The organism is Rhodococcus sp. P4_F3_2 (genome assembly GCF_056401335.1).
Window position 1 is genome coordinate 227,620 of sequence record NZ_JBFUJN010000002.1, and the last position, 57,158, is coordinate 284,777.

Here is a 57,158-nt window from a genome sequence, read left to right on the forward strand (position 1 = left end):
TCAACCATTCTTCCGAAACAACCAGCGTCGCAGCACAGTCGGAGATTCCTGCGGGTGTCAATGCTGCCGACATCGAGTTTCTCGAAGGGATGTACCCGCATCACGCGCAGGCATTGGACATGGCCGGAATGGTCGACGGTCGAACCGACAATGCCGAACTTCTCTCTCTTGCAGCGCAGATAGAGGCAGCGCAAGGCCCGGAAATGGCTCAGATGACGGAATTGCTGACGAAGTGGGGACGCCCCGATCCTTCGTCGAGTTCGATGGAGGGCATGGATGATTCGGCGCATGCGGGACACGGCGTCGGGATGGCCGAGATGCCGGGCATGATGTCGGCCGACGACATGACCGCCCTCACCGACGCCAGTGGCGCGGAGTTCGACAAGTTGTGGCTGACGATGATGATCGAGCACCACAAGGGTGCCATCACCATGTCCCAGACCGAACTCGACAACGGGCTCGATCCATCGGCGGAAAAGATGGCAGAAGCGATCATTGCCGGTCAGCAGGCGGAAATCACTCAGATGGAAGCGATGTTGAAGGAGAAATGAACGGTTGACCTCGGCCGCGTGACCTTGCTCGGTGGCCGAGTCGGGCATACGTTCGAGGCTGATGGTTTGACCGCTGCAGTGCCGAAATCACACGCGAGGGGATGACCGCCACATGGATCACAGTCAGATGGACCATAGCGAGACGGACCATAGCGCGATGGACCATAGCCAGATGGAGCACGGTGCACACGGTGGTCACGCGGATCATGTCGCACAGTTCCGGACGTTGTTCGCAGTCATGCTGGTAATCGCAGTTCCGGTTGTTGCGGCAGATGCGATGTTCGCTGATCTGGTCGGGTACACATTGCCGGAAAACTCTCTGGTGGAATGGATCTCACCGGTACTCGGCACCGTGATGTACTTCTGGGGAGGCAAGCCGTTCCTCACCGGCGCTGTCGCCGAAATACGTTCTCGGCAACCCGGAATGATGCTTCTGATCGCACTTGCCATCACCGTTGCCTTCTTCGCTTCTTGGGCTGCAAGTCTGCACTGGGTGGATCACACTCTTGATTTCTGGTGGGAGCTCGCGCTTCTGATCGTGATCATGTTGTTGGGTCACTGGATCGAGATGCGTTCGCTCAGTCAGACATCGAGCGCCTTGGATTCGCTTGCCGCTTTGCTGCCCGACGAGGCCGAACGGGTGGTGGGGGAGTCGGTGGAAACCGTGCCCACCGCAGCTCTGGCCACCGGCGACCTGGTGATAGTTCGTCCCGGCGCCCGCGTTCCCTCGGACGGAACGGTCGTCGAGGGCAGTGCCGACATGGACGAATCCATGATCACGGGCGAGTCGAAGACCGTCCGCCGGACTGTCGGAGATCAGGTGGTGGCCGGCACCGTAGCCACCGACTCGGCACTTCGGCTTCGAGTCACCGCTGTGGGAGAAGACACCGCGCTCGCCGGTATTCGGCGCCTGGTCGAACAGGCGCAGAACTCGTCGAGTCGTGCTCAGGTGTTGGCGGACAAGGCCGCTGCTCTGCTGTTCTGGTACGCACTGGGCGCGGCAGTGCTGACCGCGATCGCCTGGAGTATCTGGGGCACACCGGAGAGCGCAGTCACCAGGACGATCACCGTTCTGGTGATCGCCTGCCCGCACGCGCTCGGGTTGGCGATTCCGCTGGTCGTCTCCATCGCGACGGAACGAGCAGCTCGGGCCGGGATTCTGATCACCGACCGCATGGCCCTCGAGGCGATGCGCAACGTAGACACCGTTCTCTTCGACAAGACCGGCACTCTCACCAAGGGGGAGCCCGCAGTGGTCGGTGTGCGCGGCGTCGACGGGTACTCCGACGACGAAGTTCTCAGCGCAGCAGCTGCCGTCGAATTCGACAGCGAACATCCACTCGGGCGCGCCGTCGTCGCAGCAGCGCGGGAGTTGTCGCTCGAATTCACTTCGGGTTCCGACTTTCAGGCGCACAACGGAATCGGGGTTGCTGCGGACGTCGGCGGCGCACGCGTCGGTGTCGGCGGACCGGGGATGTTGAGATCGGTCGGGGCCACAGCGATCCCGGGGACCGAAGAGTGGCTCAGTGACGGGTCGACGGTCCTGCATGTAGTGCGTGACGAGAAGGTAATCGGCGCATTGGCATTGGCCGACGAGATTCGCCCGGAATCAGCATTGGCCGTCGACGCCCTCCATGCTCGCGGTGTTCGAGTGGCCATGGTCACCGGAGACGCGGAGGCCGTGGCCGATTCGGTGGCTCGCAGGCTCGGGATCGACGAAGTTTTCGCCGAAGTGCTTCCTCAGGACAAGGGCGCGCAGGTATCTCGGCTTCAGGCTGCGGGCCACCGCGTGGCGATGGTCGGTGACGGGGTCAACGATGCGCCGGCACTCGCCCAGGCGGATGTGGGTATCGCGATCGGTGCCGGAACCGACGTGGCGATCGCATCGGCGGGAGTTGTTCTGGCCAGCGATGATCCGCGTTCGGTGAGCTCGGTCATCGAGCTGTCCCGCGTCACCTACCGCAAGATGGTTCAGAACCTCTGGTGGGCAGCGGGATACAACGCGATCTCGGTTCCCCTCGCTGCGGGAGTACTGGCGCCCGTCGGGTTTGTGCTGCCGATGGAGGTCGGAGCAATCCTGATGTCGGTATCCACTGTGGTCGTTGCCGCGAATGCCCAGTTGCTGCGACGCTTGGACTTGCGGCAACCACCGGTGACCGCGTTCGAGTCGAGAGTGCTCACACCGCAGTAGTGAGCGGATGAAGGCGGACTACTGTCGGCTCAGGAACGGAACGAGCGCACGCAGCACAGCTTCGGAGTCCGCGACTGCGCTCGCGTGATCAGCCCCCTCGATCACAGTCAAGGCACTGTCCGGGATCAGCGACGCGAGATGCTCGGTATCCGGCAGGCGCTCGCGATCTCTCGATCCGACGAACAACAACGCCGGTGTGGTGATCCGTTGAAGCACGGCGTCGTCGATGCCCTGCTCCTTCTCGGCCCGGCGCATGTAGGCCGCGAGTGCGAGGGCATCGTTGATTCGAAAGGCAGTCGCAGTCTGTGGATCCACCGGTTTGCCGCGCCTCGCGCCCCAACCGCTCAGAAACCCCTCGATACCGCCGCTTTCGAGTGCGTCGATGCAGCCTGGGAAGAACAATGCGTCGAACGCCCCCGTCATCGGCCGGCTACTACCGCCCCCGACGGTCAGCGATCGCACCCGTTCGGAGTGCTCGACGGTCAGCGACATCACCGAGCGCCCGCCGAACGAGTATCCGAGGACGTGAGCCGGTTCGAACGGAGACTCCGTGTCGAGGATCTCCAGGAGGTCGCCGACCACCAGATCCATTGCATACGAATCGGAGTCGTGTGGTTTGTCACTGCGTCCGTGACCCCGCATGTCGACGAGGATCAGACGATACTGTTCCTGGAGCGCCTTGACGTACCCGAAGCCACGCCAGATGGAGCGCGACAACGCTGTGCCGTGCACCATCAACAGGGGTGGGCCATCGCCCACGATCTGATAGGTGATCCGCGCACCGTCCACCGGATTTCTCACGTCGTGCAACACCCGTCCAGTATGGGTGCCAGCTACTGCGCACACGAACTCGAGTAGTCGTCCGGAGCCATTCCGACGGATGCCGTGAACTTTCACGACCAGTCGAGCAATCAACTCGGCCTCCCTCAGAGCTACCGGTCACTGCCCGGCCGGGCAGTACCCACCGTTCCAAGCAGTGCATCGGTGAAGGGGTCTGCCGTGCTGACGCCTGCGCCTATGCCCCGAAGCAGAGCCTCGAAATCAGTGGCAACTACGGTGACCTCCTCGAACTCAGGCTCTCCCCCACGGACAACCTGACCGTCCGGTGCGAGCGCCAGGTACTCGTACCCATTGCGTACCGACAGCAGAACCGGGAGGTGAGTGGACCAGAAGGCGTTGATCGCCGCGCGCTCAGCCGGCCCGGAAGCGACCGCCAGGCTCTCGTGCCGGAACGCATTCCAAGGAAACGCCTCATCACTGACGCCGACTCCACCGGCATAGTTCTCCGCCGAGAGAAACCACACCTGGTCGTCGGAACTGGCAAGTACGGAGAACGAACTCGCCCACACGAGGAGTTGATCACAAACGCCGACCAGCGGTTGCGGAACTGGGGCAGAGGCCGATCGAGTAGGTTCTTCGCGAACCCAACCTGCGATCGACAGCGCGGCGGTTGCGTCGAGGTGAAGGCACATCGCCCCACAGTAAGTCCAGACCGTCTCGCACCGATAGCGTCAACCGTCGGCCTACTCGGGATCGATGTCCTGAATACCATTCTCGTCCATGCTGATCCACCGCGTTATGCCGATGTCGCGCAGGAACGGCAGATCGTGACTCACCACCACCATGGCACCGCGGAAATCGGAAAGTGCCTGCGTGAGGTGGGTGAGACTCGGTAGGTCCAGGTTGTTGGTCGGCTCGTCGAGAAGAAGCAGCTGGGGCGCGGGTTCGGCGAGAAGGATCGTCGCTAACGCCGCGCGCAATCGTTCACCGCCGGAGAGCGCAGAAGCCAACACGTCGGAATCCGCTCCCCGGAAAAGGAACCGTGCCAACTGCCCACGAATTTCCTCGGCTGTTGCATGTGGCGCGGCCAAAGCGACGTTGTCCGCCACCGAGAGATCCTCGTCGAACACGTCGAGACGTTGGGGGAGCGCACGAGAGGCTACGAACGGAGTCGACGCAGCGAGTGCATCGAGCAACGTTGTCTTGCCGATTCCATTGCGCCCCAGTAGCGCAATCCGCTCCGGCCCGGTGATCTGGAGCGACACCACTTGGCCGCTCCGCAACGTCACCTCGGCGAGCCGCGCAACCTGCTGCCCCGGATGAACCTCTGTAGCAGGAAGGTCCAGGCGAATCTCGCGATCGTCTCGAAGGAGTTCCTCTGCCTCCGACAGGGCGGACTTGGCCTCGTCCACCTTCCCGATATGGTTGAGGGCCAGCTTTCCGGCCGAAACTTGGGCTTGGCGTTTTCGTTCCTGCGCGATAATCAGTGGCACCCGCTTGTTCTCGAACATCTTCTGCCCATAGCGCTTACGTCGGTCCAGCTTTGTTCGAGCGTCGATCAACTCGCGGCTCTGCTTCGCCAGATCGGCCTTGGCGTCGCGAACAGTGGCGAGTGCGTTTTCCTGCTCAGCGGTCACGACCTCCTGGTAGTGCGAGTAGTTGCCGCCGAACACGCGTAGATCCCCCCGACGTAGTTCGACCGTGTACTCCGCGGTGTCGAGCAGTTCCCGGTCGTGGCTGACGATCAGTACGGTTCCCGGAAACTGTTGGACTGCAGCATGAACTCGTGATCGAGCGTCGCGGTCCAGGTTGTTGGTCGGTTCGTCGAGGAGCAGCACCTGCGGATTCTTCAGCAGTGTTGCGGTCAGGCCGAGTAGGACGGTCTCCCCGCCGGAGAGGGTGCCGACGGTTCGGCTCAGTGCCGCCGTATCCGGAACTACCTTCTCGAGGCCGAGTCGATGCACGGTGGAGAGAGCGCTCTCCTCGATATCCCAGTTGTTGTCGACGAGTGCAAAATCGGACTCGGATCCGTTGCCGGTTTCGATGCGGTGCAATGCGTTTCGTAGTTCGTGGATACCGAGGATGCCGTCCACCCGAACACTCGGATCGAGTGTGATGTCCTGACGGAGGTAGCCGACCTCGCCGGAAGCGGTCACTGATCCGGATTCCGGTGAGAGCTCTCCCGCGATCAATCGCAGCAGAGTCGACTTTCCCGACCCGTTAAGTCCCACGAGACCGACACGGCCACTGGGGAATACGAAGTTGGTGCGGGAAAAGACTGATTCGCCGTCCGGCCAGATGAAGGTGAGATCCGAGAGCGACAGAGAAGAATGGGATTGGGTCATGAGTACTCCAGAGGGTGCTTGGACTGTGCGCCCGGCTCAGCAATTGCTGATGGGTGCGAGTGCCTTCGCGTGATGAACCTCTAGAGGAGCAACGGCCCGTTTCCTGTTCTGTCGGGAATGATTCGTGTTCCAGGCTAACGCGGTCGACCTGGCGGTGCAATGGGTTATTCGAGTCCGGCTCCTTGTGATCTTGACAATAGGCAAACGCATCGGCATTGTTACGCCTGCCAGATGGTATGGCTGCCATACTAAATATTCGAGCAAGTATCAGGGAGGAAATCATGGCCGTAGAGGTACTCGAGTTGCATCACATCGGGTTGGGAATGGGGAATGACATCGCCGACCGAACCCGCGACTACTACCGGGACGTTCTCAATTTGACCCAGGATGCGGGACGCTGGCACATTCCCGGTATTCATGGCTACTTCCTCGATATTCCGAGTGACGTGCAGATTCATCTTCTCGGTAGCGACGGACCTTCGCCCTACAGCAAGGGGCCGGGCAAGGATCCGGTGGAAAACCACATAGCGCTCGCGGTCGCTGACATCGGGGCCGCCGAACGTGAACTGGACAAGCTCGGTGTTGAATACTTTGCTCTGGACAACGTCGCCTCGCCCGACCTCAAGCAGTTGTTCGTGCGTGACCCGGCCGGCAACCTCGTCGAACTCCACCAGGTCGGATTGTGCAGATGCCGTAAGAGCCTGCGCGCCCAGCCTGCGGCCGGTGCGAACGAATGATTTTCGACGTGGGGGAGATGGCACCGAAGTCTCGCTACAACCTCCTCGCCTCCCTCATCGTTCCGAGACCGATAGCCTGGATCACGACGGTGGACGTCAGGGGCTTGGTGAACGCCGCCCCGTTCTCGTTCTTCAATCTGATGTCGGGAACGCCACCGCTCGTGTGCATCGGGATCGGCGCTCGTGAGGGAATTCCGAAGGATACTGCTCGAAATATCGGCGACACAGGTGAGTTCGTGATCAATCTTGTAGATCTCGAGTCTGTCGAGAGTATGAATATCACCGCCGGAGACTATCCAGCCGCAGTCGACGAAACGGCTGTCGCGGGTCTGGAACTGGTTGCTTCACAGAGCATTGCGCCCCCTCGGTTGGCAAGAGCACCAGTTTCGTTGGAATGCGTGGAACAACAGACGTTGTCGATCGGCTACGGGCGATCGATCGTGGTCGGCGAGATCACGACCGCACATGTCGACGACGAGCATGTGTTGGATCCGAGCCGAGGCCACATCGACGGTGCTTCGCTCGATCTCGTGGGGCGAATGCACGGTGGCGGTTGGTACACAACCACTTCCGACCCGTTCAGACTCGCTCGGGTCGATCAGCCTTCAGTCGTGTCCGGATCTTTGAAATGAGTCCACCACTTGCCGAGGATTCGGCCGAGGTCTTTTCGGTCTCGATCGGACAGAGGAGCGAGAAGGTCACGGCAAGCCTCTTCGAAGGCAGGAACCGTCTCCGCGACAGTGCCTTTCCCGATTTCCGTGATCTGGATGGGAGTGGACCGGCGGTCGGTCCCGGTCCGAGTGCGCTCGACGAATTCGCGCTTCTCGAGCCAGTCGAGGACGCCGGTTGCACTGGCACGGGAGATCCCGAAGTAATCCGAGATGCCGCTCGGTGTCTGCCGCATGTATGGCTCGTCTGTGTCGCTGATCGCCTGAGCGGCAAAGATGAGCAGAACGTCGAGCTTTCGTTCAGAAATCTCGAACGGTTCGAGGCTTCGGTTCACCGAACCGATGATGTCGTCGGCCAGCCACAGCGCGAGCAGCCCCAGTCGAGCAGCGGCAGGGTCGTCGGCAGATCCGTACTGGTCGAACATTGCCAGGACGGGTTCCATAGCTTCATCAGCGGTCCGTTTGCTGCGCTCGGCATTTGTTCCTGTCGCGCCGCGCCGATCGGCATTTGTTCCCGTCGCTTCCACGAATCGAGCTTACAAGTCTGCAGGCCGACCGCGGCAATGCGGCGGAAGCGTCTCGCGCGCGGATCGCTGCACTCACCTCCCCCAGAAATCTCGACAGCAGGAGCGTCATGCTGACTGAACGTCAAATACGGACCGCCGCCGAAGAACTCGACCAAGCAGAGCTGTCCGGTGTGCAGGTCGGACAGCTCTCACTCGGATATCCGAAGATGGACCTCGACGACGCCTATGCAATTCAGACCGCATGGGTCGCGAGAAAGCTTGCCAGGGGCAGGACGATCATCGGTCACAAGATCGGGTTGACTTCGAAGGTGATGCAGCGCGCGTCGAACATCACCGAACCGGACCACGGGGTACTGCTCGACGACATGCTCTTTGCCGACGGTTCCGAGATACCCCATGGGCGCTTCATTGTTCCGCGGGTGGAGGTGGAGCTGGCGTTTGTCCTCGATCGGGACCTCAGTGGCCCCGGCGTCACACTGTACGACGTACTCGACGCGACGCGGTATGTCGTTCCGGCGGTGGAGATCATCGACGCGCGGATCGTGCAGGTCGACCCGGGATCAGGTCGAACACGAACAGTGTTCGACACCATCTCGGACAATGCAGCGAACGCCGGAATCATTCTCGGTGGGCGTCCGGTGGTACCGAACGAGACCGATCTGCGCTGGGTGTCAGCGCTCTGTTATCGAAACGCAGTTGTCGAGGAAAGCGGAGTAGCTGCCGCGGTCCTGAATCATCCGGCAATCGGTGTTGCGTGGCTCGCGAACAAACTCGGACGTCTCGGTGTCGGACTGAAAGCCGGCCACGTGATTCTTGCCGGCTCGTTCACCCGTCCGATCCAGGCGCAGCCGGGGGACACCTTTCACATCGACTACGGCTCGCTCGGCACCGTCTCGTGTCGGTTCGCCGAGACAGGACAAGGGGAACAATGACAACCAAGCCGTTCAAGGTCGCGCTTCGGTCCGATACTGCTCCCGCCCTCGGTTTGTGGCTCGGGCTCGGTGAAGCGGTCACTGCCGAGATATGCGCCGGGGCCGGGTTCGACTGGGTGTTGATCGACTCCGAGCACGGTCCGAACGACCTCCGGTCGGTGGCGGATCAGTTGCGAGCTGTTGCAGCTGATGCGGTCGAACCGATCGTGCGCCCGCCGAGCACCGACGCCGTTGATATCAAGAGACTTCTGGACATCGGCGTGAGAACGCTACTGCTGCCGATGGTCGAATCCGGTTCAGCGGCGAGGGATGCCGTTGCCGCAACACGATATCCGCCGTTCGGGAACCGCGGCGTCGGTAGCGCCCTCGCTCGCGCCTCACGATGGAACAGAGATGTCGACTACCTCGAAAATTCCGCGGACGGAATAACTCTCATCGCGCAGATCGAAACCCCCGGCGCTGTGGCGAACATCGGCGATATTGCGGGCACAGCCGGTATCGACGCTGTCTTTGTGGGCTTGTCGGACCTCGCTGCGACGTCGGGTCATCTCGGACAGCCGCTGCATCCGCAGGTGCAGGAGGCATTTCGATTCGTGGTGGACGAGTGCACACGAATCGGAGTTCCGGTGGGAACTTTGGCGGGGTCGGACGCCGTGGCCGACTTCGCGATCGGTCTCGGTTGTCGATTCGTGGCAATCGGGACCGACGTCGCGGTGCTGGTTCGAGGCTGTGAGACCTTGTTGGAAAGGTATCGTGCTCCGAAAGCTACTCGTGGAGTTGAAGTCTCGGTCTACTGAAAATCACACGGTCCTCAGATTTTCGGGCCTTCGGACCGAAGATCGTCGACCTTCGACATTGCTGCGCGGAGTTCCGTGAGCCATTGTTCGCTGTGCTTGCCCGCCAACCGGACTGTCCACATGAGAGCGTCCGCTCGCGAGCGAGCAACTCCCGCGTCCACCAAGGTGTCGAGAACCTTGCGTTCGGGCTGACGTAGTCGTGTCATCACCGGAACTGCGAGATGTGTGAACAGGACGGTCTTTTCGTCCAGGCGTACACCCCAGGCGACCTTGCGTCCGTAGCGAGCCTCGGCTTCGTCGGCGATGCGCATCCGGTCGGCGCGCGTGGTTTCACGAAAGCGCGAGATCCTTCCGTCCGCGGCGGCCTCGCCACCGTCGACTGACGGGAGTTCACCGATCACGACGATTTCTTCGCGGTCGACCTGGACGTCGGCGGTCCCGGTGAACCAGTCATCTGGAAGTCGACCGGCAAACCAGTCGGACGCATCACTCGCGTCGGGAACCGATGCTTGTTGCCAACCTCCGGGACGGCCGAACCTGCGGTCGCCGGAGCTTTGTGAGTTCTTCATGGCGTTCTCCTCGGAAAGCTGGTGGAGCATGACGTGCGTTTATTGCACTGATTACATGATTACACCGATAGTCGAACCGGCGCCACAAATTCGGGCATGATCGGAGTCGTGCGCCTTTCACACGCTCGTCAGAGCTTCCGAACTTTCCGTCGTCCCGTGGCTGCCGTGGCTCTGGGGGTATTGGCCGCAGGATCGGTAGTTGCCTGCAGTTCTGGCCCTGATCAGCCGAAATCAGTGGCAGAGGAGTTCGCCTCCGCGCTCACGTCGGATGACGTACAAGCGGCGGCAGCCCTGACCACCGATCCGGCGGCGGCCTCGACTGCGATTTCGGCTCTGATCGACGGGCTGGGCAAGGACGAGGGAACATTCACCGTCTCCGACGCCACCGAGTCCGGTGATTCTGCGGGGACGTTCACCCTCGATGCGGCGTGGAAGTTCGGTGAAGGTCAGGACTGGAACTACTCGACGCAGGGAAGCGCGTCGAAAAGCGGGGACAACTGGCTGATCCAGTGGGACCCGGCGCTGCTGGCCCCGGACCTGACCTCCTCGACCACTCTGCGCTACACGCCCACGACCGGTGCGCCGCCGTCCGTGCTGGACGCGGCGGGTCAGCCGATCATGGAGCAACAGGTGGTGACGCTGGTCAATCTGGATTCCGCTGCGGTTCCTCCGGTGGACACGGCAGCCGTGGCCGCCCTGCTCTCGCCCGTCGCACCGACGATCACGGCGGCATCGCTCAGCGGCGACCTTGCGTCGGCGAACGGGAAGCCGGTCACCGCAATCACTTTGCGTGCCGAGGATCTTGCACCGATCGAAGAGCGGTTGGCGGCGATTCCCGGAGTGAGCTTGGCGCCGCAAGCGCGGTTGCTCTCGGTGGACAAAACTTTGGCGTCGCCGACGTTCAGTGGGCTGTCCGATCTGTGGCAGGAGGGGCAGGACAAATCCGCAGGCTGGGCGGTGCAGCAGGTGAAGCAGAACGGAACCGTCACCACCGTCGCCGGCCAAGACGGGCCGGTCGCTCCGAACATCGCGACCACCATCGACCGACCACTGCAGCTCGCCGCCGAGAACGCGCTCGCCGGGGTGACGCAACAGGCGGCGATCGTAGCGCTACAGCCGTCGACCGGAGCGGTGTTGGCGGTGGCCCAGAATGCCCCCGCCGACGCACAGGGCCCCATTGCGTTGACCGGCCTGTACCCGCCGGGGTCCACGTTCAAGACCGTGACGACCTCCGCGGCGCTGCAAGCCGGCGTCGCTACACCGGACACCGTTCTGGCGTGCCCGGGTACCGAGAACATCGAGGGCCGTCAGATCCCCAACGACGACGAGTTCGACCTCGGATCGGTTCCGCTGCACACCGCGTTCGCGAAGTCGTGCAACACCACCATGGCCAGGATGGCCGTCGGTCTGCCTGCCGATGCTCTACACAACGCGGCTCTGCAGTTCGGGCTTGGCGTCGACTACGTCACTCCGGGCCTCACGACGGTGACGGGCAACGTCCCCGATGCGAACACACCCGCCGAACGCGTCGAGTCCGCGATCGGACAGGGCACGGTGACCGCCACGCCTTTCGGGATGGCTCTCGTGGCGGCCTCGATCGCCAACGGGACGACACCCGCGCCGATGTTGGTCAAGGGACAGCCCGGCGTGGCAGATCAGACCGTGGCACCCGCGCCCACCGAGGTGACCGAACAGTTGCGGGTGATGATGCGCGAGACCGTCACAGGCGGTACGGCAACGTCGTTGCAGGACATTCCGGGGCTTCTGGGCAAGACCGGTACGGCCGAAACCGAAGGTGGTCCAGCACACGGGTGGTTTGTCGGAATCAAGGGAGATCTCGCATTTGCGGTGTTCATTGCCGGCGCGGACAGCTCTTCGCCTGCGGTGCAGGTAGCGGGCACTTTTCTGCGCTGAAACCTGTTTTCCGTTGCAGTTGGATCACGCCGTCGTAGCTCAACCGTGACACGTTCGTAGGCATCCCGTGCTTGTTACTCGTGTGACAGAAGTAAAGAGTTACATGCATGGGGCCCGGAGGACAGCACAACCGTCGTGGAAAATATGTCGTTGCTTCGATAACTGCTGTCGTTCTGACAGTGGCGCTCGCGTCATGTGTCATCGGTGGGGAGAAGAAAACCGACGCCGCTTCGGTGGTGGAAGACTTCGTCACCGCCCTCAACAACCACGACGCCGAAGCTGCTGCGGCGCTCACGTCGTACCCCAACGCAGCCCGGCCCTCGATCCAGCAGATGTTCGACGGACTGGCCGCCAAGTCCACCGACTTCGACGTCGCTCAGGTCATGGATCTGGGTAGCGACTCCGGACTCTTCACACTCGACGCGTCATGGAACTTCGGCGAAGGCAAGGACTGGAGCTACCAGTCGCAGGGCGAGGTTCGCGATCTTTCCGTCGGTTGGCGGGTGTCCTGGGACCCGTCAGTCCTGGTTCCCGACCTCGGAAACGGGCGCACCGTCTCGTACACCCGCACCGACGCTGCGCCGCCGAAGGTCGTCGACAGCACGGGCACCCTGCTCATGAACGAGCAGACCATCAACGCGATCACTCTCGACCCGGCGACCATGCCGGACCCCGTCGACACCACTCGTCGCCTCGCCGCAGTTCTCGAACCCGTCGCACCGTTGGTGACCTCGGAGTCGATGCTGGCCGACCTCGCGGCCAACCCGGGCAAGCCCGTCACCGCCGTACTGCTCCGCGATCCCGACTACGCGTACCTGGAAAGCGATTTTGCAATCCCCGGCGTCGTCGTGGTCAAGACACCCAAGCTGATCGCCTCCGATCGTCGTATCAACTCGCCGCTCCTGGACCCGCTTCGGACCGTGTGGCAGGCCAATCGCGACGCCACCGCCGGTTGGGCGGTCAACCTGGTGGAGTCCAACGGATTCCCGATCAAACAAGCCGGCTTCCAAGGACCTCCCGGCCCCGACGTCGCCGCAACCCTCGACTCGCACGCTCAACTCGCTGCGATCGAAGCCGTCGTCAGTGCAGGTACTCCCGCCGCCATCGTCGCGATCCGCCCGTCGGACGGCGCCATTCTGGCTGCAGCACAGAACAATCAGGCCATCGAACAGGGCCCGATCGCATTCACCGGGTTGCGCCCGGCCGGCGGCGCCCTCGATTTGGTCCGCCTCGCATCGTCGATGCAGAACGGCGTCGACCCCGGATCTGTGTCACCCGAACAGTTGGCCGACACCGGGCAGCAACTCGGACTCGGCAACGGCTTCCACATTCAGGGACTCGATCAGCAGACGGCAGTACTTGCCGCGAACCGCCCCGGCGTGGACCAGGCGATGAACAACGTCATGGCCAACAAGACGTCCAACGACGCGGACGCGCCGACAGTGACTCCGTTCGGAATGGCGATGCTCGCGGCATCGATCGCCCGCGGCAGTGCCCCGCTGCCGATGATGGTCTTCGGACAACCGGCTACCGCCGACGTCACGCCGACGGCATTGCCCGGCGACGTCAACAATCGTCTGCGCGACGCCATGCGAGGGGCCGGCGGACTGGCCGGGTACCCGGACATGATGGCGGCCGGTGCAGCGAGCGGTGACGATCGTTGGTTCTACGGATCGCGCGGAGACTTCGCGTTTGCAGTGTTCGTCGCAGACGCCGACGGCGGCGATCGAGCAATGCAGATGACGGACAAGCTCTTCCAGGAACTCGGCAAGCCTGCCGACAAGTAGTACCAGGCACCGCGGGTAGATTCCTGGTTCGTGAACCTGCTCGATTTCCTTTTCCTCGTCGTAGCGGGATTCTTCAGCGGTCTAGTCGGTTTTGTCACCGGTCTCGCATCGATTGTTTCGTATCCGGCGCTGCTGAGCGTCGGGCTTTCGCCGGTCAGCGCGAACATGACCAATACCGTCGCGTTGGTGGCCGTCGGCGTCGGCGCATTGGCGAACTCGACCCGTGAAGTTGCCGACACCGGTCCGAAACTTGTTCGCTGGTCTCTCTATTCGGCTGCCGGTGGCATCATCGGTGCCCTGATTCTGTGGCTGGCACCGGAAGGTTCGTTCGAATCCGTTGTGCCGGCGATGGTTGTGTTCGCCTCGCTCGCGCTGCTACTGCAACCGAAGATTCGTGAGTTGTCCGGCGGCGGTGACCGTCCCGGAATCTACTCGGCCGCACTGTTTGCCGTCGCGGTCTACGGCGGCTATTTCGGTGCCGGTGCCGGCGTCATCTTCCTGGCCGCGACGCTCATCCTCACTTCCGAAACGGTGTGGCGTGCAACGATCCTGAAGAGCTTCTTTCTCGGCATTGCCAATCTTGTGGCTGCACTCATCTTCGCCTTCTCCGGACAGGTGCATTGGGTGGCCGCGTTGGCGATGGCGCTCGGAGCGTTGGCCGGAGGTTGGTGTGGCCCGCCCGTAGTCAAGAAAATCCCGCCATCGGTACTGCGTGTGGCAGTAGCGATAGCGGGATTCGTGTTGGCTCTGTGGTTGTGGGTGAAGTGAGACCGCCTACTTCACGCCCTGCATCAGCTTCTTGATCCAGGGTGAGGCAAGAGCAAGAAGTACTCCGATTCCGATTGACGAGAAACCGATGATCAGGAAGAACGGGCGACTGTCGTCGATGTCGAAGTAACCGGCCAAGGTTCCCGCCATCGAAGAACCCAACGCAACGGACAAGAAGAACAACGCCACCATCTGGGTGTGGAAATGCTCGGGCGCGAGTTTGGTTGCAAGGGAAAGGCCGACGGGGGACAGGAAGAGTTCCGCGAAGGTGAAGAGCAGAAGCACTCCGGCAAGGCCGAGGAGCGGTGCACTGTTCGGTCCGCCACCGGTGATCGGGATGAACGCCAGGAACGCCAGACCCATCGTGCCGGTACCGAGCGCGAACTTGATCGGCGACGACGGCTGACGGTCACCGAGTTTTGTCCACATCGCTGCAAACACACCGGCAAAGATGATGATGAACACCGGATTGATCGACTGCACCCACGTCGGCGGGAAGTCCCAACCGAAGAGATTGCGGTCCAGGAGTTTGTCGGAGATCACCGGCACGGTGGTGAACTGCTGCTGAAACAGCGACCAGAAGGCCGCGCTCGCAATGAACATCGGGATGAACGCAAAGACTCGACTGCGTTCGACCTTGGTCACCTTCTTGCTGGTGAGCATGAGGAGGAAGTAACCGACCGACGCGACGATCGTGAGTCCGACAACGACGTCGGACATGTTGTCCGCGGTGATCAAACCGGTGATCGAGGCGACCGCGACGACGACGATCGCAGCAATGCCGATCCCGATGTAGAGCGCGCGCTTGTCCGCGGGCAACGGGTTGCCGGGCTCGGCTCCGATTCCGTGAAGATGCTTCCGACCCAGCGTGTACTGGATCAGGCCGAGAGCCATGCCGACGGCGGCGAGAGCAAAACCGGCATGGAATCCCCAGGCGTCCTGGACGGCTCCGGTGAGCAGTGGACCGACAAGACCGCCGATGTTGATGCCCATGTAGAAGATGGAGAATCCGGCGTCGCGGCGATTGTCCTGTTCGGAATAGAGGTCTCCGACCAGAGAGGTCGCATTGGCCTTCAAACCGCCGCTGCCGAAGGCGACCATGACCAGGCCGACGCCCACACCCCACATGCCAGGAAGAACAGACAAGGCGATGTGGCCGGCCATCACCAGCGAAGCGCTGTAGAAGAGCGTGCGCTCGGAGCCGAGAAGTCGGTCCGCCACCCACGCGCCGAGAATCGTCGACAGATAGACGGTGCCGCCGTATGCGCCGACGATGCTGGTCGCTGCCGCCTGACTGATGCCGAGGCCGCCGTCGCTGACGCTGTAGTACAGGTAGTAGATGAGGATGCCTTGCATCCCGTAGAAGGAGAATCTCTCCCACATCTCGACGCCGAACAGGTTCGCCAGCGCAAAGGGTTGGCCGAAGAACCCCCGGTCTTCTTTCTCGCTACGTTCGACGGGCTCCGTAGTGTTGCTCATTCGAAAAGTGTCCTACGTGCTCGGGCATTTCGGGTGGTTCCGAGCCGTGGAGTTTGGTTACGACTTGGTGCGGATTTTCACTACCAGCGGAGCGAGTGCGCGCCAACCGAGAAGGAACGCGCCGAGGACCAGCGTCGCGACGACGATGAAGCTGAATTGGGTGCCCTGGCCACTCAACACTCGCAGGATCATGCCGATGACGACGGCGCCGAGCCAAACGACAATGCCGGTGGGAAGAAGGAGAACGGCGTTGAACTTGTCGCGGTACAGCGCGAACGTGGCAGCCCATCCGATCACCAGGCCGGTCAGGAAGGGCCACGATGTCTTCGCCAGACCGGCGAGCGCATTGGCTTCTTCGTGGGTACGGCGCCCTATCGCGCAGAAGATTATGACAAGAATGGCGTCGATCAGCAGGAATGGTGCGTACTTCTTCACGCTCACACCATACGACTGTGCGCCTTTATTAACCGCGGGCGGTTAATAAAGGCGCACAGTGCTGTTAGGCCTGGAGGCCGGCTTCGATCTCGAGGGTGATCGTGATCTTGTCGCCGACAACTGCTCCGCCGCCTTCGAGGGGCATCTCGATGGAGATGTCGAAGTCCTTGCGGTTGATGACGGTGGTGGCTTCGAATCCGGCGACGGGGCCCTGGCCCATGCCCGGGTTGACGCCGTTGAACTCGAGGTTCAGCTCGACCTCGCGGGTGACGCCGTGGAGCGTGAAGTCGCCGGCGAGGACGAAGTCGCTGCCCTTGGAGCGCACTGCGGTGGACTTGAAGGTGGCCTTCGGGAACTTCTCGACGTCGAAGAAGTCAGCGGACTTGATGTGGCCGTCGCGCTGCTCGTTCTTGGTGTTGATGGAGTCCACGGAGATCTCGGCCTCGACGGCGGGGGTTCCGTCTTCGGCAACGGTGATCGTTCCCGAGAACTCGTCGAACGTTCCACGAACCTTGGAAACCATGAGGTGGCGAACCGAGAATCCGACAGTGGAGTGGACGGTGTCGATGACCCAGGTTCCGGCGGTCAATGTGGGCAAGGTTGCGGTGGTCATGGAAGCTCCTGAATAAGTAGTTGAATGTTCAAGTTCTTGTAGCTTCAACTATGGACCCCAGGAAATCCTTCCGCAAGATCATGTGAGCTGCATCACAGTGTTTGTGCTTGTGGCATAGACGGCGTGAAGCGCCGACGCTGTCACCGACTGATGCACCGCAATGCCCCAGCGCCCTTCGCCGTTCACCACGCATTCTGCGATGGTGACTGCCGAATTCGCAATACCGGAAGACTCCGGTTTGCGGGGCAGTGAATGCTGGGTGAGCGAGACGACCTCGACCGCCGAGCCCTGTTCGGTCAGGATTTTACTCAAGGCCTCGACCGGCCCGGACGCACTGGCTACAGCGGTGACCTCGCGTCCGTCGCGATCGATGGCGACGAACAACTGATCACCGTCGGCGGTGTGTTCCAGTGAGTACCGACGCACTCCTCCGTTGTACCCGTACTCGCGCAGCAGCAGTTTCCACAGCTGGTCGGCGGTCATTTCGGTGCCCGAGTCGTCGGTCTCGAGCTGCACCCGCGAGGCGAAGTCGATTTGCAGGCGCCGCGGGAGTTCGACCCCGTACTCGGTCTGCAACAGATAAGCGATTCCGCCTTTGCCCGACTGGCTGTTCACACGAATCACCGCCTGGTAATCGCGGCCGACGTCGGCGGGGTCGATCGGCAGATAGGGGACTGCCCACGGCGCCGATCCCGGATCGACGCCGGCAGCCTCCGCACTCTCGTAGTGATGGGCGAAGCCCTTCTTGATCGCATCCTGGTGGGTTCCGGAAAATGCCGTGTACACGAGATCTCCGCCGTACGGGTGGCGCTCGTGGACGGGAATTCGGTTGCAGTACTCCACCGTTCGACGGATCTTGTCGATGTCGGAGAAGTCGATTTCCGGATCGACGCCCTGTGCATGCAGATTCAGCCCCAGCGTGACCAGGTCGACGTTGCCCGTGCGCTCGCCGTTGCCGAACAGGCATCCCTCGACGCGCTGCGCGCCGGCCAGTACTGCCAGTTCGGCACATGCAACCCCGGTGCCGCGGTCGTTGTGCGGGTGGACCGAGAGAATCACCGAATCGCGTCGGGCCAGGTTCTGGTGCATGTATTCGATCTGGTCGGCATAGATGTTGGGGGTGGCGATTTCGACTGTGGCAGGCAGGTTGTGGATGACCGGGCGGTCGGGACTGGCGTCCCAGAGTTCGGTGAGGCTGTTGCAGACCTGCAGGATGTAATCGGGTTCGGTGAGGTTGAAGACCTCGGGGGAGAACTCGAATCGCCACCCGTCGTGGCCTTCGCCGCCACGGGCCACGTCCTGCGCCGCGCGGAAAATCATGTCGTGCAACTCTTCTCGCTCTTTGCCGAGAACCACGTTTCGCCACGTCGGCGCAGTCGCGGTGTACATGTGGACGACCGCGTTCGGCAGTCCCTCGATCGACTGGTACGTCCGTTCGATCAAATCCGTACGCGCGGCGGTGAATACGACGATGGTGACGTCGTCGGGAACGAGATCGAACCGCACCAGGTCGCGAACGAAATCGAAATCGGTCTGGCTCGCAGAGGGATAGCCGACCTCGATTTCCTTGTAGCCGATCGCCACCATCAGTTCGAACATTCGGCGCTTGCGTTCGGGGTCCATCGGTTCTGCGAGGGCTTGATTGCCGTCACGCAGATCGACGGGCACCCACAGGGGCGCCGCGGTGGTGCGATTGGACGGCCACGTTCGGTCGAAAATCGGAATGTCGACGCGATCCCACGCGGCGCGATAGCGCTCGGACGGCATGGGTGACGGCTTCTGGTTGTTCCAGCGGTTGGCGCGGGTAGTACTCATCTTCGGTTTCTCCTGCGGTCGAGTCGAGAGACCGGCATGGCGAAACCCCGCGGAGGGGTGCCGGTCTGTCAGGCCCCGCCGCGGCAGTCGAGAAGGAGTGCTCCTGTAGCCATGCGGGCTACACTAGAACGAAATCACTTATCAGACAACCTGAGGAGTTCACGTGTCACCGATCGTCGAGCGTCGGCTGCTCACCGACCAGGCTGCGGAGTTGCTGCGAGCGCGGATCGTGAGCGGTGAATGGGAAGTCGGCGCCAAACTTCCAGGTGAAACCACTTTGGCTGCGCAGTTGGGTATCGGTCGGTCCACCATCAGGGAAGCGGTGCGGACCCTCGCGGGCCTCGGCATGCTCGAATCGAGACAGGGTGCCGGCGTCTTCCTACGGAGTACGACGCCTCCGGATCAGTGGCCGCGCGTGCTCGAAGCCGAGGCGATTCTTCATGTCGTCGAGGTGCGAAACGCGGTCGAGATCGAAGCGGCTCGCCTCGCAGCGCAGCGCCGCGATGCCGTTGACGTCGCGGCTCTGCGGCAGGCGCTCGACGGTAGAACTGCTGCCGCCCATTCCGGGGACGCAGCCTTCGTCGACGCCGACATTGCGGTCCACCGGGCAGTGGTGGATGCGGCACACAATCCCGTGCTGTCGGAACTCTTCGAGACTTTTGTGCCGCGTCTGCGGGCCGCGTTGATCGAGTTGATCGCGGTTCTGGACCTGCATCCACACAGTCAGCCGGATGCGGACGGGCATCGAATGTTGGTGGACGCCATCGAAGCCGGCGACGCGGAGGCAGCGGTACGGATCAGCCGGGCACACCTCGACGACATGGCGGCAGCGTTGCGACGCTAGACGCCGGGTTGTTCGCGGCGTTCGAACTCGAGGTCCATCTCGAGGTCTTCGTGGTGGGTTGCACGGAATGACACGAGGAAGATGAGCCATCCCACCAGAGCGACAAGTACGAAACTGATTATCCGATAAACGAATACCGCTGCTGCGGCTTGCGCCCAGGTAGAGCCCGCCATGGTCAGTGCTGTGATGAGCACGGGCTCGACATAGCCGAGACCGCCCGGCATGAGGGGAATACTGCCCACCGCTTTCGCCGCTGTGAACGCGATCAGCAGGCCGGCGAAGGACGGATCGGCTCCTACTGCCCAACAAGCGAAACCGAGACAGAGGACGTCGGCAACTCGGTGAACTGCCGACCATCCGAAGGCAACCGCAGTGTCGGTCCGACTGAGTTCAACCGAGTCCAGTTGCTTGAGGATTTCGGACCAACGGTGCATACCGCGCCCGGTCGGGTTTTTGCGGGAACGGTTGTACAGCGCCAGAACTCGGTGCCCGATGCGTTCGATGCTGCCGGGATTCTGGGCTACGTATCGCAACGCCAGAAACAGTGCTGCCATGCCGACGAGCGAAATCGTCAGCGTCACCGGGCTGACCTTGGTGCCGAACGCCACTGCGCCAGTGGCACCGAGTAGTGCCAGAGTCGCGGCGGCGATGACACCGCACATTGCCAACTGCCAGGACGCGACAACCGGCGTCGCCCCCCACTTTCGAGTCTGCTTGTACGTGAACGCTGTCGAGAAGACCTGGCCGGCAGGCAACGTCAACGCCATCGCCGTGCTGGCGTAGATGACCGAGAGGTTCTTGAGGTGACCGGCGACAACACCTGCCGCGTTGAGAAGGCGCTGCTGAACGGACGCGTAACCACTGAGGGACACCGCCTGGGCGGCTACACAGGCAGCCACCCAACCCCAATGGATTTCGGTGAGAGCTTGCCAGTACTCGTTGAGACGAGGCCACAGGATGATTCCCTCGACGATCAGAAGGGCGATCAGAGCCACCCCGAGCAGCCACTTCAACCACCAGAAGCGCCCTCTGGCCCGACTGGTCTCGGCCACGGGCGAGCGTGGTCGTCTCAGTCGCCGTGGGGTATTTCCAGGCTGAGCCATCGACTCACCCTAACCAATTTGATCCGGATCGACCTCTGGATACTTTTCGGGCCACGCCAGATGCGTCAGTCGTCGGCGCCCACGCAGTTGGACTTGCTCGCCGAGTTCCCACTCGGCCTGTTCCTCTTCGTCGGCGAAATACAGCGCGCTCGTCGACGCCAGCACTCGGCTGGGCCGAAGTTTCGCGAGCTCGGTGAGCCGTGATGCTTCGTTGACCGGATCGCCGATCACGGTGTACTCGAAACGTTCGGCAGCACCGATGTTGCCGGCGACCGCGAGTCCCGCGCTCACGCCGATACCGACGTCCAAGCCGGTGATGTCGTTGAGCTTGAACCGCAGCTCGCGAGCCGCCGCGAGGGCTGCCGTCGGAGCGTCGGGTCGATCGAGTGGTGCACCGAAGATGGCGAGCGCCGCATCACCCATGAACTTGTTGACAAAACCGTGGTGGCGATCGATGACGTCGACGACCACACGGAAGAACTCGTTGAGCAGTTCGACCACTTCGCCCGGCGGGCGCTCGGCCGCGGCACCGGTTGATCCGACCATGTCGACGAACAGAACTGCCACGAATCGAGTTTCGCCGCCCAGTTCTGTACCGAACTTCAGCGCGCGGCGGGCCACGTCCTCGCCGACGTGCTGGCCGAAGAGCTCACGCAGCAGGCGACGCTCGTCGGACTCTTTCATCATGCGGTTGAAGCCGACCTGCAGCCGGCCGATCTCACTGCCGTCGAACACCTCGACGCGCACGTCGGTGGCGCCGCGCTGCACTCGCTCGATGGCGCGTCGCAGTTGTCGGATCGGATCGGAGATCTGAGTAGCCGTCAGCATCGACAGTGCAAAGGCCTGCACGATCGCCATGATCGAGATGAGCAGGATCGCCCACGCGAGTGAGTCGGGGGAGAACTCGAGATTCGTCGTGAGCTGCGTCGAGCACAGCAAGATGATGCCTGCGACGGGCATCAGCGTGCCGAGTCCCCAGGTCATCGCCAGCCGGGTTCCGACGCCCGGCGCCATGGTCCGATCGAATTCGCCCTCGCTCAACGCCTGGGCGGCGACCGGACGCAAGATACGCTCGCCGAGCATGTAGGTGAACCCGAAGGTCGTGGTCGCGGCCATGCAGACCGTCACGATCACGGCGATCGCGAGTCCGGGCATCTCGGTGATGGTCAGGAACACGAAGATGATGCCGCCCAGAATCCACAGCACCAGGTGAACGATGGCCTGGCGAAGCGGCGCGTGAAGTGCCGCCATCTGCTCGGACCTCGTCGGTGGACCACCGCGCAGCCGCCAACGAATGACCGACTTCAACATCATGGCCGCCGCGGTGAGGCTGACGGCACCCGCGAATGCCAGGTAAACGCCGAAGATCGCGAAGTTGCGGACACGGTCGGCAACTATCGCGTCGGACTCCTGGATCGGCACGCCGTACCGCACGAAAGCGAAGACCAGTACCGCGCCGATCAGATTGGCCGCGAGCATGGAGAGCATATAGAGGGGCCACCGGCTGCGGATGGTCACCGCTATTGCTCTGTATGAGGCCCGCACAGGGTTCAATTTAGCTGGCAGAGCTCGAAGTGTTGGTACGCGCGTCCGATTATTGGTCCGCTCACCTGTGTCGGCCGGTCCGGTTAGGCTCGCGAGGTGAACGCAAACAGGGGGCGTGCGGAGCGAGCTTCGAGGATGAACAAACCCATCTCCGCCGACGCTCGGGCGGTGCATCCGGGCGTGCGTATCGCGGCAGAATGGTCGTGGCGCCTCATCGTGATCTTTGCCGGGCTACTGGTTCTCGGATACGTGGTTCTGCGCCTCGAGACCGTGCTCATCCCGGTGGGGCTGGCTCTACTGGCATCGGCTCTGTTGATTCCGGTTGTCGATCGGCTACAGGTGTGGGGAGTTCCTCGCTCGGCAGCTGTGATCGTCGTTCTGCTTGCCTCGATCGGACTGGTCGCGGGAATCATGACGTTTGTCGTCGAGCAGTTCATCGACGGGTTGCCCCAGCTCACCGACCAGTTCACGGCCAGCGTCACGCAGATTCAGAACTGGCTCACCAGCGGACCGCTGCACTTCAGCGAGGATCAGATCCGCCAGGCTGGTGATTCGGTCGTCAAGTCGGTGCAATCCAATCGTGAGTCCCTGACCAGCGGCGCCTTGACCACGGCGACAGTCATCGGCGAGATCTTCACCGGGGCATTGCTGACGCTGTTCACTCTCATCTTCTTCCTCTACGGCGGCGACCAGATCTGGCAGTTCGTCACCCGGATCGTTCCCACCGACGCTCGTCGTCGCGTGCGGATCGCCGGTTCTGCAGGTTTCGGGTCGCTGATCGGTTACGTGCGGGCCACGGTCGCGGTTGCAGCCGCCGACGCGATCGGTATCGGTGCCGGCCTTGCGATCCTCGGGGTGCCGCTCGCCCTGCCGCTGGCGTCGTTGGTGTTCATCGGCGCGTTCATCCCGATCGTCGGTGCATTTCTGACCGGTTTTCTCGCGGTGCTTGTCGCTCTGGTCACGAAGGGTTTCCTGACGGCACTGATCGTCCTCGGCATCATCATCGGCGTCATGCAGCTCGAAGCGCACGTGATGCAACCGCTGTTGTTGGGTCGCGCTGTTCGCCTGCATCCGCTGGCAGTCGTTCTCGCCATTACAAYGGGCATCGTCCTCGCCGGAATCGTCGGCGGGCTCTTGGCTGTTCCGATCGTCGCGGTCCTGAATACCGCCATTCGTTCCCTCCTCGCCGACGACCCGGATATCGCGTACGCCGAACTGCACGTCGAAGATCCGGAGACCCCACTGTTCCCCGCCGAACCCGACGAGCCGCGCGCCGAGCCTCGCATCGTGAACCCCACTCCTCCCGATGACTGAGCCCACCCGCCGTCGTCGGCTGCACTATCAGCCGACCGTTCGCGAGGCGTCGGGCGTCGACACCGACCCTGATGCCCCGCTGTGGCGGGCGGCGCAGGCATTTCGCCTCGTCACGCTGGTGTACGCGATCAGCTACCAGTTCGCTTCGGCCTCCGACTACACCAACTCCCGGCTCAGCTGGTTCTTCGTCGCTCTGATGGCCGTGTGGACCGGGGTGTCGGCGCTGTTGCTCGGAACTTCCGGTGCTCTGTTCGGTAAGACGCTGCCGAGGTACCAGGTGGTGATCGCCGATCAGGTGGTCGTCATCTTGCTGATGGCGTCGACGAGGCTGGTCTCCGACCACGAGTGGTATCAGAATCACCAGACGCTCCCCACCACGCTGTGGGCCACCAACGCGGTCATCTCCGCGGCAATTCTCGGCGGGCCGTGGCTCGGTATGGCGTCCGGAGTTGTCATCTCGGCGGCCAGCGCGATCATCCGCGACCAGGTCAACCTGGACCTCTGGCGCGATGCGACGGCTCCCGTGCTCGTATCGGTCGGCCTGGCGTTGGGCTTGGCCACCACCACCGCTCGGCGCTCGCATCGACAACTCGAGCAGGCCGTACGTCTGGCGGCGGCTACCGAAGAGCGCGAACGTTTGGCACGCGAAGTGCACGACGGCGTTCTGCAGGTGCTGGCGATGGTGCGCCGGCGAGGAGCCGCACTCGGCGGCGAGGCAGCTGAGCTGGCCGCGCTGGCCGGCGAGCAGGAGGTCGCGTTGAGAATGCTGATTTCCGAGCAGGTTTCGGGTGCCGCGGCAGACGTCGGCGGACAGACAGTGGATCTGTGTCCGCTGCTGACCACGCAGGCCAGCACGTCGGTGTCGGTGTCGACGCCCGCGCACCCGGTCGTGATCGAGCGCGATCGAGCCATCGAACTGGCAGCCATCGTCGACAATGCCCTGTCCAATGTCGGGCTGCACGCCGGTCCTGCGGCGAAGGCGTACGTATTGCTCGAAGATCTGCCGGACGAGGTGATCGTCAGTGTCCGCGACGACGGCGTCGGAATCCCCGAAGGTCGCTTGGCGCAGGCCGAGGCCGAAGGCCGCATGGGAGTATCGAAGTCCATTCTCGGTCGAGTACAGGTGCTCGGCGGAACTGCAGTCCTGCAAACGGGGCCGGGGGAGGGCACCGAATGGGAGATCAACGTTCCGAAGGGGAAGAGTGAGCGTGGCTGACGAAAAGGGCGAGAATCCGGTGACGGTGATGGTCGTCGACGATCACCCGATGTGGCGCGACGGTGTCTCCCGGGACCTCGAAGCCGCGGGCTTCACCGTGAGCGCCACGGCGGAGGGTGTCGAGAGTGCGCGCCGCCGAGCCGCCGCCGTGCAACCGGCCGTGGTTCTGATGGACATGAACCTGCCGGACGGAAACGGTGCCGACGCCACCACCGCGGTGCTCGAGGTTTCGCCGAAGAGCAAGGTACTGGTGCTTTCGGCCTCCGCCGAGCGTGACGACGTCCTCGACGCGGTCAAAGCCGGAGCGTCGGGTTACCTGGTCAAGAGTGCTTCGGTGGCGGAACTCCTCGCGGCCGTGCGAGCGACTTTCGACGGACAAGCCGTCTTCACACCCGGCCTCGCCGGATTGGTGCTCGGCGAGTACCGCCGGATGTCGACGGCACCGGCCGACGATCGCGCACCCGAGCTGCCTCGGCTCACCGACCGTGAGACCGAAGTGCTCCGTCTTGTCGCCAAGGGGCTGAGCGCAAAACAGATCGCCACGAGGCTCTCGCTCAGCCACCGGACCGTCGAAAACCACGTCCAGGCGACGCTGCGGAAACTTCAGTTGGCCAATCGCGTCGAGCTCACGCGATACGCAATAGAACAAGGTCTCGAATAACGTTTATCCTGGAAATCATGGAGGCCAGGAATCTACGCGTATCCGATGCCGAACGAGAGCACGTCGGCGAGCTGCTGCAGAAAGCTGTCGGTCAAGGGATGCTCTCGCTCGGTGAGTTCACCGAGCGCATGGACACTGCCTTGGCTGCAAAGACGCGAGGTGAGCTCAACTCGGTTCTCGCCGATCTTCCGGGCATCACGCTGATCTCCGACTACGACCCACCCGCGTATCCCAATGCAGGTCAGCCGATGTACCAAGGCCAGCCGTATCCTGCGCCGACATACCAACCCCAGCCGCCGCCGGTTCACCCGAGCCCGCCTTACCGCGCTCCCGTCGGGGCTCCGGTAGTCGGTAACTACGGAGCGGCAAATGCTGCCGTGATTCGTGGACGAATGGCGACGGTGACGCGGAACGGCGCATGGATCGTTCCTCCCGCTGTCGTGGTCGATACCAGAATGTCCAGTGTGACTATCGATTTCACGCGCGCTGTGATGCAGACGCAGGTCGTGAACATCTCGATCGACGACTACGCCAGTTCGATTTCACTGATCGTTCCCGAAGAGGCGACGGTGGACATGAACGGTGTCGAGGCAGTCGGAGGAAGCGCGTCGAACAAGGTTCGTTCCGGCCCGCAGATGGGCCCGCTGCATCTGGTGGTGCACGGCAAGGTGCGATTCGGCAGTGTCACCGCGAAGCATCCCTTCGGTACCACGATCCGAAAGATGTTCGGCTCCTGACCTTTCAGTGATACGCGCGGGTCAACATCTCGGCGACGCACACGGGTTTGTCACCGTGTTCTCGTTCGAATGTCTGGGTCACCGTGATCTGGACGCCGCCATTGATCGGTTCGACTTTGCTCAACGTCGCACGCATGCGGACGCGAGAGCCAACCGGAAGCGGAGCAGGCAACCTGACCTTGTCGAATCCGCAGTTGAGAGCAAACGCAAAACCCTCGAGCGAGAACATCGCATACGAGAACATGGGTCCGAGTGAGAGCGTGTAGTTGCCGTGCGCGATCGTTCCACCGAACGGTGACTCCTTCGCGCGATCCACATCGACGTGAATCCACTGATCGTCGCCGGTGACCCGGGTGAACTCGTCGATGGACTCCTGCGTGACATCGTGCCAGTCGCTGACGCCCAACTCTTGGTTCAGGTTGGCGCTGAGGTCTTCTGCTCCGGTGAGTACAAGCATGAATCTTCCTTTGATCGGTAGGTGCTGGCAGTCGGTCAGTGACTATCGATGCCGAATCCCACACCGTGCGTCTGTGCGATCTCGGCGGTGGCAACGAGATCGAATTCGATCCCGAAATTTGCTTCTACCCGCGCTGCAACCGATTCCGCGGCGGAACCTGCTTCGGCCAGTAGTTTCGGCATCAGTTCGAACAGGTCTTCCATCCCTCCGGGAGTGATGATTTCGAGAATCCGTGCTGGAGCGTCGTCGGGATTCCACACGGCGTGCCACTGGCCACGCGGTTTGAAGATCATGGCGCCAGTCTCCGCGTAGACGACCTCGTCTCCGACCATCGCTGCGACGCGGCCACTTTGAACCACCGTGTACTCGTCTTCGCGGCTGTGGCGATGGACCGGTGAGGTCATCGAATGCGGAGCGATGCGGTGTTGTACAAGAGAGAATCCCCCCTCGGTTTGTTTGCTTCGAACCATCATCCGGACGCCGGTGGCCGCGAGAGTCCCGGCAAGATCTACGTCCGGCCCGAGGACGGTCGTCGTGGTGTGGTTTGCGGAATTCGGTGACATCGATTTGGTCCTTTGCCGTCGTGAGCGTCGTTGGCTGCGCTCCGGTTTCGATTCTCGAATCATGTACCAATCGGTCTAGTGATGCAAGGTTTTGGCTATTTATGCACTTCAAGTGTTGTCGATATGTGTACTGATCGGTATGTTGAACTTATGTCTACGAGGGATTTGTTGGTCGATGCCGCTGCCGACTTGTTGCAGCGGAAGGGGTACGCGGGAACGGGTGTGTCGGAAGTGCTCTCGGCGAGCGCGACCACCAAGGGGTCCTTGTACTTTCACTTTCCCGGTGGCAAGGAAGAACTCGCAGGCGAGGCTCTGAGGCGACGCGGTGAGGCAATGGCCGATTTCATCCGGCATCTCCTGGAGAGCTCACCCGATGCCGCCACCGCGATCTCCGCATTTGCTGCCGCACTGGCTGCACGTTTGTCGGATTCGGACTACGAACGTGGATGCGCCCTGGCTACGGCAACACTGGATGCCGCAACCGAATCCGAGGTCATCCGTGGTGCTTGTGCGGACGGGTACAACTCGTGGCTGGGGCTGCTGGCTCAGCGCCTCGAAGCCGACGGTTGGTCCCGCGAAGACGCAGAGTCCGAGGCAATTCTCGCTTTGTCCGCACTCGAGGGCGCGCTTGTCCTCGCTCGGGCGCGTCAGGATCCCGCTCCGCTTCACACTTCGGGTCGGTTGCTCTCCGAACGATTGCGGAATGCAGCGCCTCGGCGATAGTTCCCTGTCGGTCGATGATGCAGTCGGTCGATGATGCAGTCGGTCGATGATGCAGTCGGTCGATGGTGCCGTCGGTCGATGGTGCCGTCAGTCGAAGGTGTCCTCAGTTGAATACGAGAACTCCCCAGGCTGATCGAGTAGTACTACTCATCTGATCGGCTCGGCCACGCAGCAAGCTCGTAGCCATGACCACACCGAGCTCTCCCGCCGTCGATYCGCGACTGGTGACCGCCCTCTCGGCCGAGTGCGACAGCATCGGCCGGCAGTTGCGTCACATGGGCCAGAACCTGTCGATCCTGCAGACTCAGCTGGCCTCGGCTACTGTTCCCCCGCCCATGCCGGTAGTTCCGGCACCCGCAGCTCCGGCGCCACAGATGCCGCCAATGCGTCCTCAGCAGAACGTGCCCACCTGGCAGCCGCCGACGTATCCGGTTGCCGCACCTCGCCAGCCCTGGTGGCAACGCGACGGTGTCATCAGTCGACTCCTGGCCGCCGCCGGTGTAGCCGTCACACTGATCGGCGTCGTGATGCTGCTGGTACTTGCAGCGCAGGCCGGATTCTTCGGGCCGCCGCTCCGGGTGCTCGGTGGCGCACTCCTTTCCGGCGCCTTGGTGTTTGCCGGAGTGCGGGTCCACGGACGACCAGGCGGCAAAGTGGGGGCAATTGCTCTGGCTGCCACCGGTTTTGCGGGAATGTACCTCGACGTCGTCGCGGCCTCGGTTCTCTACGGTTGGGTGAYGACGCCGCTCGCGGTGGTGATTGCCTTCGGGATTGCCGCGGCCGGCGTTGCTTTGGGGGTGAAATGGGATTCCGAATCACTGGCGCTCATGATCGTTCTGGGCGCAGCGGTGCTGGCTCCCGTGTTGACGTCGGGAATATCGTTGACTCTCATCGGTTTCCTCTTCGCGATCCAGTCGGCGACGTTCTCCGCCCAACTCGGTCGTGACTGGAAGTACCTGGGCATGGCGCGCACAGTACCGGTGGTTCTCGCGCTGCTCGTAGCGATAGCGTTGGAGTCCATCTTCAGCGAATCCGGTAACAGTGCAGTGCAATTGGTGATCAGTGCCGGCGTGGTTGCAATAGTGGGCGCCGGCTGCGCGATGGCTATGCAGTGGACGGGTTCGCCCTCGCGCGGCGGAGTTGCAGGGGCGTGGTCCACCGCTACCTTTGTTGTCTCGTCCCTTCCGCTGATGAGCGTCGGGGCCGTGCTCGGGCGCACCGAATCCGCAGTGCTGTACGGAATTGCTGCGCTACTACTACTTTCCGCCGCAGCGGCAGCCAAGCCTTTGCCGACGCAACTGCGATTCGGACTGGGCGCAACCGGCGCTCCCGCATTGTTGCTGTGCTGCTTGTCCGGGGCGACGGAATCTCTGGTCGTACCGCTGGTCCTCACCGTCGGCATGATCTTCCTCGGAGTCTCGCTGTATGCGGGTTCGCGCTTCGTCTTCGCCCTCGGAACCGCCTTTGCGGCAATCGGATCGATCGGATACCTCACGACGGTTCCACCGGAAGCGTTGACGACTGCCCGTGCCGCATCCATGCAACTCGGTGCGATCACGGCACTCTCAAGCCTGACGGCGATAGGTGCACTGGTGATGCTGGTGTGGGCGATTCACCGACTGAAGTTGATCGCCGATTCGAATGCAGCGGTTCTATGGGCGGCCGCAGGGTTTGGTGTCCTCTACGCGGTGACGTGTGCGCTCGTCTCGTCCGGCGTCGAAATCTTCGACAGTGCAACCGGATTTGTTGCCGGGCACAGCGTTGCAACCATCGTCTGGATGCTTGCCGCCACGTCAGCGCTGGTGCTCGGCCTGAACAACCGTCAGCACGCTCGCGTTTTGCTCGGAGCTGGTCTTGCTCTCACCAGCGCGGCAGTGGCCAAGCTGTTCCTCTTCGACCTGGCCACGCTCAGTGGGCTGGTGCGCAGCGCTGCCTTCCTGGTGGTCGGCTTGCTGCTCCTGCTGGTCGGGACTCGTTATGCACGAGCCTTCGCCAAGCAGGAGCAGGTCAGCTCCGCTTCTGGATCATGAGTCAGCTTCGCTTCTGGCGAGCGATGAGCTCGCTGACACTGATGGCGCCTGCGTCGTCAGGTCGGTGCCTGCCGGTGGCGTTGTCGTCGCCGTCAGAGGCATCCGAGACTCGGGGCTCGGTGGGACGACGCTCCGGAGCGATCGGTGGAGGCGGCGACTGGGGGGTCGCCTCCACCGAGGTCGGGGCCGAGCCGTTTGTTGCAGAACCGTTTGTTGCAGCGCCATTTGTTGCAGAACCGTTGGTAGCACCGTTTGCAGAGCCATTCCGGCTCGAGCCGTTGGTACCTGAACCGCTGCTTGCCGAACCGTTTGTACGCGAAGGCGTCCGGACCACCGGCAGTGGACGTGAGGCCGGGGGAGTCTGTTCCCGGGCCCGCAGGTCCGACAACCAACTCTCGATGGGACGCTCGGCCGGCGCAGCGGGCGTCGGGTTTCTCCGCTTGTCGCTGGTGTTCGGTTGCGGCCGGTACGAGGGATTGGGGACCGGTGCCTCGATCAAGTTCTGGGGCGCACTGGCTGCACTCCCGATATCGAGACGACGTCGCGGTGCCGGCTTCTCCGCGGCAGGTGTATCCGTGTTCGGTGCCTTGATCGTCATTTCGCTGAGCGGAATGGGCTCGGTGAGGGGATCAGGAACACGAGGTCCGCTTTCCGGCTGTGCAGCCGGGGCAGGCGGCGGCATGACCCGCGAGGCCGCTTCGATCTTGCGCGGCTGACCCGGTCCGGCGATCGCACCGACGGGCGCGATCTGCGGGACGTTTGCGAGCACGAGCTCGTTGTCGAGGATCGGCTCACCCAGCCCGATCTTCTGCTGGATCCGCTTCATCCAGGCCGGGGCCCACCAGCAGTCGTCGCCGAGCATTTTCATGGTCGCGGGGACCAGGAACATTCGGATCAGTGTGGCGTCGATGATCAGCGCGGAGATCATGCCGTACGAGATGTACTTCATCATCACCAGATCGGACAGGCCGAATGCACCGGTGACCACGATCAGAATCAGTGCGGCAGCGGTGATGATCCGGCCGGTATGTGCCGTGCCGATTCGGATGGATTCGGTAGTACTCGCGCCCTGCGCTCGCGCTTCGACCATGCGGGAGAGCAGGAACACTTCGTAGTCGGTCGACAGGCCGTAGACGATCGCGATGATCAACACCAGGACGGGAGACATGATCGGTCCCGGCGTGAAGTTCAACAGACCGGAACCGTGGCCGTCGATGAAGATCCAGGTCAAGATTCCGAGCGTCGAACCCAGGCCGAGCGCGCTCATCAACGCAGCCTTGATGGGCAGGACGAGCGAACCGAACGTCAAGAACATCAGCAGCGTCGTCAGCAGGATGACCGATACGACCATCAGCGGCAGACGGTCGAGCAACGCGTCGACGCTGTCCTGCTCGATGGCCGGAGTACCGCCGACGAGCACAGTTGTGCCCTCGGGCCAATCCACGGATCGCAGATAGTCGATGGTGGGACGTGCCTCGTTGCGCTCGGTCAGACCGGCTTTGAGGACGTTGACCCCGTCCTTGGTCGCGACCTCCGGGGTGAACTTCTCGACCAGACCCGGCGCAGCGTTTGCGGTCTTGGAAATCTGACCGAGAGTGGTGTTGTCCGCTCCCTCGATGACGAGTCGAACGGGCTCGGTGCGATTGCCCGGGAAGAGTTCGTCGAACTGCGCCTGCGCGACACGCGTGGGGCTGTCCGGGGGCAGGTACGTCTCGTTGATACCGCCGAACTTGATGCCCGTCAGCGGAATGATCATCAGCAGTAGAGCCGCGACGATCGGGACCGCGACCTTGAGCGGATGCTGCATGACCCAGCGGGTGAGCTTGCCCCAGAAACCGTTCTCGATTTCCTCGTTGGTCTTGGTCTGGCGCAGCTTCTTGAAGGTCAGCGCGTCGATCCGTTTGCCGAGAATGCCGAGAATAGCGGGAAGAATCGTGATGGACGAGATCGCGGCAAGCATGACGGCAGCAATGGCGCCGTAGGCCACCGATTTGAGGAAGCCCTGCGGGAACAACAGCAGACCGCCGAGGCTGACGGCAACCATGGTCGCCGAGAACATGACCGTTCTACCCGCCGTCATGACCGTTCGGCGTACTGCGGTCGGGGTGTCGTACCCCTCGGCTATCTCTTCTCGGAAACGGCTGACGATGAACAGTCCGTAGTCGATCGCGAGACCCAGGCCGACCAGAGAGACCACGGGCGCAACAAACGCGTTGACCTCGGTGAAGTTGGTGATCAGTCGAATGATGCCGTTGGCGCCGATGACGGTCAGACCGCCGACGATCAACGGGAGGGCCGCAGCGACGACGCCACCGAAGACGAAGAACAGCAGGACACCGACAGCGGGAATCGCGAGCATTTCCATGCGCTTGATGTCGTTGGCCATCGTGTCGTTGAGCGAATTCGCGACAGGTTGCAGGCCGGCGAGTTGCACGTCGACACCGTCGATGTAGAACTGCGACTCGACGTCGCGGAAGTTGTTGGACACCGCGGTGTCGTTGTCGCCGGCGATCGCGATGCTGGTGACCGCGTGTTGCTTGGTCTTGTCCGCCAGGGCCGCCACCGAGAGACCGTTGTCGACCTTGAAGTACGAGCCGTTGATCTTCATGATCTGGTCGGGGTTGTCGGCGACGAGCCGCTGCAGATTGTCGATGACCTTCGCTTGGAACTCGGGGTCGTCGACGGTCTTGCCCTCCGGCGCCGTGTACAGCGCCAGAACGTCACCCGTCGTGCTGCGTCCGAACGTGCCGTCAGCGAGTTTTGCAGCCTCTACCGATTCCGACCCCGGATCGTCCCAGCCGCTCTGGCTGAGATGATCCTGCAGGCTCAGGCCGTACGCAGCGAGCCCGAGGAGCCCCGCCACCATGACAGCGATGACGGTGAAGCGGGCTCGATAGACGATGCTTCCCCAGCTGGCGAACACTGATCAACTCCTACTCGGCAACACTTTTTCGCCCGATGAGCAGGGCAGAAAGCGGTCGGAACGGCTGCAACCAGGCGCCCTCGTCGGGCAGGGTGTCCAGGCTTACCCGTGGCAGAGGCTCACGGAAGACACCTGGGATGTCCTCGAGATCGACGAAGTCCAAGATATCGGACGACACAGCCCAGCTGGCGTGTTCACGGAACCCGAGAACCTGGACCGGGATACCGGTTGCTGCGATGTCCTCGAGAGGTTCGCGGAACGCTTGGCCGTCGGCGGACGCGACCATGATTCCGGCGAGGCCCTCGCCGTACCGGAGCGCGATGTGCTCGAGCATGTCCGAATCGACATCGCTGTCTTCATCGACCTTCGGCTTGGCGAACACCGCGAAACCCACGTTACGCAAGGCTTCGACCCAAGGACGAACGACGTCGGCGCTGCCGGACGCGATGTTGGTGAAGACGGTCGCTTCAGGCTCGAGCGTGCCGCTGTTCTGTGCGGACAGTTCGGCGGTGCGAGAGAGCAGCCAACGACCCAAAGCGTCGAATCGTGGCCGGTAGGCGGCGGTAGGCCGGCCACCGAGGATGGCGCCGAGGCCCATGTCGAGGTTGGGGGCGTCCCAGACCAGAAGCACCCGTTTGGGGTGGCGGGAGTCACGACCGAAGTCGAGAGGAGATTCCGACGACGTCACGTCGTCGGATAGCTGTTCGCTGACGCTCATGCTCTGATCTTCCCCCATATAAGCTCGGTGATTGCACTACCGACCTTATGGGCTTTGTCCTCGAACTTGGTGACCGGACGCTCGTGGGTCATCGGAGACTCCCAGTCGAGTGCGGTCAGCAGTGGCTCGGCATTGCCGGCTTCTTCGATCCATTCGGCGTACTCGGCGTGATCGGTTGCCACGTGCAGGACTCCGCCGGGCTTGAGGCGGTTGGCGATCAGCGCGAACGTCGGCCCCTGCAGGAGGCGACGCTTGTGATGGCGGGCCTTGGGCCACGGGTCCGGGAAGAACACCCGGACGCCCGTCAGGGACTCGGGGGCGACCATGTTCTCGAGTACGTCCATCGCGTCACCGCGTAGTACGCGGACGTTGGGAATCTCTTCACGCTCGACCTGCTGGAGAAGTTGCGCGAGCCCCGGGCGGTACACCTCGATCGCGATCAGGTTCACGTGCGGTTCCGCCTTGGCCATAGCGGCCGTCGCGGTGCCGGTACCCGAACCGATCTCGATGATCAGGGGTGCCTCGCGTCCGAACCAGGCGTTCGCGTCGAGCGGTGTGTCCGAGACGTCGGCGCCGATGAGCGGCCACTGACGGTCCCAAGCCTGCTGCTGCGCGTCGGTCAGCGCACCCCGGCGAGAGCGAAAGCTGGTCACTCTCGGATGGAGACGGGACCCCTTGGCGTGGTCCGTCTGCCCCGTGTCAGGGGTCTGCGGTGCATGCTGATCGGCTTCGTTCACGAACCCATTGTCACGCATGACCCCCGTTTAGCGCAGACGGGTCTGAAGTTTGAGTTGAGACTTTCTGCGGAAAGTCCTGAAACAGCCGACTTCGGACAGCCAGCGAAAGAGTGGTGTCACCTGCCGTCCTTGCCGAGAACCTGACAGAATCTCACCGACACGATGGGGACGTGGGGTGGGGATGAACACAGGATTTGCATGCAGTAATTGGTCACGAATGTTGCCCGCAGAATCGATCGACGACGCCTGCGCGGAGCCGATCGACCACTTGCGCGCTCTGGCATATCGGCTGACGTCGATCGATTCGGGAGCCGCAGAGGCGGTTCACTCGGTGCTCGGATCGCTGAGCGCGCCGCTCGAATTGGTGGTCGCCGGGCGAGCCGGGGTGGGGCGGTCGTCGTTGGCGCGGATCCTGGGGCGCGACGACCGGTTCTCGCGCAGAGTCGTCGGCGCACCGGTTGTGGTGACCGAGTCGCGCGCGTTCGACGTCCCTGGAACGTCGAACCCCGATCTGGGTCGTCGTTGCGTTGTCTACGTGGTGGTCGACGCGGTCCGCGACGTCGACGGCCGAGCCATTGCCCGAGTTTCCGATCGTGTGGTCGTCGCTGCGAACAAGGCTGACTTGTTCGGGCCGCGCTGGGACGAGGCGCTGGGACGGGCCGCGGAGATCTCGGAGACCGTCGGCGTGCCCACGGTTCCGGTGGAGACACTGACCGGGCGCGGCGTCGAAGAATTGTTCGAGGCTCTCGGACCTGTTCTGGAGGCGCAGTGGTGGGGCCGGGTCGAGCAGATCGGCCCGGCGCTGAGGCGGTCTGCCTCGCGCAGCGCTGCGGGCAGGGACGAGATCGAGTTGTATCTGAGTTCGGACTCCGCGGTGCTGTTCGGCGCCGCGGCGGCGATGATGAGCCCCGAAATTCGAGCCCTGCGTCAAGGCGAGCCTCCCGATCCTCGTACCGCCGACGACGCGGGCACATGCAGCCGGTGGTGGGGCGAGCTTGTGGACGAGTCGGAACAGGCTCCGCAACAAAGGGTCTCACTGATTCGCCGCGGGTATGTGCGTCGGTGGGCGCAGCTCGGGGGCGATCGCTCCGCTCCGGCGGTGACCGATGGATAGCGTTTCGTTACTTCCGGATTCGGTGCTGCGCGTGGTGCAGCGATGGAATCCGGCATCCGATCCGGGTCGCCAGGTCGTCGCCGAAACATCCAGTGGCACTGGAATTTACGTTGTCGGCCCACCGAGGTGTGGACGGGAAGACGTCGCCCGGATGTTCAATGCTTCGGATGACTGTTCGACAGTGACACGCGAGGTGGACGCCGACGTCGTACTTCTGGTCGTCGACGCCGCCAGTGTGATCGGACGCGAGGATCTTCTTCTTCTCGACGACGCTGCAGAGAGCGGAATCCCGGTGGTGGTCGCGCTGACCCGCATCGACGTCTACCGAGACTGGCAGGCGGTGCGCCGGCGTGATGCCGAGATTCTCGCGTCGCACTGCACCGCTTTTGCTCAGGCCCCGGTGGTCCCGATTGCGCCCGGTCAAGAGCAGTCGCTCGTTGCGGTCGTGAGCCGGGCGGCACGGGAGAGGGAAGCAGGCGGTTCGGATTCCGGTGTCATCGCGCAGACGCGCCGGATGATCGAGATAGAGATCCGGAATCTGCGTGACAGCGTTCCTGGTGCCGAACTGCGGGCCGAGCGATCACAGCTGCTCGCAGACCGCGACGGCCGGCGAGGCGAACGCCTGGTGCAGGTGCGAAGCCGACTGCAACGAGCGCGCGGGGATCTGTCACAACAAATCGCCGAGGCAACCCGGGCGACGGTCGCCGGGGCACGTGCCTGGGTCGACACGGCCTCGCGAGCCGAATTGGGCAGCGTGCCGACGCGACTGCAGCACGAGGTCGACCATCACACCCGGGTGTTCGATGCCGCGATGGCGGCAGCGGTGGAAGTGGCGGGCACGACCGGATACATGCCTTCCCCACGGATTCCGGAGGGCCCGCCGCGCCGTCAGCGCGGAAACGAGGACCGGGTGACAATTCTTGTCGGCGCGTCCGCGGGTCTCGGCCTCGGCCGTATCGCGGTGACTCCGCTGGAGATGATTCCGGCCCTGGAGTTCGCGAGTATCCCCGTGACGTTGGTTCTGGGTGGCGCCGCGGCGTGGTGGTTGGCGCGAACTCGCGGGCTGACGGCGGATCGTGCCTACTCGAGGTCGTGGATCGTCGAATCGATGTCGACGGTTCGCGCACAGTGGGAGCAGCGAGTCCAGAGCGTTCTGCTCGAGGCCGAGGCGGATCTGGGAGCGGCGATCATGGCGGAGAGCCGCGAGCAGGTGGCGTCGGCGCAGGCCCGAATCGTGGAGATCGACGGTGAACTTCGTGAGCTTGCCGCGGCCAGATCAGGGCAACTGGCGTCGTGCGAGCGCGACCTCGCCGTTTTGAACGCCGCCTACTGACATTCCGCGAGTGCAGAGTTCTCCACAGCGCCGCAATTTCGGCCACGACTGATCGTCGGGGTCTGGTAATACTGAGCGGACGGTTTCGGTAGGGGTTGCCGAAGCAGTAGGTCACCATCCAGTAGGGGGAGTAATGGACGCATTTCTGATCACGGCCGGACACATCGACGGGCACGAAGCCGAAGCGCTCGATCCTGGGCGTATCGAGCCCGAGACCTTCGGGCCCTCGTCGGGACCGGTCGATGCCGGCGACCTGAACTTCGACGCCTTCGACTTGGACGGTGACGGAACGGTCGACAGCCGTGTCGTCCACTCCGACGACGACGTCGTGATCGTGTCCGATTTCGATCGCGACGGTAGCGCCGATCGCCTCACGATGATCGAGTCGGACGGCGACTACTCGGCCTGGGAATGCAGTCGAGACGACGAAGGCGCCCTCGTGTGGCAGAAAATCGATGCCGGAGCGCTCTGAAAAGGTTCCGTTTATGTGCTCTGAGCGCCGGGTAGGCACCTGAACACACCAACTGAATCGTTTCTGTGACATTTCTGACCGCACCCGATTACCTGCAGGTGAACAGCCAGCGTTAACCTCAATACATAGGACACCCGGCGTCCGTGAAATCCACGTGAGTGGATGACGCGGCTGGACCCCGTCGAGAGGGGGACACCGGGATCGACTGGTATCGGGGCGCTGCAGTTTGCATCCGGTGTCACGAGAACCCGGTTCCGGCTCACCCCAGGAGAGTTTGATGACCTCAGCGACCATTCCCGGTCTCAATGGAACTGACGGCACGCCCCCCACGCAGCACAAGGAACTGCTTGCATGGGTGCAAGAGGTTGCCGAACTCACCCAGCCTGATCGCGTCGTCTTCGCAGACGGCTCGGACGAAGAATGGGACCGACTGACAACGAAGTTGGTCGAGGCAGGAACCTTCACCCGCCTCAACGACGAGAAGAAGCCGAACTCTTTCCTCGGCAACTCCGATCCGTCCGATGTCGCGCGAGTCGAATCGCGTACGTACATCTGCTCGAAGGAAGAAATCGACGCAGGTCCCACCAACAACTGGATGGACCCGGCGGAGATGCGCACCCTCATGGGTGACCTGTACCGCGGTTGCATGCGTGGACGCACCATGTACGTCGTGCCGTTCTGCATGGGCCCCCTCGACGCCGAGGATCCGAAGCTGGGCGTCGAGCTCACCGATTCCGAGTACGTCGTCGTCTCCATGCGCGTCATGACCCGCATGGGCAGCAAGGTTCTCGACAAGCTCGGCACCGACGGATTCTTCGTCAAGGCGCTGCACTCCCTCGGCGCTCCGCTGGCCGATGGCCAGGAAGATGTCGCGTGGCCGTGCAACGACACCAAGTACATCACTCACTTCCCCGAGGATCGTGAGATCTGGAGCTTCGGTTCCGGCTACGGCGGAAACGCTCTCCTGGGCAAGAAGTGCTACTCGCTGCGTATCGCTTCGGCAATGGCGCACGACGAGGGCTGGCTGGCCGAACACATGCTCATCCTCAAGCTCATCTCGCCCGAGGACAAGGCCTACTACATCGCGGCGGCATTCCCCTCCGCTTGTGGCAAGACCAACCTCGCGATGATCCAGCCGACCATCCCCGGATGGCGCGCCGAGACCCTCGGTGACGACATCGCCTGGATGCGTTTCGGTGAGGACGGACAGCTCTACGCCGTCAACCCGGAATTCGGTTTCTTCGGCGTGGCTCCCGGCACCAACTGGTCGTCGAACCCCAACGCCATGCGCACCATCGACCAGGGCAACACGGTCTTCACCAACGTCGCTCTGACCGACGACGGTGACGTCTGGTGGGAAGGCCTCGAAGGCGACCCGCAGCACCTGATCGACTGGAAGGGCAACGAGTGGACGCCCGAGTCGGGCACCCATGCGGCTCATCCCAACTCGCGTTACTGCACTCCGATGTCGCAGTGCCCGATCATGGCTCCCGAGTGGGACGACCCGAAGGGCGTGCCGATCTCGGCAATCCTGTTCGGTGGACGCCGCAAGACGACGGTTCCGCTGGTCACCGAAGCTCGCGACTGGCAGCACGGCGTCTTCATGGGTGCAACGGTCGGCTCCGAGCAGACCGCAGCAGCCGAAGGCCAGGTCGGTACGGTTCGCCGCGATCCGATGGCAATGCTGCCGTTCCTCGGCTACAACGTCGGTGACTACTTCCAGCACTGGATCGACCTCGGCAAGTCCGCGGACGCGTCCAAGCTCCCCAAGGTCTTCTACGTCAACTGGTTCCGCCGTGGCGACGACGGACGCTTCCTGTGGCCAGGCTTCGGCGAGAACTCTCGCGTCCTGAAGTGGATCGTCGAGCGCATCGAGCACAAGGCTGCCGGCATCGACACCCCGATCGGCGTCGTTCCCACCGGATCGGCACTCGACATCGAAGGCCTGGACGTGTCGGACGCCGACATCACCGAGGCCCTCGCGGTCAACATCGACGAGTGGAAGGCCGAGATCCCGCTCATCGAAGAGTGGTTCGACTTCGTCGGCGAGAAGCTGCCGACCGGCATTCGTGACGAGTTCGAAGCTCTGAAGCAGCGGTTGGCCTGATAAACCGCCCCCGTATGTAGTGGCCTGATGCCGCATTGGTTCAATTTGATGAACCGATGCGGCATCGGTCGTCTGTATGCCCTTGCCTGTAGCCGTTAAGCAGTTCAGCCGTTATGCAGTTCAGCCGTAAAGCAGTGATCAGCGAGCGGGTCGACACACTCGATCCTCAGGAGGACCAGATATGAGCGGGATCTACAACAACGTGACCGAATTGGTCGGGCGCACCCCGATCGTGCGGCTCAACCGTCTGACCGAGGGCCTGGACGCACAGGTCGCCGTCAAGCTCGAGTTCTACAACCCGGCCAACAGCGTCAAGGACCGGATCGGCGTGGCAATCATCGACGCCGCCGAGAAGTCCGGTGCACTCAAGCCCGGCGGAACCATCGTCGAGGGCACCAGTGGTAACACCGGTATCGCACTCGCCATGGTCGGTGCTGCTCGCGGCTACAAGGTCATCCTGACCATGCCGGAGACCATGTCCACCGAGCGTCGCGTGATGCTGCGTGCTTACGGCGCCGAGATCGTGCTGACCCCGGGCTCCGAGGGCATGGCCGGTGCAGTCGCCAAGGCCAAGGAAATCGTCGAGCAGACCGAGAACGCTGTCTCGGCCAGCCAGTTCGCCAACCCTGCCAACCCGGCCATCCACGAGGCAACGACGGGCGAAGAGGTCTGGGCCGACACCGACGGCGCCGTCGACATCTTCGTGTCCGGCATCGGCACCGGCGGCACCATCACCGGCGTCGGACGCACCCTTCGCAAGTACAAGCCCGAGGTCAAGATCGTGGGCGTCGAGCCCATCGACTCGCCGATCCTCAACGGTGGCCAGCCCGGTCCCCACAAGATCCAGGGAATCGGCGCGAACTTCGTGCCCGACGTCCTCGATCGCGAGATCTACGACGAGATCATCGACGTCTCGTTCCCCGATTCCATCGAGGTCGCTCGCGCACTCGGCACCCAGGAAGGCATCCTGGGCGGCATCTCGTCCGGTGCCATCGTCTGGGCCGCACTCGAGTTGGCGAAGCGTCCGGAAAACGCCGGCAAGCTGATCGTGGCTGTCGTTTGTGACTTCGGCGAGCGTTACATCTCCACCCCGCTGTTCGAACACATCCGGGACTGAGACTTGTGAGTATCCTCGGGACAATTCGCGAGGACCTGCAGGCTGCGCGCGGTCAGGATCCTGCCGCGCGCAGCAATGTGGAGAACGCGCTCGTTTATTCAGGGCTGCATGCCATTTGGGCGCATCGGGTTGCGCATCGCATGTGGGTCGTCCCTGCGCTACGCGGCCCGGCGCGAGTGCTCTCGCAGCTGACACGCTTCGTTACCGGCATCGAGATTCACCCCGGTGCCACCATCGGTCGACGGTTCTTCATCGACCACGGCATGGGCGTCGTGATCGGGGAGACGGCCGAGGTCGGTAACGACGTGATGCTCTATCACGGCGTCACCCTGGGTGGTCGCTCGCTCGAGCAGGTCAAGCGTCACCCGACGCTGGGAGACCGGGTCACCGTCGGCGCTGGTGCCAAGATCCTCGGACCTGTCGTCATCGGTGAAGGTAGCGCTATCGGCGCCAATGCCGTTGTCACCAGAGATGTTCCGGCCGAATCCATCGCGACGGGTATCCCGGCGGTGGCGCGGCCACGGACCACCAAGGAAAAGCTGGTGGACCCGAACAGTTACATCGATCCTGCGATGTACATCTGAAGCATTCCTTCTTCGATGGCCACCCTCGTGTAGACGGCGGGTGGCCATCGGCGTCTGTTCAGGCTCGCGTCAGGTGCCACCCGCGACGTCCCAGTACGACGGCCGTCGCTGCGCCCAGTGCCGCCCCGATCAGGGGATAGCAGGCCAGGACGAGCCAGCGCGGTCCGTCTAAGGGTTCGTAGGCGGTGGCTATCGTCGATTCGGTGTCCCGAGCCATCTGCATGTCCCGAAATGGTACGTAGGAACCCTGATAGACGATGGTCTTGTCTTGACTGGTCATCACGTCGATCAGACTGCCCACCACAGGAATTCCCCCGACGACAAATCCCAGAACCGCCAGAATCACGATCAGTGCGCGCATCGAACGAGCCTATCGCCCGGCCGGAAGTTCAGACTGCGATCGACGGTTCTTCGGGCGTCGAGAGGGTCAGGATCGCCCGCACGACGCGTGGACTCTGCTCGAGTGAGCGTTCGAGTTCGCGCAACGTGTGGGCCACTCGGGATTCCGCGTAGTCACCGACCAGATCGACGCTAGCCACCAGGTAGACCTGCCGCGGCCCGAGGTATTCCATGCGCAGGAACGTGATTCGGTTGATCTCGGGTAGTTGGGTGAGAGCTTCGACGGCTGCTGCCCGCAGCGTCGGTGAGGCCTCTTCGCCGACCAGGAATCGGCGGTTGCGGTCGATCAGGATGATCGCGATGACTCCGAGAAGTATGCCGACGAAGATGGAGCCGAGGGCGTCGGGGATCGGTGAACCGGTGATCTGGTGCAGTAGGACGCCGACGAATGCGATGACCAAACCGATCAGTGCTGCAGCATCTTCGGCGAACACGGCCCTGGTCGTCGGGTCGGATGTGTTGAGCGCCTGGGCCATGAAGTCACGGTTCACGGCGGACGCTTCGGTTCGGAGTTGCTTGTACGCCTGCCGGAACGAGATGCCTTCGAGGATGAACGAGACGCCGAGGACTGCGTAGGCGACACCGAAGTCGGTGGCCGGTTCGGAATGGAACAGTTCCTGGATGCCGTGGGTGATCGACACACCTGCACCGAGCGCGAAGAGTCCGAGGGCGGCGAACATCGACCAGATGTAGGCCTCCCGGCCGTACCCGAGTGGCTGGTCTCGGTCGGGAACCCTTTTCGAGCGGCGGTTCGCGATCAGCAGCAGCACTTCGTTGCCGGTATCGGCCCAGGAGTGGGTGGCCTCGGCGACCATCGATGCAGATCCGGTGACGATGGCGGCCGCCGTCTTGGCCCCGGCGATCAGCGCGTTAGCCGCAAACGCCAGTACGACTGTCGTGGTGCTCTCGTCGCCGTTTCCCGTCGGCTCGGCCTTGGGTTCGATGCTCACGAACTTCAGGCTAGGCGGGTGGCGACGGTTTCGTGCGGTGACGCTCGGCGACGGAGCGCAGCAGTGTGTCGACGGCGTCGTGGAACTGCGTCAGGCCCGGCTCTTCGACGGGAAAGTGCCCGCACCCGTCCAGCATCACGAATTCTGTGGGTGCGTTGATGCGGCGGAGGAACTGCAGGCTCAGTTCGGGTGGCGTCCATCGGTCGTCGGCCGGGTGCGTGAGCAAGACGGGCGTCGTCCGAAATGCTTCGGGTGCGGTGTGCTCGAACGAGAAGTAGCTGCTGAGGAATCCGAGTGGCACCCGAACACCGCCACCGCGCGGATCGGTTGCGCACAGCGTCGCGAGTTCACGGTTGCTGCTCATGTTCGCGACGTCGGCGACCCAACGGATGGGCACGCGGATACGGCCCACCAGTCGTTCGGTGCGGCGCATCAGGGGAGCGCCGTAGACACCCATCGGGCCGAACCGCGCCGCGGCAGCTCTGGCCGACGGATGCGAGGGATCGAGCAGACAGGTGGCGACGACGGCGTCGGCCAGACCGGTCCGCGCGGCTACCTCGTAGGCCAGCAGACCGCCGATGCTGGCGCCCAACAACACCAGCGGCCGATCGTCGGCTGCCTTCTCGGCTCGGACGAGATCGCAGAGGAGATCGACCCACTGCTCGTACCGGACGCCGGCGGGATCGGCTACGACGGTGTCGCCGTACAGCGGAAGATCGGGGAAGAGGACTTCGGCTCCGAGTTTCACGCCGATCCCGGCGAACGGCCACAACGCGCCTGAGTAGCCGCCGGCGCCGTGGATGCCGAGAACACGAACCGGCGCGCCTGGAACCACTGCCCGTGCGACGTGGACGGTGTTGCCGTTCCACTCCCACCACGTCGGGGTCGGCGCCGGCATGTGATCGGTGTACCGGTCGGGCATAAACTTCGAGTAATCGGCGCTGGTCACCTAAACAATTCTCGGTATCGGCGTCGCGGCTGACAACTCGCATCGGAGGACCGTGTCGACTCGGCGGAAAAGGCCCTCCCAGCAGCGCTCGAGGGCTACCTACGACGCGATCCTGGAGGCAGCTACTCGCGTTTTCGCGTCGGAGGGCATGGCAGCGACCACCAACCGGATCGCTGACGAAGCAGGGGTGTCGGTGGGCTCGCTCTACCAGTATTTCGGCGACAAGTACGAGATCCTTGCGGAGTTGGCGAACCGTCACGTGAGTGCTGCGCGGGAGAGTTTTGCGCTCTGCCTTGCCGACATCGTCGAGCGTGAACTCGCCCCGGACGAGGCCGTCCGGATGTTGGTGGAGTGCGCGGTCGAAGTGAACAGTAAGCCGCGAGAGTTCTTTCACCTGCTCTACGATCAGGTTCCGCGTACGCGTGAGCTCATCGAGCAGGTCGAAGGAATGAATCGGCAACTGGTACTGGGTTTTTCGGAATACTTGCAGAGCCGCGGTTTCAGTGCGGACGATGCGTTGCTGACGTCGCGGCTGACTGTGACTGCCGTGGACAGCCAGGTGCATCGGGTTGTGCTGGAATCGGATTCACCCGGAGAACTTCGAGTGCGAACGGAAGCCGTCGTGCGGCAGGCGAGATCGATGATCGCGTCGGAATCCTGATCCGGTGTGCGGAATGGTGACCACAGTCCGTTATGGTTCTGACGTCATCATCGAGGTAATGGGAAGTCGGTGCAATTCCGGCGCGGTCCCGCCACTGTGAGGTCGTCCATGCGTCGACCGTAGCCAGATACCACCCTCGTTGACGTTGTGTCATGCCACGAGGATGGATCGGTCACACCATGAATGCTGTTGGCGGAGCTCTGTCTCCACCTACCCACCTGCCTTCGCCGAAGGCTGGTGCGCCTCGAGGACGGCTCAGTCCGGGTATCGTGCTGCCCGCTCTGCTGGTCGTCACCGTGCTCTCTGCTGTGTGCGCGTTGGCATTCGGATCCGAGATGCTCCCCGTGTCCACTGTGGTGGACGTGGTGCACTCGCGCTTCGGAGGCCCACCCGTCACGCGTTCCGAACTTGCGATCGTGTGGGGGATCAGAGCACCGCGGGTACTGCTCGGTCTGGCCGTCGGCGCTGGTCTTGCCGTCGCCGGCGCGGTGGTGCAAACCCTCGTTCGTAACGCTCTTGCCGATCCCCACCTGCTGGGAGTGTCGTCCGGCGCGAGTGTCGGTGCCACCGCCGTCATCACCACCGGACTGTTCGCCGGCGCGGGAGTGTGGGCGCTCAGTTTCGGCGCGATGATCGGGGCGTTGGGAGCTGCGATTCTCGTCTTCACCATCGCGACGCTGCAAGGCGGTATCACTCCACTGCGATTGGTTCTGACCGGCACCGTTACCGCATCCGCCCTGTCGGCGATCGCGAGTTTTCTGGTGCTGCGTACCAATGATTCCCAGGCCGCGCAGTCCGTATTGTTCTGGCTCCTGGGAAGTTTGGCCGGGGCATCCTGGGACAAGTTGTGGGCGCCGGTCATCGTTGTGTTCCTGCTGACGGCAGCGGTGTTCGCCCTGCACGGTTGGCTGGATGCGCTGGCGGCCGGACCGGACGTCGCGGCTTCGCTCGGTATTCCCATCCGAACCCTGCGAAACGTGCTGTTCGGCGTGCTGGCAGCGTTGGTCGGCACGATGGTTGCAGTGTCCGGCGCGATTGCCTTCGTAGGCTTGGTCATACCGCACGTCACACGCATGCTCGTCGGAGCCAGACATCGAGTGGTGTTGCCGGCGGCAGCGCTGATCGGCGCGTCGTTCCTGGTGTGGGTCGACGTCGTGGCGCGGACCTCGTTGCGGCCGACCGAGATCCCGCTGAGCGTGGTGACCGGGGTGATCGGTGCCCCGCTGTTTCTCCTGCTTCTCGGCCGTCGGCGCTACCGATTCGGTGGCAGTTCGTGAGCGCCCGCGCCCTGGCGGTGACCGCGTCCGGAGTCGTTGTCCGCATCGACCGCCGAACCGTCGTCAAGGGCGTCGACATCGCGGCGGACGCCGGTGCAGTAGTCGGCGTCGTCGGTCCGAACGGATCGGGCAAGTCGACTTTGTTGCGTGCGCTTGCCGGTCTCGGACCGATCGCTGACGGTGACGTCCGCGTCGGCGGCGAGTCCGTGCACGCGATGTCCGCGCGTTCGCGGGCCAAAGCCATTTCTTTTGTGGCGCAGGAAGAGCAGAGTCCCGCCGATTTGTTGGTTCACGAGTACGTGACTCTGGGGCGCACGCCACATACAAAGCCCTGGAGTGTCGGCGGAAAGCACGAGAATGCCGTCGTTGATCGTGCTCTGGGCGAGGTCGGAATGATCGAGCACCGATTCTCTTCGATGGACACGCTTTCCGGCGGCGAGCGTCGGCGGGTATTTCTCGCCCGAGGTCTCGCGCAGGACGCCGGCGTGCTCATCCTCGACGAGCCGACCAATCATCTCGACATCCGCCATCAACTCGAACTGCTCGATCTGGTCCGGTCGTTGGACCGGACGGTGATCATGGCACTGCACGACCTCGATTTGGCTGCGGCAGTGTGCGATCGGGTGCTCGTGCTCGCGGATGGAGTTGCCAGGGCGTTCGGACATCCATCCGACGTACTCACCACCTCGGTGGTGGCAACTGTCTTCGGCGTCGAGACTTTCGAGCTCGTGAACCCCGCGACAGGCCGTTCACACCTCGTATTCGAATCACGAAATTCTCAACTACAACAATCATTTTCGGAGAGTGCACTTTGATACATGTCAAGACTCGAGCGTCGTTCGGTGCGGTTGTAGCCGCGACAGCGTTGTTGACAGTTGCCGGCTGCTCGGCAACTGCACCGGTGGACGAAGCTGCAGACAAGACTTCGGTGACAGTGGAGAACTGCGGGACCGAAAGCACTTTCCAGCTTCCGATCGAGAACGTCGTTGCGACAAGCAATGCGGCCAATATCGGCACCATTCTCCGAGTCGGCGGTTTGGATCGTCTCGCGGCCGTCGTGTTGAACACGAACAACGACGCGATCATGGAGTCGATGTTCGGCCCTGGAATTGCGGACGTCCCACACCTGGACGGAACGATCACGATGGAGACGATTCTGGGTAAGCAGGCGGACCTGGTGGTCGGCTCCTACAGTGGCTTGTTCAAGGGAGCCTCCGGTGTGACGCCGGAATCGCTGCAGAGCAACAACATCGATGCATATGTGATCTCCGATAGTTGTAGGCAGAGTGCCGCAGCGGATTCCGCGCTCGGCACGATGGGTCCGTGGGATGCCCTTCGTGCGGACGTGACCAATTACGGAAAGCTGTTCGGAACCGAGGACACTGCCGCCGAGGCACTGACCGAATTTGATTCACGTTTGGCACGTCTGGAGTCCGCGCCAGATGCCGCCGACAAGCCGAAGGTCTTGATCTACGACAGCGGTGAAGAAGATCTGTACACCAGCGGAGGCAACGGAGCCCCCAACGGAATCATCGACGTCGCCGGGGGAACCAACGTGTTCGCCGACGTCGACAACACCTGGTTCAAAGCGAGCTGGGAGACCGTCGCGAAGTCAGAACCCGACGTCATCGTGATCATGGACTACAAGAAGAGCGCTGACGAAGTACAGGGCAAGATCGACGCGATCAAGAGCCGAGAAGGCCTACGCGATCTCGACGCCGTCAAGCAGAACCGCTTCGTCGTACTCCCGCTCGCCATGTTCACCAGCGGATTCCCCAACGTCTACGGCGCGGAAGAGCTGCGCGCGAAGATCGAAGAGTTCGGACTTGCTCCGTCGAGCGGGATCGACTGGACAACCGCGCCGTCGGCATGAGTGTCGACAGTGGTTCGCATCGGGTGATCGTCGTACTTCGGCCGACCGTCAGCGGCCTCGACGAGTCGGCCGCGCGACGGATGTTCGACGCTGTTCGGGCCGGCACCGACGCCGACGTTCGTATTGCGTACCTCGATGTCGCGTCGCCGAGCCTTCACGAGGAACTCGATCGAGCGCATACCGATGACGTGGGCAAGGTCGTGTTGATTCCAGTTGCGGTGCCGAGGGATCGGTACCTGCTCACGTGGACCAGCAAGGCGGTTGCGAACTGGCGCGAAACCCGGATCGGTGCCGAACTGGAAGTCTCGCTCCACGAATCGGAAACGCTCGAAGGTGCTGTGGCCGCGCAGGTGATCGATGAACTCGGCGCGGCCGGAAAGCCGATCACTGCCAGTCCGGCGTCGTATCGCAGTCCGGCTTGGTCGGTGATCGAGCAGCACGATACACATCTGTTGGTGTGCAAGGGGCCCCGCTGCATGGCGTACGGAGCAGGGCCTCTCCACCGGGCCATGAGTGCGGCGGCCAAAGGCACTTCGGCAAAGGTGACGGGAACCGGTTGTCTGAGCCCGTGCAACCTGGGCCCGTTGGTGATCGCGAACCCCGGTGGCACCTGGTTCGGTCATGTGGACGCCGGTGATGCCGAGGCCTTGGTGTCCGGTCGCGAGGATCGATTGGCGGATAACGTTCTGGACCGGTAGATACCGGGTCGGTGAAAGCAAAGAACCCGCTGGGCGCGAAGTGCGCTCAGCGGGTTCTGTCCATCAGTGAGACGGTCAATTCGATTCAATTGGTCGAATATTTCTTGCGGACCCGGTCAGCCTGAATTGATTTCTCTTGAATGCAACCAGGACCCTGTGGCGATTGTCCGTCAATCAGACGACTGCCATGAGTATCGAGATTTGGTAGAAATATTCAGACCAATGCGAATTCGAGGAGTGAACCATGGGATACGACAATAGGTGCCGGGATTGCCAGCACGGCAAATGTTCGGTCTGCAACGGGGAGGGGAAGGTGTGGGGAACCTTTGGAAATTGCACGAGGTGCCACGGGCAAGGCGGTAGCCCATGCGCGCAGCACCGATGAGTCAATGCTGCTCAGGCTAGCGCAGTAGGTTCGGTGAACGTCGATGTCAACGCTATGAGAGTTGGCTGCCGAGTGCCTGAATCCGGCGAAAAATATTCGTTATCAATCGGTCGAGAGGATATTCAATGGACATGGTAGTAGTCGGATTCATTGCATTCATCTCCTATGCTGTAATCGGTCGGGCAATAGGGACGTCTTACTGGAGAAGGAAACACGGAGTGTATCGCTCCTTTTTCTCGACAGAGGCGATATTTACAGGAATGTTCGGATTTCTAGCAGTTGGTCTCACGTGGCCCGTTTCCATATTCATCCCTGCAGTTCGAGCGCCCGAGCTTTGCACGCACGGCAGTCATATCCTGGAACGGGATTCTGCGCGTCGCGAGTATGAGCAGATGGAGGATGCGCTTCGTCGGGAGCGTGGACTGGCCTGAATGGTGCCTCGATTACGTTTGAAGCCCGCCGATTGACCAATCGGCGGGCTTCAAACATTCATGTCTCAGGAACCGAAGGGAAGGGTTCCCGGCGGGATCTGGTATCCACTGCTGCCGACGGAGGCGCTGCCCCAGAGTGCGAGGAAAGCGTTGATGGCGTTGGTGAGCATATGAATGTCCTTTGTGAGATGACTGATTCGTTTTCGACGGTACCGGGTGGATCTGTGGATTCGCTGGGAGTTGGCACCCATTTCATGGGGCTGGCACCCGTTCCGGCAGGTCGGAACGGGTGCCAACTGTCAGCAAAGGGTGCCAACTCCCGGGTGGGTCAGCCCACGTAGCCGGGCGGCATGAGTACGGACTTGGTCTCGCAGAAGGCTTCGAGGCCCTCAGGTCCGTTCTCGCGCCCGATACCGGAGTTCTTGTAACCACCGAACGGTGATCCGGGATCGAAGGCGTACCAGTTGATCGCGTAGGTACCAGTGCGGATCTGCGCGGCAACTTCGAGTCCGTGATCGATGTCGGTGGTCCACACCGATCCGGCGAGGCCGTAATCCGAATCGTTGGCGATCTTGATGGCCTCGTCCTCGGAGTCGTACGGGATCACCGAGAGGACGGGTCCGAAGATCTCCTCGCGTGCGATGGTCATCGAGTTGTCCACGTCGGCGAAGATCGTCGGCTCGACGTACCAGCCCTTGTCCAGGCCGGCGGGACGTCCACCACCGAGTACGACGCGCGCGCCTTCTTCCTTGCCCTTGGCGATATAGCCCTCGACGCGCTCGCGCTGCTTCTCGGAGATCAGCGGGCCGAGTTGTGCTGCGGGATCGGACGGATCGCCGACGGTCATGAAGCCTGCCGCGGTCTTCATTCCCTCGATGACCTCGTCGTAACGCGAACGGGGAGCGAGGATTCGGGTCTGAGCGACACAGGCCTGGCCGGTGTTCATCAGGCCGGACATGACGAGCATCGGCATTCCGGCGGCGATGTCGGCGTCCTCGAGGATGATCGCGGCGGACTTGCCACCCAGTTCGAGGGAGCAGCGCTTGAGGTTCTGCGCGGCGATGGCACCGATCTTGCGGCCGACGGCACTGGATCCGGTGAACGTGATCTTGTCGATGCCCGCATGAGAGACCAGGTATTCGCCGGTCTCGGCTCCGCCGGGGAGCACGGAGATGACGCCTTCGGGAACGCCTGCCTCGGTGAAGATCTCGGCGATCACGTGGACGGAGAGAGGGGATTCGGGTGCGGGCTTGAGCAGTACGGTGCAGCCGGCGAGCAGCGCGGGGGCCAGCTTGTTGATCGCCAGGAACAGCGGGACGTTCCAGGCCAGCACGGCGGCGACGACGCCGACGGGCTCACGGGTCACCTTGGTCTGCCCGAACGCACCGGTGCGCTTCTCTTCCCACGCGAACTTGTCGGCCAGCTCGGCGTAGTAGCCCAGCGTCGCCATCGATGGGGTCTGCTGCATCATGCCGACCATGGCGGGCGGCTGGCCCATCTCGTTGGAGATGAGCTGGTTGATTTCCGCGCTGCGCTCTTCGATCAGCTTGGCGGCCTTGGCGAGGATCGCGCCGCGCTCGGCGGGGGTGGTGCGTGACCACAGTCCCTCGAACGCCGCGCGGGCTGCGGACACAGCCGCGTCGATGTCTGCCGGTGCTGCGATGGGACAGCTGCCGACGCGCTCCTCCGTTGCGGGAGAGAACACTTCGAGTACCTGGTCGGTGGCCGGGGCCACCCATGCTCCACCGATGTAGAGCTTGTCGTAGTCAGTCATCAATTCATTCCTCGGTGTTGTCGGTCGCCGCGAGGGCATACGCGTCGTCTGCCTGTGCGGTGTCGGTGAAACTGGTGAATCCGTATTTCTCGTGCGGTCCGATGGCGGCTACCTCGAAAAGACCGGTGCCGGTGTTGGTGTTCGTGCCTTCGGTGAGCGTGAAGGACGCGAGGTTGTCGACGGGGGAGAACATGCGTTGGAACGGTTCGATCTCGTGGACCTTGTGGCGGAGCCCTTGTACGACGAGTTCGCCCTGCCACATTCCGTGACGCCAGTCCTGTTCGAGCCCGTAGCCGGTGCCGATTCCGATGTAGTTGGCCAGCAGCAGTTCGCAGGCGACGGTGAGGACTTCACCGCCTGGCCGGTGGAAGGTGATGGTCGCTCCGGTGACGTCGCGGGTGTCGGGGCAGAACGTCAGTTCGTGTTCGGGTCGGCCGAGCCATTCGTTGTCCCTGGCTTCGTCCGGCCACACTCGCATGGCTTCTTCGACGATGCGCCTGCCCTGCTCGTCTTCCTGCATGATCACCGAGATCGTGAACTCGTCGAACTGCATGACCGCGTAGATCCAGAAGAAGTTCTGGATTCCGTCGACGGCGCGTCTGCCTTGCGGTTCGGCTTCACCGACCGGACGCACACCCCACGAGCGGTCGCGGTTACCTCGCCACGTCTTCGGGTCGATCGCGAAGTCCTCCCCGTCGACGGTGAGCGATCCGGTCCACGTGCCGGTCTGCAGGAAGCGTGAGGTGTCGAACGTGACTCGTTCGAGTTGACGGCGAAAGTGCTTGGGCTCGAGCGCCGCGGGGATGGTGGCATCGAAGGTGATGTCGAAGGAGAGATCGTATTCGCTGCCCGGTTCGAGTACGACGCGGAGCTTCTGCAGCCCTTCGAGCACTTCGACGCGCAGAGGTCCGACGGTGGTGTCGGTACGGTCGGCACCCAGCGCCTTCGACATGCGAGCAACGATGTGGTCGTCACCGCGGCGAAGGACAGCGAATGCGTCCATGACGCCGAGGTTGGGGTACTGGCCGAGTCCGACGATGAGGAACACGTCGGGGGATTCGGTGGGGTAGCAATTGAAGTAGTAGCGGTCGTAGAAGTTTCGATCCGAGGTGGCTACGTGACGGATCGGTTCGGCGATCTGGTGAACGGGATAGTCGTCCATCGGTGAGAGCATGTCAGGCCAACCTCTCCCAGTAGGTACCGTCGAGCATCGCGGCGAGCGAAGCGCGGTGCATGATCATGTCGTCGGGGTCTTCGGGTCGCTGTGACTGGCCGAAAGCTATGGCGCGGGCCTGGATTCGCCACATGATGACCGCCTGACGCAGTGCGGCATAGGTAACGTAGAACTCCAGATCGTGTGGGGTGTGGCCGGTGATCTCGGCATAGGTCTGCGCGAGATCCGGCAGTCGAAGGAAGTCGGGAAGGCCGGGTAGGTTCGCCAACCCGGCGATGTCCTCGAAGAACCTGTGCAGGAATGCCATCCAGCCCAGATCCATCTCTCGCGGGCCGAGAGTTGCCATTTCCCAGTCGAGTACGGCTACCGGCGCGAAGTCCTGGTACATGACGTTGCCGATGCGCGAGTCGCCCCAACAGAGCACCGCCGGAGAATCGTCCGCGGGATTGTTCTCCTCGATCCAGTCGAGGGCACGTTCGATGAGCGGTGATCTGATGCCGTCGGAGACCACCCACTCGTAGTACGCGCGCTGCTCGGCGATGTGCGCCGTGAATGCGTCTCGTGCAGTCGTTCCCGAATTCGGGAGTCGGAGGAAGTCGAAACGCTCGCACGGCTTGTCGATGGCGTGCAATTGAGCCAGGACGTCGACCGAGCTGCGCTGGAGGGTTTTTCGCTGCTCGGGGGACGCTTCGGTGACCCACGATCCGAAGTTGTACGGCATGACGTCTGGCGGCACGTCGCCGGAGATTCGTTCCATCACGAAGAACGGCGCACCCAACGCGTCCGGGTCGGATTCTGACCAGTACACCGCGGGTACGGGCACCGCCGAGTGCTCGCGCACCTGAGCCATGGTGCGGAACTGGGATTCGAGGTCGTAGGTCGGAAACACCGGCATAGTCGATTCCGTCGGTGCCACCCGAGCGACCAAGGGATGATGATCGCCGTCCCAGGTGGCGTCGAAGAGGATGGTTTCGCTGGACATGCCGTTGGCTGCGGGCAAGGTGACGTCGGCGACGGTCACAGTGGATCCGCTCGGCACCTTGCCGGCCATCCACCGTTCCAGGCGCTCACGGAGGTCTTCGGTGTCGCGGAGGGAATCGCTCGGTCGGGCGACCTGGGCGTGATGCTCGGTTTCATCGGTCGAAGAAGCAGTCGAGGCAACGTCAGATGAGGAAGCGTCTGGGCTCACGGTCACCTCCTTCCCGTAGGCGTCACGTGCAATGCCCGTAACGGTGTGAGTCAGAACACTAAAACACGTTACAGAAATTGGGAACAGGTGGCACCCGTTTAGTGGGACTCCCTGCGGATTTATCGGGGAAGAACGCGTGTCAGATAACGGCGGTGAGCGCGAGCAAGCCCGCACCGGTCAGAGTTCCGGCGCCACCCAGCTCGGCGGGAACGATCCGGAGCCCGGCGATGAACGACAAACGGGCATGTCGGGCAGCCGCGTCGAGCATCGGTTCCCACAGCGGTGCACCCGACTGGGCGAAACCGCCGCCGATCACCGCGAGGTCCACGTCCAGGAGGGCAGCCGCCGAGGCGATGCCACCACCGAGCGCCGTCCCTGCGCGGTGAAGCGCGTCCACGGCGATCGCGTCGCCGCTGCGTGCACCCTCGGCTAGTTCACGGCCGGTGTTTCCCGACCAGCCCTGGCTACGAGCCCATCGCACCGCGGACGGTCCACTGGCCACCGTCTCGAGGCAGCCGACGCCCCCGCAGCTGCACGGTTCGGAAGATCCTGGAGCGACGAGGTGGCCGATGTGACCGGCGTTCCCCGTGCGACCCCGAGCAATCTCACCGCCGAGGACGATTCCTCCGCCGATTCCCGTCGAGACGACCAGGCTCAGGAGGTTCGGGGTTCCGCGTCCGGCGCCGTGGTGGAACTCCGCCAATGCCGCTGCGGCTCCGTCCATGGCGAGGGCAGTTCCGGCATCGGGAAAGACGCTGCGGACGCCCGCTACGAGCTCGAATCCCTGTGCCCACTCGGTGATGTTGATGGGGGCCACGACGCCGGCGACGGTGTCCACCGGCCCGGCGCAAGCGATGCCCACACCGTCGACGTCGCGGCCGTCTGCGACTCGTTCGAGCAGCGCCGCACACGCTCCCCACGGGTCGGTCTGCGGCGTCGGCACACTGTCGAACACGGGAACGCGGCCGTCCTCGGACACGACGCCGGCCGCCATCTTGGTGCCACCGATATCGAGTGCGAGGCGCATGTCGCTATCGCTTTTCGAGAACCACGACGAGGTTGCTCACCAGGAACTCCCGAAGACCGGGGACTCGGACCATCCACCACGCCCACGACGGGTGGTAGCGCGGGATCGCGGCGAGCAACGTGCCCTGGCTGGTTCCACGGGCCCAGCGTAGGCCGTCGGTGGCGCCGACTTTGAACAACGACACCCCGAATCTGTTCTTCGGTTCGTGTCCGGTCTTGCGGAGGTACCGCTCGGCTGCGTACTCGCCCCCCAGCGCGTGCCACGGTCCGGTTTCGTGGCCGCCGAACGGACCCCACCACAGGGTGTACGAGAGAACCATCAAGCCGCCCGGCTTGGTCACGCGCAGCATTTCCTCGGCCATCAGCCACGGCTCGCTGACGTGTTCGGCCACGTTGGAGGAGAAGCAGATGTCCACGGACGAGTCCAGGAACGGCAGTGCCAAACCGGATCCACGCACCGCGCCGCCCACGGTCAGACCCGCGGCGTGCATCTCCGACGGATCGGGTTCGACGGGAATATAGCGGGCACCTGCGGCCAGGAAGACCTCCGCGAAATAGCCCGGACCACCGCCGACGTCGAGGACGGTGAGACCGTCGAGGGATCGTCCGGTGTGACCTTCGTGCAGGTCCGAGATCAATTCGACGGAGTCGCGCGCGAGCGCGCCGTAGAAGATGTCGGGCGCGGACTGCTCGTGGCGGAAGTCGCTGAGCAGGCCGAACGAGCGTTTCAGGGTTGCCCGTCGGCCGAAAATGCGGGTCACTGCGGGCTTGGTCACGGGTAGCAACTTTAGCCACTGGGTCGCACGGTCCACGAACACCGTCAGGAGCGCGGCAATACGGACGCTCGAACAGTTAGGGTGTTCGGCAGGGTTACCGGCCGGTCAGGCGGGGCATCCCGCAGGATCGCCCGAACCGGGGTGGCCACCGACCAACTCAGGGAGTAACGCACGTGCGCGAGGTTCTGTTGCTCTGCTGGCGCGATACCGGGCATCCCCAGGGCGGTGGAAGCGAGCGTTACCTCGAGCAGGTCGGATCCCAGTTGGCCGAGCGCGGTATCAAGGTGACGCTGCGGACGGCGTCGTACCCCGGGGCGCCCGCGTCGGAGGTTCGAGACGGCATCACGATCAGCCGGGCCGGTGGACGTTTCAGCGTGTACCCCCGCGCTCTGGCCGCCATTGCCGCCGGACGTCTGGGTTTCGGATCGCTCAAGGGCATTCGCCCCGACGCGGTGATCGACACCCAGAACGGCATCCCCTTCTTCTCGAAGACCGTGGCGGGTGCGCCGGTCACGCTTCTGGTCCATCACTGCCATCGTGAACAATGGCCGGTGGCAGGCAAGCTCGTCGGCCGGATCGGCTGGTGGGTCGAATCGCGATTGTCACCGCGCACCCATCGACGTAGTCAGTATCTGACGGTGTCGCTTCCTTCGGCCGAAGAATTGGTGGACCTCGGTGTCGAGCGCGAACGAATTGCCGTGGTGCGCAACGGTGCCGATCGGCTCCCCGTCGGCGTCGACGCAGGTGGATCGATCACCAGGGCCGAGCGTCCCACCATCTCGGTTCTCTCACGACTGGTGCCGCACAAGCAGATCGAGGACGCACTCGAGGCCGTCGCAGCCCTGCGTCCGACGCTTCCGGACATCCATCTCGACGTCATCGGTGGTGGTTGGTGGGAGCAGAACCTGCGAGATCGCGCCGCCGAGTTGGGAATCGGTGACGCCGTCTCGTTCTACGGTCACGTCGACGAGGCTCGTAAACATGAACTCCTTGCGCAGTCGTGGATTCACCTCATGCCTTCGCGGAAGGAAGGGTGGGGCCTGGCGGTCATCGAGGCTGCGCAGCACGGTGTTCCGACGATCGGTTACCGCAGTTCCAAGGGCTTGACCGATTCGATCGTCGACGGAGTGACCGGGCTGTTGGTCGGCGGTGAGCACGCCGGCGACGGCGACATCGCTGATCTGACGCAGGCGGCAGGCACCCTGCTCCGCGACCACGAACTCCGCACGGTGCTCGGTGAGAAAGCTCGGGTGTGGTCGGGCGAGTTCTCCTGGGAGCAGACCGGCACCGGAGTGCTCGAGGTGCTGACCGCGCACAAGGACGGTCGGTGGGTCTCAGGACTGGCCGCGCCTCGCGAGTCGAATTCGGTTCTGGTACAGTCCGACTGAGATCAGCGCGATCACGCCCATCAGTATCCAGGCGAGATGTGCAGCGATGACGGCAGTTCGGGCACCGGTCGACGCTTCCTGCGCGGCAACATCTCCGGGTACCCGGTAGAGCTCGAGATCGTTGTCGGCAAAGACCTGTTCCAACCCGTCGAGTGTCGCTGCCGCCTTGCCGAGCTGGCCTGGTGTCTCACGTTCGATCAGTACCCATCCGACTCCGAGATCGGCCAACTGCGTAGGACTCCCGCCGGCAAGCAGCACATCCTCGACCTGGGTGGCCCGGGTTCCTTCACCGCCGACAGCACCACCGGCAACCACCAGTTGGCCGGTCTGCAGAACGTCGAGCGGTAGGAAGCGTGGTGCTGGATCGAGTACCGGCGCATCACCGCTGTAGGGGAAGGCGCGGAACATCCCAGCGGGAAGCACTGCAACGTCACCGGTTTCGTCTCGTAGTTGCTCGGCCACCACGGTCCAGGACCCGGGATAGTGCACGGGTTTCAACGCGCCGCCGACACCCCACACCAGATCCGGTAGTGCCACGATCGTCACCACGACGGCGGCGATCGAGAATGTCGGGCGGGGAAGGGAGAACCGATTGCCCGCCCACATCACCGCGGCGGCGGCAGCGAGTGCGTAGAACGGTACGGCCAGCGCGACCCACTTCTGGGCGTCACGCAGTAGACCGGCGCCGGTGAACACCTCGACCGACCATCGGCCGACGTCGAGCCCCCACGGAGTAGCGCCCAGGGTCGGAGCGAGCACCGCGAACAGGGCCAGCGCGCCGAGTCCACTGACAACGGGGTTCCGGCGTCGGCGCCATAGAGCGGGCACACCGGCAAACACCACGACAAGCAGAAGAACTGTTTCGACCAACGCGAAGAGTGTTGTGCGCGTGGATGGTACCGCTGCCGAGTTCCAGATACCGCCGAGCCCGGCGAGGCTGCCGAGCGTCGCGAGTCCGGGTTCTGCTCGGGCGGCAAAGGCGGCGACTCCCGCCGGATCGGA

At 63.1% G+C, this 57,158-nt stretch carries 53 protein-coding genes and 1 riboswitch (2 of these 54 only partly in view); of the genes, 28 read left to right on the forward strand and 25 right to left on the reverse strand.

The annotated features are described in order from the left end of the window. Both AC1DWA_RS03725 and AC1DWA_RS03730 read left to right on the forward strand, forming a co-directional pair. Positions 1 to 551 carry the 3' portion of a DUF305 domain-containing protein gene (locus AC1DWA_RS03725; RefSeq protein WP_029254561.1) on the forward strand. It extends 100 nt beyond the left edge of the window, so the window shows 551 of its 651 coding nt (coding positions 101-651); its start codon lies off the left edge, out of view; its stop codon occupies positions 549 to 551. Between the two features lie 112 nt (positions 552 to 663). Further along, on the forward strand, positions 664 to 2,742 hold the full coding sequence (locus AC1DWA_RS03730; RefSeq protein ID WP_477846307.1) for a heavy metal translocating P-type ATPase: 2,079 nt from the start codon (positions 664 to 666) through the stop codon (positions 2,740 to 2,742). 18 nt (positions 2,743 to 2,760) lie between these two features. Here AC1DWA_RS03730 and AC1DWA_RS03735 read toward each other — a convergent pair whose 3' ends face one another. The 3 genes from AC1DWA_RS03735 to AC1DWA_RS03745 form a co-directional block, all read right to left on the reverse strand. Further along, positions 2,761 to 3,531, reverse strand: coding sequence for an alpha/beta fold hydrolase (locus AC1DWA_RS03735; RefSeq protein WP_197941750.1), 771 nt, complete (start codon positions 3,529 to 3,531; stop codon positions 2,761 to 2,763). Between the two features lie 143 nt (positions 3,532 to 3,674). Next, complete coding sequence (locus AC1DWA_RS03740; RefSeq protein WP_477846306.1) at positions 3,675 to 4,214, reverse strand: hypothetical protein; 540 nt, start codon at positions 4,212 to 4,214, stop codon at positions 3,675 to 3,677. Between the two features lie 51 nt (positions 4,215 to 4,265). Continuing rightward, positions 4,266 to 5,867, reverse strand: a complete 1,602-nt coding sequence (locus tag AC1DWA_RS03745) for an ABC-F family ATP-binding cassette domain-containing protein (RefSeq protein WP_477846305.1) — start codon at positions 5,865 to 5,867, stop codon at positions 4,266 to 4,268. 281 nt (positions 5,868 to 6,148) lie between these two features. Here AC1DWA_RS03745 and AC1DWA_RS03750 point away from each other — a divergent pair, with 281 nt between their 5' ends. Together AC1DWA_RS03750 and AC1DWA_RS03755 are read left to right on the forward strand one after the other, a co-directional pair. Then, positions 6,149 to 6,604, forward strand: a complete 456-nt coding sequence (locus AC1DWA_RS03750) for a VOC family protein (RefSeq protein WP_019747088.1) — start codon at positions 6,149 to 6,151, stop codon at positions 6,602 to 6,604. Further along, complete coding sequence (locus AC1DWA_RS03755; RefSeq protein WP_070386319.1) at positions 6,601 to 7,236, forward strand: flavin reductase family protein; 636 nt, start codon at positions 6,601 to 6,603, stop codon at positions 7,234 to 7,236. The genes AC1DWA_RS03750 and AC1DWA_RS03755 overlap by 4 nt, the downstream gene beginning before the upstream one ends. Here AC1DWA_RS03755 and AC1DWA_RS03760 read toward each other — a convergent pair. Then, positions 7,203 to 7,799, reverse strand: coding sequence for a MarR family winged helix-turn-helix transcriptional regulator (locus AC1DWA_RS03760; RefSeq protein ID WP_097387812.1), 597 nt, complete (start codon positions 7,797 to 7,799; stop codon positions 7,203 to 7,205). The two genes, AC1DWA_RS03755 and AC1DWA_RS03760, sit on opposite strands and share 34 nt — an antisense overlap. A 107-nt stretch (positions 7,800 to 7,906) precedes the next feature. Here AC1DWA_RS03760 and hpaH point away from each other — a divergent pair, with 107 nt between their 5' ends. After that, complete coding sequence (gene hpaH, locus AC1DWA_RS03765) at positions 7,907 to 8,731, forward strand: 2-oxo-hept-4-ene-1,7-dioate hydratase (protein ID WP_020906391.1); 825 nt, start codon at positions 7,907 to 7,909, stop codon at positions 8,729 to 8,731. Continuing rightward, on the forward strand, positions 8,728 to 9,528 hold the full coding sequence (locus AC1DWA_RS03770) for an HpcH/HpaI aldolase family protein (protein WP_020906392.1): 801 nt from the start codon (positions 8,728 to 8,730) through the stop codon (positions 9,526 to 9,528). Before hpaH ends, AC1DWA_RS03770 begins: the two co-directional genes overlap by 4 nt. A 14-nt stretch (positions 9,529 to 9,542) precedes the next feature. On the opposite strand, the gene AC1DWA_RS03775 is transcribed toward AC1DWA_RS03770, so the two are convergent. After that, positions 9,543 to 10,097: a hypothetical protein gene (locus AC1DWA_RS03775; RefSeq protein ID WP_477846304.1), complete on the reverse strand. Its 555-nt coding sequence runs from the start codon at positions 10,095 to 10,097 to the stop codon at positions 9,543 to 9,545. Positions 10,098 to 10,193: 96 nt separating this feature from the next. On the opposite strand from AC1DWA_RS03775, the gene AC1DWA_RS03780 reads away from it, so the two are divergent. The 3 genes from AC1DWA_RS03780 to AC1DWA_RS03790 all read left to right on the forward strand — a co-directional run bounded on the left by AC1DWA_RS03780 (position 10,194) and on the right by AC1DWA_RS03790 (position 14,566). Next, positions 10,194 to 12,011, forward strand: coding sequence for a penicillin-binding transpeptidase domain-containing protein (locus AC1DWA_RS03780; RefSeq protein WP_181447622.1), 1,818 nt, complete (start codon positions 10,194 to 10,196; stop codon positions 12,009 to 12,011). A gap of 107 nt (positions 12,012 to 12,118) precedes the next feature. Beyond that, complete coding sequence (locus AC1DWA_RS03785) at positions 12,119 to 13,798, forward strand: NTF2-like N-terminal transpeptidase domain-containing protein (RefSeq protein ID WP_020968573.1); 1,680 nt, start codon at positions 12,119 to 12,121, stop codon at positions 13,796 to 13,798. Between the two features lie 30 nt (positions 13,799 to 13,828). Continuing rightward, on the forward strand, positions 13,829 to 14,566 hold the full coding sequence (locus AC1DWA_RS03790; protein WP_477846303.1) for a sulfite exporter TauE/SafE family protein: 738 nt from the start codon (positions 13,829 to 13,831) through the stop codon (positions 14,564 to 14,566). A 6-nt stretch (positions 14,567 to 14,572) separates the two neighbouring features. Here the strand turns inward: AC1DWA_RS03790 and AC1DWA_RS03795 are convergent, their stop codons facing one another. The 4 genes from AC1DWA_RS03795 to AC1DWA_RS03810 form a co-directional block, all read right to left on the reverse strand. Further along, positions 14,573 to 16,045 (reverse strand): peptide MFS transporter, encoded by a 1,473-nt coding sequence (locus AC1DWA_RS03795; RefSeq protein WP_019747095.1) that lies wholly within the window; start codon positions 16,043 to 16,045, stop codon positions 14,573 to 14,575. Positions 16,046 to 16,102: 57 nt separating this feature from the next. Then, positions 16,103 to 16,480: a DUF3054 domain-containing protein gene (locus AC1DWA_RS03800; RefSeq protein ID WP_029537615.1), complete on the reverse strand. Its 378-nt coding sequence runs from the start codon at positions 16,478 to 16,480 to the stop codon at positions 16,103 to 16,105. Between the two features lie 64 nt (positions 16,481 to 16,544). Continuing rightward, positions 16,545 to 17,093, reverse strand: a complete 549-nt coding sequence (locus AC1DWA_RS03805) for a YceI family protein (RefSeq protein ID WP_019747097.1) — start codon at positions 17,091 to 17,093, stop codon at positions 16,545 to 16,547. A gap of 78 nt (positions 17,094 to 17,171) precedes the next feature. Then, positions 17,172 to 18,908 (reverse strand): 2-isopropylmalate synthase, encoded by a 1,737-nt coding sequence (locus AC1DWA_RS03810; RefSeq protein ID WP_477846302.1) that lies wholly within the window; start codon positions 18,906 to 18,908, stop codon positions 17,172 to 17,174. Positions 18,909 to 19,071: 163 nt separating this feature from the next. Between AC1DWA_RS03810 and AC1DWA_RS03815 the strand changes: the two genes are divergently transcribed. After that, positions 19,072 to 19,752, forward strand: coding sequence for a FadR/GntR family transcriptional regulator (locus AC1DWA_RS03815; RefSeq protein ID WP_477846301.1), 681 nt, complete (start codon positions 19,072 to 19,074; stop codon positions 19,750 to 19,752). Here AC1DWA_RS03815 and AC1DWA_RS03820 read toward each other — a convergent pair. After that, positions 19,749 to 20,855: a lysylphosphatidylglycerol synthase transmembrane domain-containing protein gene (locus AC1DWA_RS03820; protein ID WP_029254570.1), complete on the reverse strand. Its 1,107-nt coding sequence runs from the start codon at positions 20,853 to 20,855 to the stop codon at positions 19,749 to 19,751. The two genes, AC1DWA_RS03815 and AC1DWA_RS03820, sit on opposite strands and share 4 nt — an antisense overlap. 9 nt (positions 20,856 to 20,864) lie before the next feature. Then, positions 20,865 to 22,343, reverse strand: coding sequence for an adenylate/guanylate cyclase domain-containing protein (locus tag AC1DWA_RS03825; RefSeq protein WP_021343017.1), 1,479 nt, complete (start codon positions 22,341 to 22,343; stop codon positions 20,865 to 20,867). A gap of 192 nt (positions 22,344 to 22,535) precedes the next feature. On the opposite strand from AC1DWA_RS03825, the gene AC1DWA_RS03830 reads away from it, so the two are divergent. The 4 genes from AC1DWA_RS03830 to AC1DWA_RS03845 are packed head-to-tail and all read left to right on the forward strand — an operon-like array spanning position 22,536 to position 26,328. Next, on the forward strand, positions 22,536 to 23,714 hold the full coding sequence (locus AC1DWA_RS03830) for an AI-2E family transporter (protein ID WP_477916471.1): 1,179 nt from the start codon (positions 22,536 to 22,538) through the stop codon (positions 23,712 to 23,714). Beyond that, the gene (macS, locus tag AC1DWA_RS03835; protein WP_020906401.1) at positions 23,707 to 24,930 is read left to right on the forward strand and encodes a MacS family sensor histidine kinase; all 1,224 of its coding nucleotides are present in this window, start codon (positions 23,707 to 23,709) and stop codon (positions 24,928 to 24,930) included. The genes AC1DWA_RS03830 and macS overlap by 8 nt, the downstream gene beginning before the upstream one ends. A gap of 28 nt (positions 24,931 to 24,958) precedes the next feature. Continuing rightward, on the forward strand, positions 24,959 to 25,591 hold the full coding sequence (locus tag AC1DWA_RS03840; protein WP_166655100.1) for a response regulator: 633 nt from the start codon (positions 24,959 to 24,961) through the stop codon (positions 25,589 to 25,591). A gap of 17 nt (positions 25,592 to 25,608) precedes the next feature. Further along, the gene (locus tag AC1DWA_RS03845; RefSeq protein ID WP_019747103.1) at positions 25,609 to 26,328 is read left to right on the forward strand and encodes a DUF1707 SHOCT-like domain-containing protein; all 720 of its coding nucleotides are present in this window, start codon (positions 25,609 to 25,611) and stop codon (positions 26,326 to 26,328) included. A gap of 4 nt (positions 26,329 to 26,332) precedes the next feature. Here AC1DWA_RS03845 and AC1DWA_RS03850 read toward each other — a convergent pair whose 3' ends face one another. Beyond that, positions 26,333 to 26,785 (reverse strand): MaoC family dehydratase, encoded by a 453-nt coding sequence (locus tag AC1DWA_RS03850; protein ID WP_416314908.1) that lies wholly within the window; start codon positions 26,783 to 26,785, stop codon positions 26,333 to 26,335. 35 nt (positions 26,786 to 26,820) lie between these two features. After that, positions 26,821 to 27,348 carry a cupin domain-containing protein gene (locus AC1DWA_RS03855; RefSeq protein WP_477846300.1) on the reverse strand — a complete coding sequence of 176 codons (528 nt, stop codon included), beginning with the start codon at positions 27,346 to 27,348 and terminating at the stop codon, positions 26,821 to 26,823. A gap of 150 nt (positions 27,349 to 27,498) precedes the next feature. Here AC1DWA_RS03855 and AC1DWA_RS03860 point away from each other — a divergent pair, with 150 nt between their 5' ends. Both AC1DWA_RS03860 and AC1DWA_RS03865 read left to right on the forward strand, forming a co-directional pair. Beyond that, positions 27,499 to 28,071, forward strand: a complete 573-nt coding sequence (locus tag AC1DWA_RS03860) for a TetR/AcrR family transcriptional regulator (RefSeq protein ID WP_019747106.1) — start codon at positions 27,499 to 27,501, stop codon at positions 28,069 to 28,071. 185 nt (positions 28,072 to 28,256) lie between these two features. Next, positions 28,257 to 30,101: a DUF2339 domain-containing protein gene (locus tag AC1DWA_RS03865; protein WP_477916473.1), complete on the forward strand. Its 1,845-nt coding sequence runs from the start codon at positions 28,257 to 28,259 to the stop codon at positions 30,099 to 30,101. 1 nt (position 30,102) lies between these two features. Here the strand turns inward: AC1DWA_RS03865 and AC1DWA_RS03870 are convergent, their stop codons facing one another. Genes AC1DWA_RS03870 through trmB form a run of 3 tightly spaced genes read right to left on the reverse strand, consistent with a single transcriptional unit; the run spans position 30,103 to position 34,497 of the window. Beyond that, entirely contained in the window at positions 30,103 to 33,024 is a 2,922-nt protein-coding gene (locus AC1DWA_RS03870) for an MMPL family transporter (protein ID WP_477846298.1), read from the reverse strand. Between the two features lie 10 nt (positions 33,025 to 33,034). Next, entirely contained in the window at positions 33,035 to 33,742 is a 708-nt protein-coding gene (locus AC1DWA_RS03875) for an NYN domain-containing protein (RefSeq protein ID WP_003945733.1), read from the reverse strand. Continuing rightward, on the reverse strand, positions 33,739 to 34,497 hold the full coding sequence (gene trmB / locus AC1DWA_RS03880) for a tRNA (guanosine(46)-N7)-methyltransferase TrmB (RefSeq protein WP_019747110.1): 759 nt from the start codon (positions 34,495 to 34,497) through the stop codon (positions 33,739 to 33,741). Before trmB ends, AC1DWA_RS03875 begins: the two co-directional genes overlap by 4 nt. A 163-nt stretch (positions 34,498 to 34,660) precedes the next feature. On the opposite strand from trmB, the gene AC1DWA_RS03885 reads away from it, so the two are divergent. From AC1DWA_RS03885 to epsC, 6 genes are all read left to right on the forward strand, one after another. Further along, entirely contained in the window at positions 34,661 to 35,593 is a 933-nt protein-coding gene (locus tag AC1DWA_RS03885) for a GTPase domain-containing protein (RefSeq protein WP_230544089.1), read from the forward strand. Next, positions 35,586 to 36,926: a hypothetical protein gene (locus tag AC1DWA_RS03890; protein WP_477916475.1), complete on the forward strand. Its 1,341-nt coding sequence runs from the start codon at positions 35,586 to 35,588 to the stop codon at positions 36,924 to 36,926. Before AC1DWA_RS03885 ends, AC1DWA_RS03890 begins: the two co-directional genes overlap by 8 nt. 133 nt (positions 36,927 to 37,059) lie before the next feature. Then, positions 37,060 to 37,398 carry a DUF6802 family protein gene (locus AC1DWA_RS03895; protein WP_021333139.1) on the forward strand — a complete coding sequence of 113 codons (339 nt, stop codon included), beginning with the start codon at positions 37,060 to 37,062 and terminating at the stop codon, positions 37,396 to 37,398. 277 nt (positions 37,399 to 37,675) lie between these two features. After that, entirely contained in the window at positions 37,676 to 39,505 is a 1,830-nt protein-coding gene (locus AC1DWA_RS03900; protein ID WP_029254577.1) for a phosphoenolpyruvate carboxykinase (GTP), read from the forward strand. A gap of 181 nt (positions 39,506 to 39,686) precedes the next feature. Continuing rightward, the gene (gene cysK, locus AC1DWA_RS03905) at positions 39,687 to 40,622 is read left to right on the forward strand and encodes a cysteine synthase A (RefSeq protein WP_019747115.1); all 936 of its coding nucleotides are present in this window, start codon (positions 39,687 to 39,689) and stop codon (positions 40,620 to 40,622) included. A gap of 5 nt (positions 40,623 to 40,627) precedes the next feature. After that, positions 40,628 to 41,206, forward strand: a complete 579-nt coding sequence (epsC, locus tag AC1DWA_RS03910) for a serine O-acetyltransferase EpsC (protein WP_019747116.1) — start codon at positions 40,628 to 40,630, stop codon at positions 41,204 to 41,206. A gap of 58 nt (positions 41,207 to 41,264) precedes the next feature. Here epsC and AC1DWA_RS03915 read toward each other — a convergent pair whose 3' ends face one another. Genes AC1DWA_RS03915 through AC1DWA_RS03925 form a run of 3 tightly spaced genes read right to left on the reverse strand, consistent with a single transcriptional unit; the run spans position 41,265 to position 43,504 of the window. Then, positions 41,265 to 41,567: a hypothetical protein gene (locus tag AC1DWA_RS03915; RefSeq protein WP_290286174.1), complete on the reverse strand. Its 303-nt coding sequence runs from the start codon at positions 41,565 to 41,567 to the stop codon at positions 41,265 to 41,267. Between the two features lie 28 nt (positions 41,568 to 41,595). Continuing rightward, the gene (locus tag AC1DWA_RS03920; RefSeq protein WP_477846296.1) at positions 41,596 to 42,555 is read right to left on the reverse strand and encodes a cation diffusion facilitator family transporter; all 960 of its coding nucleotides are present in this window, start codon (positions 42,553 to 42,555) and stop codon (positions 41,596 to 41,598) included. A gap of 10 nt (positions 42,556 to 42,565) precedes the next feature. Next, complete coding sequence (locus AC1DWA_RS03925; RefSeq protein ID WP_477846295.1) at positions 42,566 to 43,504, reverse strand: alpha/beta hydrolase; 939 nt, start codon at positions 43,502 to 43,504, stop codon at positions 42,566 to 42,568. A gap of 52 nt (positions 43,505 to 43,556) precedes the next feature. On the opposite strand from AC1DWA_RS03925, the gene AC1DWA_RS03930 reads away from it, so the two are divergent. From AC1DWA_RS03930 to AC1DWA_RS03950, 5 genes are all read left to right on the forward strand, one after another. Beyond that, complete coding sequence (locus AC1DWA_RS03930; protein ID WP_477846294.1) at positions 43,557 to 44,165, forward strand: TetR/AcrR family transcriptional regulator; 609 nt, start codon at positions 43,557 to 43,559, stop codon at positions 44,163 to 44,165. Positions 44,166 to 44,181: 16 nt separating this feature from the next. Continuing rightward, a riboswitch (cobalamin riboswitch) is annotated at positions 44,182 to 44,317 on the forward strand. 117 nt (positions 44,318 to 44,434) lie between these two features. Then, positions 44,435 to 45,442, forward strand: coding sequence for a FecCD family ABC transporter permease (locus AC1DWA_RS03935; RefSeq protein ID WP_003945625.1), 1,008 nt, complete (start codon positions 44,435 to 44,437; stop codon positions 45,440 to 45,442). Next, positions 45,439 to 46,257, forward strand: coding sequence for an ABC transporter ATP-binding protein (locus AC1DWA_RS03940; protein ID WP_279163142.1), 819 nt, complete (start codon positions 45,439 to 45,441; stop codon positions 46,255 to 46,257). Before AC1DWA_RS03935 ends, AC1DWA_RS03940 begins: the two co-directional genes overlap by 4 nt. Beyond that, a complete protein-coding gene (locus AC1DWA_RS03945; protein WP_477846293.1) occupies positions 46,254 to 47,315 on the forward strand; it encodes an ABC transporter substrate-binding protein in 1,062 nt (353 codons plus the stop codon). The genes AC1DWA_RS03940 and AC1DWA_RS03945 overlap by 4 nt, the downstream gene beginning before the upstream one ends. Beyond that, positions 47,312 to 48,013, forward strand: coding sequence for a (2Fe-2S) ferredoxin domain-containing protein (locus AC1DWA_RS03950; RefSeq protein ID WP_153213250.1), 702 nt, complete (start codon positions 47,312 to 47,314; stop codon positions 48,011 to 48,013). Before AC1DWA_RS03945 ends, AC1DWA_RS03950 begins: the two co-directional genes overlap by 4 nt. A 1,144-nt stretch (positions 48,014 to 49,157) precedes the next feature. Here the strand turns inward: AC1DWA_RS03950 and AC1DWA_RS03955 are convergent. The 5 genes from AC1DWA_RS03955 to AC1DWA_RS03975 all read right to left on the reverse strand — a co-directional run bounded on the left by AC1DWA_RS03955 (position 49,158) and on the right by AC1DWA_RS03975 (position 54,768). Further along, the gene (locus tag AC1DWA_RS03955; protein WP_141487717.1) at positions 49,158 to 50,603 is read right to left on the reverse strand and encodes an aldehyde dehydrogenase; all 1,446 of its coding nucleotides are present in this window, start codon (positions 50,601 to 50,603) and stop codon (positions 49,158 to 49,160) included. Positions 50,604 to 50,607: 4 nt separating this feature from the next. Next, on the reverse strand, positions 50,608 to 51,777 hold the full coding sequence (locus AC1DWA_RS03960) for an Rv3169 family protein (protein ID WP_133727629.1): 1,170 nt from the start codon (positions 51,775 to 51,777) through the stop codon (positions 50,608 to 50,610). A gap of 1 nt (position 51,778) precedes the next feature. Continuing rightward, complete coding sequence (locus AC1DWA_RS03965) at positions 51,779 to 52,966, reverse strand: phosphotransferase family protein (RefSeq protein ID WP_279217860.1); 1,188 nt, start codon at positions 52,964 to 52,966, stop codon at positions 51,779 to 51,781. A 139-nt stretch (positions 52,967 to 53,105) separates the two neighbouring features. Then, positions 53,106 to 53,993: an ROK family protein gene (locus AC1DWA_RS03970; RefSeq protein ID WP_113682195.1), complete on the reverse strand. Its 888-nt coding sequence runs from the start codon at positions 53,991 to 53,993 to the stop codon at positions 53,106 to 53,108. Positions 53,994 to 53,997: 4 nt separating this feature from the next. Beyond that, a complete protein-coding gene (locus AC1DWA_RS03975; RefSeq protein WP_069147102.1) occupies positions 53,998 to 54,768 on the reverse strand; it encodes a class I SAM-dependent methyltransferase in 771 nt (256 codons plus the stop codon). A gap of 173 nt (positions 54,769 to 54,941) precedes the next feature. Between AC1DWA_RS03975 and AC1DWA_RS03980 the strand changes: the two genes are divergently transcribed. Next, a complete protein-coding gene (locus AC1DWA_RS03980) occupies positions 54,942 to 56,156 on the forward strand; it encodes a glycosyltransferase family 4 protein (RefSeq protein WP_019747129.1) in 1,215 nt (404 codons plus the stop codon). Here AC1DWA_RS03980 and AC1DWA_RS03985 read toward each other — a convergent pair. After that, positions 56,103 to 57,158, reverse strand: the 3' portion of a protein-coding gene (locus tag AC1DWA_RS03985) for an MmpA family trehalose lipid delivery protein (RefSeq protein WP_477846292.1). It continues 684 nt past the right edge of the window; 1,056 of the gene's 1,740 nt are visible here — the last part of the coding sequence; its start codon lies off the right edge, out of view — the gene reads right to left on this strand; it ends in the stop codon at positions 56,103 to 56,105. The two genes, AC1DWA_RS03980 and AC1DWA_RS03985, sit on opposite strands and share 54 nt — an antisense overlap.

Excerpts from the sequence above, each read along its gene's own strand:
- AC1DWA_RS03970 (WP_113682195.1), bottom strand. The coding sequence starts at position 53,993 with ATGCGCCTCGCACTCGATATCGGTGGCACCAAGATGGCGGCCGGCGTC.
- trmB (WP_019747110.1), bottom strand. The coding sequence starts at position 34,497 with ATGCGTGACAATGGGTTCGTGAACGAAGCCGATCAGCATGCACCGCAG.
- AC1DWA_RS03900 (WP_029254577.1), top strand. The coding sequence starts at position 37,676 with ATGACCTCAGCGACCATTCCCGGTCTCAATGGAACTGACGGCACGCCC.
- AC1DWA_RS03795 (WP_019747095.1), bottom strand. The coding sequence starts at position 16,045 with ATGAGCAACACTACGGAGCCCGTCGAACGTAGCGAGAAAGAAGACCGG.
- AC1DWA_RS03745 (WP_477846305.1), bottom strand. The coding sequence starts at position 5,867 with ATGACCCAATCCCATTCTTCTCTGTCGCTCTCGGATCTCACCTTCATC.
- hpaH (WP_020906391.1), top strand. The coding sequence starts at position 7,907 with ATGCTGACTGAACGTCAAATACGGACCGCCGCCGAAGAACTCGACCAA.
- AC1DWA_RS03915 (WP_290286174.1), bottom strand. The coding sequence starts at position 41,567 with ATGCGCGCACTGATCGTGATTCTGGCGGTTCTGGGATTTGTCGTCGGG.
- AC1DWA_RS03730 (WP_477846307.1), top strand. The coding sequence starts at position 664 with ATGGATCACAGTCAGATGGACCATAGCGAGACGGACCATAGCGCGATG.
- AC1DWA_RS03885 (WP_230544089.1), top strand. The coding sequence starts at position 34,661 with ATGAACACAGGATTTGCATGCAGTAATTGGTCACGAATGTTGCCCGCA.
- AC1DWA_RS03775 (WP_477846304.1), bottom strand. The coding sequence starts at position 10,097 with ATGAAGAACTCACAAAGCTCCGGCGACCGCAGGTTCGGCCGTCCCGGA.
- AC1DWA_RS03740 (WP_477846306.1), bottom strand. The coding sequence starts at position 4,214 with ATGTGCCTTCACCTCGACGCAACCGCCGCGCTGTCGATCGCAGGTTGG.
- AC1DWA_RS03810 (WP_477846302.1), bottom strand. The coding sequence starts at position 18,908 with ATGAGTACTACCCGCGCCAACCGCTGGAACAACCAGAAGCCGTCACCC.
- AC1DWA_RS03855 (WP_477846300.1), bottom strand. The coding sequence starts at position 27,348 with ATGTCACCGAATTCCGCAAACCACACCACGACGACCGTCCTCGGGCCG.
- AC1DWA_RS03755 (WP_070386319.1), top strand. The coding sequence starts at position 6,601 with ATGATTTTCGACGTGGGGGAGATGGCACCGAAGTCTCGCTACAACCTC.
- AC1DWA_RS03785 (WP_020968573.1), top strand. The coding sequence starts at position 12,119 with ATGGGGCCCGGAGGACAGCACAACCGTCGTGGAAAATATGTCGTTGCT.
- AC1DWA_RS03890 (WP_477916475.1), top strand. The coding sequence starts at position 35,586 with ATGGATAGCGTTTCGTTACTTCCGGATTCGGTGCTGCGCGTGGTGCAG.
- AC1DWA_RS03825 (WP_021343017.1), bottom strand. The coding sequence starts at position 22,343 with ATGCTCTCCATGCTCGCGGCCAATCTGATCGGCGCGGTACTGGTCTTC.
- AC1DWA_RS03960 (WP_133727629.1), bottom strand. The coding sequence starts at position 51,777 with ATGCTCTCACCGATGGACGACTATCCCGTTCACCAGATCGCCGAACCG.
- AC1DWA_RS03860 (WP_019747106.1), top strand. The coding sequence starts at position 27,499 with ATGTCTACGAGGGATTTGTTGGTCGATGCCGCTGCCGACTTGTTGCAG.
- AC1DWA_RS03840 (WP_166655100.1), top strand. The coding sequence starts at position 24,959 with ATGGTCGTCGACGATCACCCGATGTGGCGCGACGGTGTCTCCCGGGAC.
- AC1DWA_RS03770 (WP_020906392.1), top strand. The coding sequence starts at position 8,728 with ATGACAACCAAGCCGTTCAAGGTCGCGCTTCGGTCCGATACTGCTCCC.
- AC1DWA_RS03820 (WP_029254570.1), bottom strand. The coding sequence starts at position 20,855 with ATGGCTCAGCCTGGAAATACCCCACGGCGACTGAGACGACCACGCTCG.
- AC1DWA_RS03950 (WP_153213250.1), top strand. The coding sequence starts at position 47,312 with ATGAGTGTCGACAGTGGTTCGCATCGGGTGATCGTCGTACTTCGGCCG.
- AC1DWA_RS03805 (WP_019747097.1), bottom strand. The coding sequence starts at position 17,093 with ATGACCACCGCAACCTTGCCCACATTGACCGCCGGAACCTGGGTCATC.
- AC1DWA_RS03895 (WP_021333139.1), top strand. The coding sequence starts at position 37,060 with ATGGACGCATTTCTGATCACGGCCGGACACATCGACGGGCACGAAGCC.
- macS (WP_020906401.1), top strand. The coding sequence starts at position 23,707 with ATGACTGAGCCCACCCGCCGTCGTCGGCTGCACTATCAGCCGACCGTT.
- AC1DWA_RS03750 (WP_019747088.1), top strand. The coding sequence starts at position 6,149 with ATGGCCGTAGAGGTACTCGAGTTGCATCACATCGGGTTGGGAATGGGG.
- AC1DWA_RS03850 (WP_416314908.1), bottom strand. The coding sequence starts at position 26,785 with ATGCTTGTACTCACCGGAGCAGAAGACCTCAGCGCCAACCTGAACCAA.
- AC1DWA_RS03780 (WP_181447622.1), top strand. The coding sequence starts at position 10,194 with ATGATCGGAGTCGTGCGCCTTTCACACGCTCGTCAGAGCTTCCGAACT.
- cysK (WP_019747115.1), top strand. The coding sequence starts at position 39,687 with ATGAGCGGGATCTACAACAACGTGACCGAATTGGTCGGGCGCACCCCG.
- AC1DWA_RS03955 (WP_141487717.1), bottom strand. The coding sequence starts at position 50,603 with ATGACTGACTACGACAAGCTCTACATCGGTGGAGCATGGGTGGCCCCG.
- AC1DWA_RS03875 (WP_003945733.1), bottom strand. The coding sequence starts at position 33,742 with ATGAGCGTCAGCGAACAGCTATCCGACGACGTGACGTCGTCGGAATCT.
- AC1DWA_RS03845 (WP_019747103.1), top strand. The coding sequence starts at position 25,609 with ATGGAGGCCAGGAATCTACGCGTATCCGATGCCGAACGAGAGCACGTC.